Below are 57,671 nucleotides of genomic sequence, written 5' to 3'. Positions count from 1 at the left end.
GTATATACATTTGAAAGATCTTGGCTACATTGTTATTAAACTGATCGCACAAAGGGCGGGCATGCATGCAAAATACCGTCTTGTCAAACTCGTCCGAACGTTCTGTCAATTCCGCTTCGATAAAATTGAAATCCGGAATAGGATCCGAGTAATCATATTCCATTGCATTCGTATTGAGGCATACAAACTTTACTCTTCCTGCGATAAATGAAAAATTAGTATCTCCAAATATCTTCCTGAATGCTTCTTCTCCTGTTCCCAAACAGTCATGATTACCAATCAAGGCGACATACGGCACATTTAGTTTGTTCATGATATCTCTTTGCCATAGAAATTCGTCTGTTAGTCCGAAATCGCTCAGATCCCCTCCATGCACTACAAAGTCGATGTCGTTTCGTTTATTTACGGCATTTACAAAGTCTACTGTCTCGTCATACCATCGTTGCGAGTCACCCATAGCTATAAAGCGGATAGTAGTCTTATTCAGACATTTGGCTTCTATCTTCTCGATATTTTTGTTATTAATATCTCTTTCGCCTTTGATTTTGACATCGTAGGGATGGTAGTCTATCATGTCGCAACCGGTAAGTAACAGGCAAGAGAGAAAGATTCCGATTATTCCTTTTTTCTTATCCATAAACTATTTTTTTGAAGTGAAAACTCGATGCAAAGATAGAGTTTTCTTCTCGATAAGCAAATATTGTTGTCTAATAAATAGACAGCAGTGTCTAAGAATTAGACAGGTAGAATGAAGATGTTGAAATGTAATGGTTTGATTGTCAATAGATAAATCCTCTTGGCACGCTTTCTGCTTTATAATAGATAAATAACTTTATAATTATTGAGTTACTTCTGTTTTTCTAAAATAATAATATACAGACAGAGATATGAGACAACTTTACTACACTTTCCGGACTCTTCTTAATAGGCGGGGCTTAAATTTGGCTAAAATTATTTCGTTGACCTTGGGATTATTTATGGGGATACTGCTTTTTGCACGTGTTACTTTTGAATTGAGTTTTGACAACCATTATTACGAGGCTGATAAATTATGTGCCGTCAATGTTACAGTGCATTATAAGGATGGTGAAAAGAAAGGTCCTTACCCGACAGTGATGGCTCCTGTTCCGACTGCTATTAGTGAAAACTTTCCCGAAGATATTGAGTCGGCTACAGTGGTGCGTGTGCAAAGTCGTAGTAATACTTTGTTCAATGGAAGTACTCGTTTGGAGCCTAAGGTCATTCTTGCCGATTCTCTTTTTTTTCGGACGATGGGTATTGAGGTCCTAAAAGGTAACCCGCATGAGCTGGGTAATCCGGAAACCATGTTCATTTCCGAGAGTTTTGCACGAAAAGCATTTGGCAATGAAGATCCGATAGGGAAAGTACTACTTTATAAGCGTTCCTTTCCCATGACTGTTAAAGGTGTCTATGCGGATATTCCGGAGAATAGTTCTTTACGCCATGATGTGGTAATATCTTTTGCTACCATCATAAAACATGAGTGGGAATGTGTCAGCTGGACTTGTGGCGATAGTTTCGAAGGGTATATTCGCCTGAAAGAGAGCGGAAGTTTGGAGAAAGTGAACTCTCGGATAGATAAGGTGATTGAAAAGTACTTGCCGTTCGATCTTGAAAATGACGGCTTTGGAATGCGCTATTCACTTCAACCGATCCGTGAAGTTTACGCAGAGACTCCCGTTGTACATAAAATGATAATGATTATGTCCTTATTGGGATTTGTTATCCTTTTTATAGCTGCAATGAATTATGTTTTGATTTCTGTTTCGTCACTCGCAAGTCGTGCCAAAGCGATAGGTGTACATAAATGCAGTGGAGCCAGTGGCGAAAACATCTTTTCGATGTTTCTTTGGGAGACAAGCATTATCATTTTGGTATCTTTGATATTGGTCGGTGTCTTGGTTTTAAATTTTGATGAGCAAATAGAGGATATTGCTTCCGCTTCTTTAAGTTCTCTTTTTGCATGGAGAACTCTCTGGGTACCTGTTTGTGTTATTCTGGTTCTGTTTTTATTTGCCGGTATCATTCCCGGATATCTATTTTCATCTATTCCTGTCACTCAGGTGTTCCGACGTTATACTGAAGGGAGGAGAGGTTGGAAACGGTCTCTGCTTTTTGTACAGTTTACCGGGATGACTTTTATTTTTGGTGTATTGTGCGTGGTTCTTATACAGTACAATCGGATTACAACCAAACCTTTAGGGTATAATGCTGACGGAGTGGCTTTCACTTATCACAGCTTTGATGATCCGGAATCTGCTTTGGATAATCTCCGTCGTTTATCAATGGTAAAAGATGTTGCTGTCTGTTGGTCAAACATAACTTCCGGTTATAGCGGTCAGCCTGTTGCTGATGATAACGGAGCGATTGTATTCACAGCCCGTCTGAATGTTTGTTCATATAATTATGCTCCGTTTATGGGGATTCGTATTAAAGAAGGGAAGGATTTGGATGGTCCCAATCAGGTTCTGGTAAATGAAAAGTTTGTAAAGTCTATCCATTGGACTGATGGGGCTGTGGGCATGAGATATGAGGATTTTACAGTTGTGGGAGTGATGGAAGACTTTCCGGTAAGCAGTTATTATGATGAATTAAAACCGGTGGTATTTATGGGGCAACAGGATGTGAATGATTGTTATCACGTCCGGCTCAAGGCACCTTACGAGGAAAATCTTCGTCTGCTTAATAAAACAATAAGAGAAATGTATCCCACTGAAGATATTGTATTTATATCATTACAGAAAACCATTGATAACCAATATTTAAGCGTACTTCGCTTTCGCAATGCCGTGATATTGGCTTTTATTGTTATCTTGCTGATTTCACTGATGGGACTGATAGGATATACTAATGATGAAGTACGTCGTCATAGCAAAGAAATAGCTATTCGTAAGGTGAATGGTGCCGAAGCTTCCCATATATTAAAATTACTTTCCAAGGAGGTCGTTTGGGTAGCTCTGCCAGCCGTATTGTTAGGTGCTACAGGAGCCTATTTTATGGGTATTCATTGGTTGGGACAATTTACCGAACAGATTCATTTGAAGGTGTATTGGTTTGTACTGATTGCTTTGGCTATAATGGCTGTAATTGTGATTAGTGTGATGATAAAATCCTGGCACATAGCCAACGAGAATCCTGTAAAGAGTATAAAGAATGAATAAACAAAAATAAACCGATTAAAATAAAAAGAATTATGATACAGATTAATGATCTTAGTAAAGTTTTTCGTACTTCTGAAGTAGAAACCGTAGCGTTAAACCATGTGAGCCTGGATATAGAGGAAGGTGAGTTTGTTGCCATTATGGGACCTTCCGGTTGCGGCAAGTCTACGTTGCTCAATATTTTGGGATTACTTGATAACCCGACAGAAGGTTCTTATCAGTTGATGGGGCAGGAGGTAGCCGGTCTTCAGGAGAAGGAGCGTACGCGGGTACGTAAGGGTAAACTGGGCTTTGTCTTCCAGAGTTTCAACCTGATTGATGAACTGAATGTTTACGAGAATGTGGAACTTCCTCTCACTTATCTGGGGTATAAGGCTTCCGACCGGAGAAAAATGGTAGAGAATATGCTGCGCCGGATGAATATTAGTCATCGTGCCAAGCATTTCCCACAGCAACTCTCCGGTGGACAACAACAACGTGTGGCTATAGCCCGTGCGGTAGTAACTAATCCGAAATTGATCCTTGCTGACGAACCTACGGGAAATCTCGATTCTAAGAATGGTGCTGAAGTCATGAATCTGCTGACAGAGTTGAATAAAGAAGGTACTACGATTATTATGGTGACCCACTCCCAACATGATGCCTCGTTTGCCCATCGTACAGTACATCTGTTCGATGGCAGTATTGTGGCGAGTGTAACAGCTTAATAAATTAAAAGGATCATACGATGAAACAATTCTATTATACCATTCTGACATTGATTCGCGGACGCGGAAGTAATGTCATTAAAGTAATATCTCTGACGTTGGGGCTATTAGTTTCTATTATTTTATTCTCTCGAGTTGCTTTTGAGCTTAGTTATGATAACTTTTTTCAGGATGTGGATGATCTTTATATCGTAAAAACGGAGTGGGTTGAGAATGGAGTGATTAAAGGGAATGCCGGAGTATATACATTGATTCCGGTAGCCTCTACCATTGCTGAGGAATTTCCGGAAGAGGTAGAAAGTGCAGCTTTTTCGAGTTTGTCTTTCGGAACTACTTTAAAGATAGGCAACCGAAAGTTGAATCGGTCTTTCATTTTATCTGACTCTCTTTATTTTCGTACCATGGGGATAGAAGTTATTAATGGCAATCCGAATGATTTGACCAACCCAGATGTGGTTTTTTTGTCACAGTCTGTTGCACGAGAAGTATTTGGTGAAGAGGATCCTATAGGAAAAACCTTACATCTGATGGTTTGGGGCACTCAAGTTGAAGCTTTGGTGAGAGGAGTTTATGCCGATCTTCCGGATAATGTATCGCTGGAACGTCACGAAATGGTTCTTTCTTTTGCCAGCCATAATAAATATGGTTGGGGACGTTCGGGTTGGACGAGTGGTGGTAATTATAATGCTTTTATCCGCTTAAAAGACGGAGAAAGAAGCGCTGATGCTATCAATGCCGGTATTGATAAGGTGATTGCAAAGCACATTCCTCCTGAAATGAATCTGCATTTACATATGTTTGTAGTACCTTTACGTACTATTCATTTGGAGCAATCTAATGTGCGGAAGACAATTTTAATAATGTCTTTATTAGGATTTGCCATTCTTTTTGCCGCCACTATGAACTATGTACTTATTTCTATTTCTTCACTTTCTCACCGGGCAAAAGGGATCGGCGTTCACAAGTGTAATGGTGCGTCTGATAAGGCTATACTTTCGATGTTTATATATGAAACAGCTTTGATTATAGGGATCTCTCTGCTTTTCATGGTAGTACTTTTATTCCAGTTCCAGGAAAAAATTGAAGAATTGGCGGGAGTGTCGTTATCATCTCTTTTCACTTGGCACAATCTATGGGCTCCATTGTCGGTAGTTGCCTTTTTGTTTATTATTGGAGGTGTATTGCCGGGAAAAGTTTTCTCTTCAATTCCGGTAACGCAGGTTTTCCATCATTACACTAAAGGAAATATGGGTTGGAAGCGGACACTTCTATTTATAGAATTTGCAGGAGTAGCTTTTATTTTTGGATTGATGTGTGTGACTTTTTTTCAGTTCCATTATATTACAAATAGAGATATGGGGTATCGACCGGAACGTGTAGCATCTTGTTGGCATAAGTTTGCTGAGCCCGATAATGCACGTAATAATTTGAAATCTTTGCCTTATGTAGAAGGAGTAGCCACTGCTGAGGGAGGTATGATGTGGCTTGGAAACCGACAGGTGACTGATGAGAACGGGAATGCTCTTTTCACTCCCCGTTGTGGTATATTTGACAAAGATTTTGTCCCACTTATGGGGCTTCGGCTTAAGGCCGGGCAAAACCTCACAGGCGAAAGGCAATTTCTGGTCAATCAACCCTATGTAGAAAAGATGGGTTGGACAGGTAGTGGCGTTGGTGAAATAATCCCTAATCGAGGGACGGTGGTAGGGATACTCGCACCTTTCTGTTCTGGTACACTTCCACCTGACTATGAACCTATAGAGATTGAATGGGGGATTAATTTAGTAAATATGCATGTACGTCTTAAAGAACCTTTTGCAGATAATCTGCGTATGTTGAATAATGAAATGAAAAAGATATATCCACAAGAAGAAATTGAGTTCACCTCTTTGGAGCGGGATTTGGAAAGGGGCTATCGTCCTACAATGATATTCCGTGATACTACTATATTGGCTTTTATAACGATTCTGTTTATCACTTTGATGGGATTGATCGGGTATACGAATGATGAAGTTCGCAGACGTGGTAAAGAGATAGCTATTCGTAAGATAAATGGCGCCGAAGTAAGTTCTGTTTTGCTTTTGTTATCTAAAGATATCTTCTGGGTAGCTATTCCTTCAATTACTATCGGTACATATGGAGCTTACTTGGTGAGTCAAATATGGATAAGCCAATTTCGGGATACGGTATCTATAAGTATAGGCTGGTATGTAGCAATAGCTATTTGCCTACTGGCTTTTATCATTATATGCATTATTTGGAAATCCTGGCACATCGCCAATGAAAATCCGGTGAATAGTATTAAGAGTGAATAACAAATAAAATAAATTATGATACAGATTAATGACATTAGTAAAGTCTTTCGTACTTCTGAAGTAGAAACCGTAGCGTTAAACCATGTGAGCCTGGATATAGAGGAGGGCGAGTTTGTTGCCATTATGGGACCTTCCGGTTGCGGCAAGTCTACGTTGCTCAATATTTTGGGATTACTTGATAACCCGACAGAAGGTTCTTATCAGTTGATGGGGCAGGAGGTAGCTACTCTTCAGGAGAAGGAGCGTACGCGGGTACGTAAGGGTAAACTGGGCTTTGTCTTCCAGAGTTTCAATTTGATAGATGAACTGAATGTTTACGAGAATGTGGAACTTCCTCTCACTTATTTGGGTATAAAATCTTCTGAACGGCGTCAGATGGTAGAGAATATGCTGCGCCGGATGAATATTAGTCATCGTGCCAAGCATTTCCCACAGCAACTCTCCGGTGGACAACAACAACGCGTGGCTATAGCCCGTGCAGTTGTGACTAACCCGAAATTGATTCTTGCTGACGAACCGACCGGTAACCTTGATTCCAAGAATGGTGCGGAGGTAATGAATTTGTTGACCGAATTGAATAAAGAGGGAACAACAATTATTATGGTGACCCACTCCCAACATGATGCTTCGTTTGCCCATCGCACGGTGCATCTGTTTGACGGTAGCGTGGTGGCAAGTGTAAAGGCTTAATAAAGATCAATATGCTAAGACACATATATTATACCATTCAGACCTTAATCCGTGGACGCAGTTCAAATGTCATTAAGATTATTTCGTTAACTTTGGGACTGTTTGTCGGACTTCTACTGTTTGCCCGGGTCGCGTTTGAACTGAGTTATGACCATTTTTATCCGGAGTCAAGGAACCTGTTTCTGATACAGGCTTCTTACTCTTATGAAGGAAAGCAGGAGAAGCCAAGTCCTTATATTTATGGTGCAATGCCTGCTGCTATCCGGGAGAACTTTCCTGATGAGGTGGAAGAGGCTACTGTGCTGCGTAATGTTGGTCAGCAAATATTTTTTAAAGGAAACGAACGTTTTGATCAACAGCAGACTATTTATGCAGACGATCACTTCCTCCCAACTATGGGGGTAGAAGTGTTGAAAGGGAACAAAGCTGATTTAGTGGCTCCCGACGCTATTTTCATTAATGAATCATTGGCACGACGTGTCTTTGGTGATGCAGACCCTATCGGGCAAACCATGTTATGGGAAAAGAACTATCCGGTCACTGTACGGGGAGTATTTGCCGATCAGCCGGAGAATACAGACCTAAAATATGATGTAATCGTATCGTTTGCCACTTTGTATAAGCGGATGGGAGAGGATCGTGCCGGTTGGGGATATGATATCAGTTACATGGGGGTGGTTCGTTTCCATAATGATACGGAAGCTCCTGAGAGGGTTGCCGGACGGTTACCGGAAATGCAGAAAAAGTATCTTCCGCAGGGGAAGGATGGTTTTTCTGAGGAGTATTCTTTTCAACCTATATCTGAGTACCACAGTAGTCAGCCGGATGTAAGAAAAATGGTGCTTATCATGTCGGTTCTTGCTTTTGCCATTTTATTGATAGCTGCTTTGAACTATGTATTGATTTCCGTATCGTCATTGGCACGTCGTGCAAAAGCAGTGGGAGTCCATAAATGCAGTGGGGCCAGTGATGGTAACATATTCGGTATGTTTTTATGGGAAACCATGTTTATTATATTGTCTGCACTCGTATTGGTCGGGCTATTGATTCTGAATCTTAGGGAACTGATTCAGGATACGCTGAACGCCTCGGTCGGTGCACTTTTCACTTGGGAGACCTTATGGGTGCCTTTGCTTGTGATAGCAGTTGTTTTCTTCGTGGCAGGAGTGATACCCGGATATATGTTTTCGTCTATTCCGGTGAGTCAGGTTTTTCGTCGTTATACCGAACGGAAGACAACCTGGAAGCGCCCGTTACTTTTTGTTCAGTTTGCCGGAGTACCTTTTGTCTTTGGTTTATTGGCAGTTGTATTGCTTCAATACTATAGTGTGATGAATCGTGAGTTGAATTATAATCCTGAACGGATAGTTGTTGCGAGGTGTTACTTCAGCGATGACGAAGTTGATAATGCCCGTTCTGATATACGTCGTTTGCCGATGGTAGAAGATGTTGCTTTTGCCTGGTTTCCTATTTCCGATTACTATAGTGGTTTCAGTGTCTACAACAGTACAGGAAAGTTGCTTTTCGATGCACATACTTCAATGTGCGATTACCACTTTTTGTCAATGATGGGAGTTCAGCTTATTGATGGTAAAAATTTTGATTCTCCCAAACAGGCTATTGTAAATGAAGAATTTGTGCGGAAGATGCATTGGGAAGACAGTGCGGTAGGTAAACAGGTCAATATCGGGACTTCTCTTCCTGTTGTGGGAGTCGCAAAGGATTTTCCGATACGAAGTGCATATACTCCTCAGGATATAGTGATGTATATCAGCAGTCCCTTTGCTTCCGGAGCTCCCCATGTACGTTTGAAGGAACCATTCGATCAAAATTTGAAAGCTCTCAATCAAAAGATGGGAGAACTGTTTACTACGAAGGATATTGTGTTTATCCCTTTGCAGGAAATAATCGATCAGCAATACGAAGCGATTCGTCGTTTCCGCGATTCGGTAATCATTGCTTCTATTTCCATCCTGCTGATTACCTTGATGGGACTTTTCGGCTATACTAACGATGAAGTCAGTCGTCGTAGTAAAGAGATTGCGATCCGTAAAGTAAATGGGGCTGAGGCCGGAGATGTTTTGCAACTTCTTTCAAGAGATATTTTCTGGACAGCCTTGCCTGCTGTACTATTGGGTGCAGCAGTAGCCTGGTTTGTCGGTGGCAAATGGCTTGAGCAGTTTAGCGATGCCATTGTCCCCAGTGTCTGGCTATACCTCAGCATAGCATTGGTTGTGTTGCTGTTGATTGTTGTCAGCGTAATGCTGCGGGCATGGAAAGTAGCCAACGAAAATCCGGTGAACAGCATTAAATCTGAGTAATGTTTCAAGACTATACGACAGAGGCTCGGTTTCACTGAAACTGAGCCTCTGTTGTATCTATACCAAGCCTCTGTTTCATAGGGTTAGAGGCTCTGTCCGGATGCTTTCTCTTTTACCTTTTTAATATATACCATCAAAATCACTACCGCTGTTATGAAAGCCAATCCGTCAGAGACAGGCATGCTGATCCATACTCCCTTTACACCATATAAAGGGGGAAGCAAAAGTAATCCCGGAAGCAGGTATACTAACTGGCGTGAGAGTGACAGGAAGATACTGATCTTAGCCATCCCTATACTCTGGAAGAAGTTTGATATAACGATTTGTGCACCTACGAACGGGAACATCAGCGTGCAAATGCGTAGTCCGGACGATGCCATGTCAATCAGTTCATCGCTGTCGGTAAAGATAGCCGAAACTGTATGCGGAAAAAGTTCACAGATAACGAAGCCGCTACTCGTAATCAATACACCGACGATGATACCCAGACGGAGCGTATGTTTCACGCGGTCAATCTTCTGTGCACCATAATTGTATCCGACGATGGGTTGCATTCCCATTGTTAATCCCATAACTACCATCACATACAGCATCAGTAGTCGGTTAATGATACCGTAGGCACCGATGGCCATATCACCACCGTATTTTTGCAAACTATTATTAATGAGGATGACGATGATACATGCCGTGACATTCATGGCGAAGGGAGACATTCCTATAGAGAAAATGCTGCCGATGATGCGTTTCTTCATCTTCCAGAAGCCCGGCATAAAGTGAACGAAACTCTCTTTGTTACGGAAGTGGCTTACTACCCATATCATTCCGATAAACTGTGACAGGACTGTGGCCATGGCAGCTCCCCGAATTCCCCAACCGAAATGGAAAATGAAGACAGGGGCGATGATAACATTGGCAATAACCGTCACCAATGATGTCAGCATTGCCTTTCTCGGATATCCGGTGGCACGCATCACGTTGTTAAGTCCGATCATGGTATAGGTGATGGGAGTTCCCAGAAGAATTACCTGCATAAAATCGCGGGCATAGGGAAGTGTACCGGTACTGGCACCGAAGAAAAACAATATCGGGTCCAGAAACAGATAAGCCAGTCCGCCGAACAGCACTGCATTCGTCAGGCAAAGCATTAATGTATTTCCCAAAACATCGGTTGCTCCCTTGATGTCTTTTTGCCCCAGGCGTATGGAGGAGATGGTGGCGCCACCTGCAGAGATCAGCACGCAGAAGGCCACGACCAGATTCATTAGCGGAAAAGTGATAGCCAGTCCGGAGATAGCCATGGGACCGACACCGTGCCCGATGAAAATACTGTCGATGATATTATAAAGTGACGTAATAGTCATTCCGATGATGGCCGGGATGGAGTATTGTAACAGAAGTTTGCCAATAGGTTCTGTGCCCAGTATACGAGGATCGGTTTGTTGTGCCATATAGTGAAGCGTTACATATTTTTAAGTGCAGCAAAGGTACAAATAATTTGCCTGATTCGATGATTATTCTGAACTTTGCCCACAGAGTTTAACAAACAGGTAAAAGAATGTTTATGGATACAACAAAGAAGATTACCGCATTATTCGATTGTGATGGTGTAATTGTCGATACAGAAGGACAATATACTGTTTTCTGGAATGAAATGGGACAAAAGTACGTAAACTATGAAAACTTCGGTTCCAAGGTTAAAGGTCAGACGCTGGTACAGATTTATGATAAATACTTTGCGGGAGAACCGGAGAAACAAAGGGACATAACCGAGGCATTGAATCGTTTTGAAATAGAAATGAGTTATGACTATGTTCCCGGAATAGTTGAGTTTATAGCAGATCTGCGTCAGCATGGTGTAAAAATAGCCTTGGTCACCAGTTCCAATACAGCTAAAATGGAGAATGTTTATCGTGCACATCCCGAGTTTAAATCCCTTTTTGATGAAATATTGACTGCTGAGCGTTTTAAACGTTCTAAGCCCGATCCGGAATGTTTCTTATTGGGAATGACGATTTTCGGTTCCGATTCAAAAGATTCCTATGTGTTCGAAGATTCATTTCATGGTTTACAGGCCGGCAGAGCATCCGGTGCCACTGTTGTCGGATTGGCAACTACAAATCCACGCGAAGCTATTGCTGATAAGGCAGACTATGTGATAGACGATTTCAAAGGAATGACTTACGAAAAGCTGCTGACTATAACTTCACGTTATATCTGATAAGAAAGATTGAATAGTATCTCAGGGAAGAATCCCTTAGCTTTGCATGGTATTTAAAAAGAGAGAAAATCATGTATAAGCATACGATTCGCCCTGTTTTATTTCTGATGGAACCCGAAAAGGTACACACCTTGTTGGTTTCCTTCCTCAAATGTTACCGGCATTTGCCATGGTGCAAATGCTGGATACGTCATCTCTATACTTGTTCCGACAAACAGTTGATATGGAACCATCTTACTTTCCGAAACCGTATCGGCCTGTCGGCTGGTTTCGATAAAGGTGCCGAGGTTTTTGATGAATTGGCCGATTATGGTTTCGGATTTATTGAAGTCGGTACTGTCACTCCCGATGCCCAGGATGGAAATCCCCGTCCCCGTATTTTTCGCTTACCTCAGTGTGAATCTTTAATTTCCCGTACAGGTTTCAATAATCCCGGATTGGATGTTATTAAACGCCGTCTTGAACAGAAACACGGTTCATATGTTTTAGGTGTAAATATCAATAAGAATCCCTCTTCGGAAGGCGAACAAGCTGTGGCAGACTTTTTGCATTTATACAAAGAGTTATATCCTTATGCCGGCTATTTCACGCTTAATTGGGGATCGGTGGATATTGCTCTGATGAAACGGGTACTCAAAACGCTGGCTGCTTTTCGTCTGGAACAGAATATACATGTTCCGGTACTTCTCAAACTTCCTGCCGATATAACAGAAGAAGGAATGGATGATGTGATCGACTGTACTCGTCTGTACCGGGTAGATGGAGTGATAGCTACCGGACCTACCATGGAGCGTACTTGTTTAAAAGGTTATTCGCCTGCACAATTGCAGAAGATCGGAGCCGGTGGAGTCAGTGGACGCGGGATAGGGGAGAAGTCATTAAAAGCCGTCGGCTATTTGCGTGCCCATGCCGGAAAAAGCCTTTTGATAGTAGGGGCAGGCGGAATTATTACTCCCCCCGATGCCCGTCGAATGTTGGATGCGGGGGCCAATCTGATACAAATCTATTCTTCGTTTATTTACGAAGGGCCGGGCATAGTGAAAAAGATGATTCAGGAAATTAAATAATAAGGAATAAAGTTATGGAACAGAGTTTTATTGAATATTCATTAGGAAAAGATACTTCTTCGGCTACTCTTTGGGTTTATCCGGCTCGTAAGCCAGGAGGTAAAGCCATTATTATGTGTCCCGGTGGCGGATTCAATCAAGTAGCTTCAGATCATGAAGGTCGCGATTTTGCCGTATGGTTTAATAATCTGGGTATCACATATGCCGTACTGAATTATCGCATGCCTCATGGTGATGTTGAAGTGATTCGTGAAGATATTCGTGAAGCGATTCGCCTGATCCGCCGCCAGTCGGCAGAGTGGGGAATCCATCAACTGGGTGTTATGGGAGCTTCTATCGGAGGCTATATTGCTGCTACTGCCGCAACTCTTTATACCGGGACCGACCGGCCCGACTTTCAGGTATTGCTTTATCCTGTTATCAGCATGAACGACCGACTGACCCATTTGCCTTCACGCGGACGTATGTTGGGAGAAACTATTCCGGAAAGTCTGAAAGAGACATTATCTCTTGAACTTCATGTCACAGCCGATACTCCTCGTACATTCATTGTTTTGGCTGAGGATGATCAGGCGGTATCTCCTCTCAACAGTATTGTCTATTATACAGCATTATTGAAACATGGGGTTTCTGCCGGACTGCATATTTATCCGGAAGGCGGACATAGCTTCGGATTTCGTGATAGCTTCATATATAAGAAGTTATGGACTGATGAACTGCAAAAATGGTTGCTGACCTTTTAATGCGGACGCGCTAATTTATTCGCTTTTACTTGTATGGTATGAATTAAAAGTTATACCTTTGCGCCCGATTTTTAATTTAAAAAGATTGGATATGGCTGGTTATATATCAGATGACACAAGAAAAGTGACGACTCATCGCCTGATCGAAATGAAGCAAAGAGGCGAAAAAATATCTATGCTTACTTCGTATGACTATACTATGGCGCAGATTGTAGACGGTGCCGGTATCGATGTTATCCTTGTAGGCGATTCTGCATCAAATGTGATGGCAGGCAATGTAACTACACTTCCTATTACTCTCGATCAAATGATTTATCATGGTAAATCGGTTGTGCGCGGTGTGAAGCGTGCAATGGTAGTAGTCGACATGCCTTTTGGTTCTTATCAGGGAAATGAGATGGAAGGGCTTGCTTCGGCTATCCGTATTATGAAAGAGAGCCACGCTGATGCTTTGAAACTGGAAGGCGGCGAAGAGATTCTCGACACTGTGAAGCGTATCCTGAGTGCCGGTATTCCGGTGATGGGACATCTCGGACTGATGCCGCAATCTATCAATAAATACGGTACATATACCGTTCGTGCCAAAGATGATGCAGAAGCAGAGAAGCTGATTCGTGATGCACATCTGCTTGAAGAAGCCGGATGTTTCGGGCTTGTGCTTGAGAAAATTCCCGCAGCATTGGCCGCCCGCGTTGCAAGCGAACTGACTATTCCGGTTATCGGCATTGGTGCCGGTGGCGATGTAGACGGACAGGTATTGGTTATTCAGGACATGTTGGGTATGAACAATGGTTTCCGTCCCCGTTTCCTTCGTCGTTATGCCGACCTCTATACGGTGATGACTGATGCAATCAGCCACTATGTTTCGGACGTAAAGAACTGCGACTTCCCGAACGAGAAAGAACAATATTAATTGTCGTATGGCAACTAAATTATGGACATTGCATTTTATGCGGATATGCCTTGCTAATTTATTGTTGTTCATATCCCTGTACCTGTTGTACCCTGTGCTTCCGGTAGTGATGGCTTCACGTTTGGGCGTGCCAGTCAGTCAGACGGGGGGAATATATATACTTTTTACGCTTGCCATGTTTTTTATCGGCCCGTTTCATGCGTATCTGGTCGATGTTTACAAGCGAAAATATATATGTATGCTTTCGTTTGGGATAATGGTAGCGGCGACTGCCGGTTACACACTTGTGCAAAGTGCCACACATCTGTTGTTGCTTTGCTTGGTACAGGGAATCTCCTTTGGAATGGCTGCTACGGCAGGCATTACATTGGCCATTGATGTCACCAATTCCACTTTTCGCAGTGCCGGCAATGTAGTCTTTTCTTGGGCAGCACGTCTGGGGATGATTATAGGGACAGCGTTGGGAGTGTTTTTATTCCGGACACATGGCTTTGAAACTCTGTTATATGTTTCTGTCGCATCGGGAGCCTTGGGAATGCTGTTTGTGTCGAGGGTATATGTGCCTTTCCGTGCACCAATAGGGATGAAGGTTTGTTCGATGGACCGTTTTCTGCTTCCCCGTGGATTTATTCCGGCATTTAACCTGATGTTGATCGCTTTTGTGCCCGGATTGTTGCTTCCTGTGCTTGCCGGTGCGCCAAGTGATGTGCCGGTAGGAGGTGAACTGATACCTTTCTTTGCTTTGGCCGGAGTCGGTTTTCTCTTGTCAGTAATGGTGGTGAGACTGTTTTTCCGTTATGATAACAAGATATGGCTGCAGATAGTCACCGGGTTGATAACAATGATCGGAGCGATGGCTTTGTTGTTTTCTCCTGAAACCGGTTGGAATGTCCCGGCAGCAATATTGATGGGATTAGGACTTGGATTGGTTACTCCGGAATTCTTGATGATGTTTGTCAAGCTGTCTCAACATTGCCAGCGTGGCACGGCCAATACGACTCATTTACTTGCATGGGAACTTGGAGTCGGCTTAGGTATTGCATCTGCCTGTCACTTACATCTCACAGCTAATGAACATGTGGTTTGTCGGGTAGGATTGTTGGCGGCAATCGTGGCTCTGGCTTTCTTTGTCCTGATTACATATCCTTATTTTAAAAGGAAGAAGGTGAGATAAACGATATATGTATATCTGAAAAACAGACTCCGTAGTTTGGTGATGAATTGTCGCAAAACTACGGAGTTCGTTTTTATTGTCTATCCCATGTTGCACAATAAAACCGCAAGCACATAAGGCATGAAGATAATGACTCCTATGATGGCGGCAACTATGGCACATATCAGCACTGCACCTGCCGCAATATCTTTCACATCACCTGCAATCGGATTGTGTTCCGGGGATACGAGGTTGACTAATCTTTCTATAGCTGTATTGAATCCCTCCGCTGCCAATACCATTCCGAAACAAAGTATGATGGCTATCCATTCGTTCCGGGTGATACCGAAGTAAAATCCGGCGATTGTTACTGTGATGATTGCCACACAGTGTATCCAGGCATTATGCTCTTTGCTTACAAAACTCCGAATGCCTTTCCAGGCATATCCGAAGCTTTGTATCCTTTTTTTTATACTGAATTTTTCCATTCTCAGTTTCTGCTAACCTGTTTTACACCTTTCACTGTGCGTAGCTTTTTAATCAGTGCCTCCAGTCGTCCGGTGTCACTCACCATAATGGTCAGTGTGCCCGAGAAGAGTCCGTCGTTCGAATCAATTCCAATGGAACGCAGTGAGATGCCATTCTCTTTTGATATGATAGAGGTGATATTGGTCACAATACCGATGTCATCATGACCCACTACACGGAGTGTGATCGGATATTGAGTACCTTCCGATTTTCCGGCCCAGCGTGCTTTGACAATACGGTATCCGAAACGTTCGCGCATCTGTCCCGCATTGGGGCAGTCGTTGCGGTGAATCTTGATACCTCCGGATACAGTGACAAATCCGAATACGTCGTCTCCATATATGGGGTTGCAACATTTGGCCAACTTGAAGTCCAGTCCTTTCAGGTTTTGGTCAATGACGAGTACATCCTCTTTAGTGACAGTGGTTTCGTCTATCTGGTTTTGCAGGTTGTATTCTTCGGCACTGCGGTAGATCACTTCATCACGTTCACCGTCCCGTTTCTGTTGTTCGATGTATTTATCCAGAATGTCGTTCACGTCAAGCACTTCGTCGGCAATATTCTGATAAAACTCTGTCACATTCTTGAATCCCAAGCGTTTGATCAGACGCATCATTACTGCTTCGTCATATTCCATCTTCCGGTTTTTGAATTTCCGTTCCAATGTTTCTTTGGCGAAATCGTGCTGGCGTGCCACCATTTCCTTCAGGGCCTGGCGGATCTTCGTACGGGCTTTTGAGGTAGTGACAATGTTCAGCCAGTCCTGTTTCGGAGTCTGTGTGTTCGATGTCATAATCTCTACCTGGTCTCCGCTATTCAACTTTTGTCTCAGCTGTACATTTTTACCGTTTACCTTTGCACCGATGCACTTACACCCCAATTTGCTGTGAATGTGGAAAGCGAAATCGAGTACCGTAGCTCCTTTTGCCAGTTTGAAGAGGTCTCCTTTCGGCGTAAACACAAATACCTCGTCTTCATACAGATCCAGTTTAAACTGATCCATCATTTCCAGGTCGTTTTCTGTATTCTCCAATGCTTCGCGTATTGAAGTCAGCCATTCGTCCAGCCCGCTTTCACCTTTCACACCTTTGTATCTCCAATGTGCGGCCAGTCCGCGCTCGGCTATCTCGTCCATACGTTCCGTACGGATTTGCACTTCGACCCATTTTCCTTCCGGCCCCATTACAGTGATGTGCAATGATTCGTAACCATTGCTTTTGGGAACCGACAGCCAGTCACGCAGACGTTTCGGATTAGGTTGATACATATCCGTCACAATGGAGTAAGCCTGCCAGCATTCCTGCTTTTCTTTTTCGAACTGGGATTCCAGAATGATACGTATGGCAAACAAGTCATACACGTTTTCGAACTGGCATTTCTGTTTCTTCATTTTCTGATAGATGGAATGAATGGATTTGGTGCGTCCTTTCATGTGAAAATGCAGTCCCGCTTCCTCCAGTTTCCGTTGTATCGGAGCGATGAAGTTGGCAATATAACGGTCACGTGACTTTTTCGTCTCGTTCAGTTTCTCTTTGATGTGGTAATAAATGTCATGTTCGGTGTACTTCAATGACAAATCTTCCAGCTCCGATTTCAGTTTATACAATCCCAGTTTGTGAGCCAACGGAGCGTACAGATAGGCGGCTTCATTAGCCACTCGTCTGCGGGCCTCGTCATTCTCGGCATCCTTTATTTGCCGCATCACGTTTACACGGTCGGCAATCATGATCAGGATCACACGCATGTCTTCGGCAAAAGACAACAACAGGTTACGGAAATTTTCCGATTCGATAGTCGGACTCTTATCGTAAAGGTCATTAATCTTAATGAGTCCCCGGATAATTCCGGCTACATCTTCGCCATACTCCTGTTGAATATATTCTATTGTATACGAGTGACAACGCACCGGTGTGTGTAACATGATACCCAGAATAGATGCCCGTTTCATACCGATTTCTTCGGCCACGATTACAGCAGTCTGCATATCTTTGATGACAGGATTCAGACCAAAACTGTCCCTTTGCATCACATTGTTCTGTGTGGAGTCGATAAGGTGCTTTTTCAGCTTTCTGCAGTCTCCTTTTTGTAAGGTTTCTCCGGTGAGGCGCAGTAGTTTTTTGTATAGTGAGAACAATAATTCTCTCTCTTCTTTCGTAAAGAATTCATCTCTTTCCATAAGCAGCTCAAATTTATCGTCGGTAAAGATAGTTTTTTTCCGGGTTTTGTAGGGTGTCCTCTTCCTTTTTTTGTATTTTTGGGCATGAATTAATAAAATTAGATAGTATGATAACACCTGAAGACAAAGAATTGCTTGCCCAAAAAGGCATTTCGGAAGTACAAATCGCTGAACAGTTGACTTGTTTCCAAAAAGGCTTTCCTTATTTGAAATTAGATGCTGCCGCATCTGTAGAAAAAGGTATTCTGGCTCCCGATGCCGAAGAACAGAAAGCTTATCTCGCAGCCTGGGATGCTTATACCAATTCTGACAAAACGATTGTAAAGTTTGTACCCGCTTCGGGTGCTGCCAGCCGTATGTTCAAAAATCTTTTTGAATTTCTGGATGCTGACTATGCTGAGCCGACTACAAAGTTCGAACAAACGTTCTTTGCCTCAATTGAGAAATTTGCTTTCTATGATGATCTGAATACTGCTTGTATGAGGATAGAAGGTAAAGACATTCCCGGTTTGATTGCAGATGGCGACTACAAGGCAGTTGTTTCAGGATTGCTGAACGTAGCGGGATTAAACTATGGTGCACTTCCGAAAGGTTTGCTCAAGTTCCATAAGTACGAAGAAGGCTCACGTACTCCGCTTGAAGAACATTTGGCGGAGGGTGCTATGTACGCTGCCGGTAAAAGCGGAAAGGTGAATGTCCACTTTACTGTTTCAACCGAACATCGTGAACTCTTTAAATCATTGGTAGCCGAGAAAGCCGATGCCTTTGCCAAATGTTATGGAGTAGATTATAATATTAGTTTTTCCGAGCAGAAACCAAGTACCGATACGATTGCCGCTGATATGGAAAACCAGCCTTTCCGCGATAATGGCAAGCTTTTGTTCCGCCCCGGTGGTCATGGAGCACTGATTGAGAACCTGAACGATTTGGATGCGGATGTGATTTTTATTAAGAATATAGACAATGTCGTTCCGGACAGATTAAAAGGTGATACGGTGCTTTATAAGAAATTGATTGCCGGTGTACTTGTATCCCTCCAGAAGCAGGCTTTTGAATATCTGGAACTTTTGGATAGCGGTCGTTACACACACGAACAGGTAATGGATATTCTGCAATTTGTGCAGAAGAAACTTTTCTGCAAGAATCCAGAAACGAAGGATCTGGAAGATGCTGAACTGGTCATCTACCTGAAGAATAAATTGAACCGCCCGATGCGTGTTTGTGGTATGGTGAAGAATGTGGGTGAACCGGGTGGCGGTCCGTTCCTTGCTTATAACAGTGACGGAACGATTTCATTGCAAATCCTTGAAAGTTCACAGATCGATATGAATAATCCGGAAGCTAAAGAAATGTTTGAGAAAGGTACCCACTTCAATCCGGTAGATTTGGTTTGTGCGGTACGTGATTACAAAGGACATAAGTTTGATCTGGTAAGATACGTGGATAAAGCCACAGGCTTCATATCTTATAAGTCGAAGAGTGGTAAAGACTTGAAAGCTCTTGAGCTTCCCGGCTTGTGGAATGGTGCCATGAGTGATTGGAGTACGGTATTTGTGGAAGTACCACTTTCTACATTTAATCCGGTGAAGACGGTAAATGATCTGTTACGTGAACAACACCAATAGTCGAGGGGGAAATAAAAAGGGATGTCAATTGACATCCCTTTTCTCTTATTCTATTGCTTATCAGATCAGTTTCTTGGTAAGGCTTCTTTTACTACCATCGGACGACCGGCATATTCTGCTCCGTTCAATTCTTTAATGGCATTGCTGGCTTCTGAAGATTCCGGCATTTCAACAAAAGCAAAACCTTTAGATCTTCTTGTTTCGCGATCTGTTATCAGTTTTACTGATTCTACTGTTCCATACTCTTCCATAACTTGTCTCAAATCTGACTCCTTAACATTATAGCTAAGATTTCCAACGTACATATTCATAAATATACAAAAATAAAAAATTAATAAAATAACAATAAAGCTTTAGGAAGTGTAAATCAGAAATGAAAGTTCTCAATGCGAACATTGAGGAAATACATGTGAGAGTTAGACCAATAAAAACCTCTTATTGTTTGGTTTTGCAAAGTAAGGCATTAATTCCGGATAATATGCTATATTCGGTTCTTTTCATCCTTTTAAATATTCTTTTTTGTGTAATTAGACCAATAATTAACACTTTATTTCGGCCACCCATTTTTGTATTTGTCTCTATATTAGAAATTATTTTATGCCGTTTATGAAGTTAACATCCTGTTGTATACGATGTTAATAACGTAATTATACGAAGTTAATATCGTAAAGTCGAGAAGTTAACTTCCTGCAAATACGATATTAACTTCGTATAATCCCTTTCTATGTGTGTTTTAAGTAGTTGAAAATCAGAGGTGTTTTGTGAAGTGGAAATACTCCATTCATCTTTTAGGAGGAGAATTTTCTTTTGAATATGTTTTGCAGACCTTTTACTGGTTAATCATTTTTTATACTGTTCCCTTTTTCTCCCCTTTATTGCAATCATTTGGTAGCTCGTTCGGGATTTATTGGAAGAAAAGTAGTATTTTTGCGTCATTATATCTTAAAATATTCAATCATGAAGAAAATACTTTTACTCGGATCGGGCGAACTGGGAAAGGAATTTGTAATTTCTGCTCAACGTAAAGGTCAGTACACCATTGCTTGTGATTCGTATGCCGGAGCACCTGCTATGCAAGTAGCCGATGAATACGAAGTTTTCGATATGCTGAACGGTGAAGAACTGGAGCGTACTGTAAAGAAACACCGGCCGGATATTATCGTCCCCGAAATTGAAGCCATCCGCACGGAACGTTTATACGATTTCGAGAAGGAAGGCATTCAGGTAGTGCCGAGTGCCCGTGCAGTGAATTATACCATGAACCGCAAAGCCATCCGTGATTTGGCCGCTAAGGAATTGGGGCTGAAAACTGCGAAATACTATTATGCTAAATCGTTGGAGGAATTGAAGGAAGCTGCTGCGAAGATAGGTTTTCCCTGTGTTGTGAAGCCTTTAATGTCATCATCGGGCAAAGGGCAGTCGCTGGTAAAAAGTGCTGCTGAGTTGGAACATGCCTGGGAGTATGGTTGTAGCGGCAGCCGCGGAGATATTCGTGAACTAATTATTGAAGAGTTTATCAAATTCGATAGTGAAATAACTTTGCTCACGGTAACTCAGAAGAATGGTCCGACACTATTTTGTCCGCCTATCGGACATGTACAGAAGGGAGGAGACTATCGTGAAAGTTTTCAGCCCGCACACATTGACCCGGCACATCTGAAGGAAGCGGAAGAGATGGCTGAAAAAGTAACCCGCGCATTGACCGGTGCCGGATTATGGGGAGTTGAATTCTTCCTGAGTCATGAAAATGGGGTTTACTTCTCAGAACTGTCTCCGCGTCCGCACGATACAGGAATGGTAACATTGGCGGGAACACAAAACCTGAATGAATTTGAACTTCACTTACGTGCCGTATTAGGATTACCCATTCCGGGTATAAAGCAGGAGAGAATAGGAGCGAGTGCTGTTATTCTTTCACCGATTGCCAGCCAGGAACGTCCGCAGTATAGAGGCATGGAGGAAGTTACCATAGAAGAGGATACCTATCTGCGTATATTTGGTAAGCCATATACACGTGTGAATCGCCGTATGGGGGTAGTACTCTGTTATGCTCCGAACGGTTCTGATCTGGATGCTTTGCGTGATAAGGCAAAACGAATAGCTGATAAAGTAGAAGTATATTAAATACGGAGATTTCTTTCTAAAAATCCAATAACAGGTCCTTGTCGCTTAAGAGGTGGCAGAGACCTGTCTTTTTATTAGTCTATGCCTCTGTCTTTTTCTCCTCTTTTGCAATTGTTAATACTCTGCCCGGTTAAGTCTGCAGAGACCGAAAAATGACTCTCAAACACAACTCTCTTTTATCAATATAAAACTCGTTGCATGTTGTACTATCTAACATTTGACTAATTGACTGAAAACACTATAGGTACTTGAAAACTCGATAGGTCGCCTTGTTAGATTGAGAACAGTGCCTATTTGCCTGAACATGCTTTGTATAACAGTAAAAAGGGCACTAATAATGTTCATTTTCGCGTCGCTGTAAGTTTAATGAATGTTATCTAAAGAGAAAATATAGAAAAATGGTACAACGGGAAAAAAAAGTTTCTACATTTGCGAAGTTGTTTGTTTAACTATCTGTGTGAACAAAACCGAATATCGAACGTTATGTTAATAGTGAAACTGGTAAAAACGCGACTTACCATGCTATAACGCTTTAGAGTATTAGAAGAATAATATATAAAAAGATTGCTTATGTCACAGATTATAGGACATATCTCTCAGGTAATTGGCCCTGTGGTCGATGTGTATTTTGAAGGTACAGAATCGGACTTGATATTGCCAAGTATCCACGACGCATTGGAGATAAAAAGGCACAACGGCAAAAAGCTGATTGTAGAAGTACAACAACACATTGGTGAAAATACTGTTCGTACCGTGGCCATGGACAGTACCGACGGCTTACAACGCGGGATGAAGGTATTTCCTACAGGAGGTCCTATCACGATGCCGGTAGGTGAACAAATCAAAGGACGTTTGATGAACGTAGTCGGCGATTCTATTGACGGAATGAAAGAACTCAATCGTGAGGGTGCCTATTCCATTCACCGTGATCCCCCAAAATTTGAAGATTTAACCACCGTACAGGAAGTGTTGTTCACCGGAATAAAGGTGATCGACCTGCTTGAACCTTATTCAAAAGGAGGTAAAATTGGTCTATTTGGTGGTGCCGGAGTAGGTAAGACGGTACTTATTATGGAACTCATCAATAACATTGCAAAGAAGCATAATGGTTTTTCCGTATTTGCCGGGGTAGGAGAACGTACCCGTGAAGGTAATGACTTGCTTCGTGAAATGATTGAATCGGGTGTAATCCGTTATGGAGAGGCTTTTAAAGAAAGTATGGAAAAAGGACACTGGGACCTTTCGAAAGTAGATTATAACGAAGTAGAGAAATCGCAGGCTACATTGGTGTTCGGACAAATGAATGAACCTCCCGGTGCACGTGCTTCGGTTGCGCTGTCGGGACTGACTGTTGCCGAATCTTTCCGGGATATGGGGGCCAAGTCGGGTGCCAGGGATATCTTGTTTTTCATTGATAATATTTTCCGTTTTACTCAGGCAGGATCCGAGGTCTCAGCTTTGTTGGGACGTATGCCTTCTGCTGTAGGTTATCAACCTACATTAGCTACGGAAATGGGTGCTATGCAAGAGCGTATCACTTCAACCAAGACGGGCTCCATCACTTCGGTGCAGGCTGTATATGTGCCGGCTGACGACTTGACCGACCCTGCACCGGCAACCACCTTTACTCACTTGGATGCAACAACTGTATTGAGCCGAAAAATCACTGAACTCGGAATTTATCCGGCTGTAGACCCGTTGGAATCTACTTCTCGTATCCTTGACCCACATATTGTGGGGCAAGAGCATTATGATGTGGCTCAGCGTGTGAAGCAGATTCTGCAACGAAACAAGGAATTGCAGGATATCATTTCCATCTTGGGTATGGAGGAGCTGTCCGATGCCGATCGTTTGGTTGTGAACCGTGCGCGCAGGGTACAACGTTTCCTGTCTCAGCCGTTTACTGTAGCCGAACAGTTTACCGGTGTGCCGGGAGCAATGGTCTCTATTGAAGACACCATCAAAGGGTTTAAGATGATTTTGGACGGTGAAGTGGATTATCTGCCCGAACCGGCATTCTTAAATGTAGGTACGATAGAAGAGGCTATTGAAAAGGGTAAGAAGTTGCTTGAGCAAGCCAATAAATAAAATAAGGAATCATGAAAGAACTGCATTTGAATATTGTATCGCCGGAAAAGGAGGTATTTGATGGTGAAGTGAAGAGTGTTACTCTTCCGGGAACCAGTGGAGTATTTTCCATTTTGGCGCAGCATGCGCCGATTGTCTCTTCTCTGCAAGAAGGAACAGTCAGTTACACGACAACGGATGGCGAAGAGCATACGTTGGATATTCACAGCGGTTTTGTGGAGCTAAGTAACGGAGAAGCCTCCGTTTGTGTATCCTGACTTTGATCCACACAAGAACCTGTTTTTACTATGAATATGAGCATTACAAAACGCAATTTCCTGAGTTATCTTACCATTTTGACTCTTGTCGGAGGTGGGTTGGGAGCTTTGGTTTTGCATTATCTTGAGCCCGGACACTATTTCGGAGGTTATCCGTTGATACCGGTATACTTTTATATATTCGGTGTATTTTACATTTATATGTTTGATGCCTGCAGGCGTCATGCACCGGACAAGATGGTGATGCTTTTTTTGGTAGCAAAGGTTCTGAAGATGATTATATCAGTCTTTCTGTTGATAATCTACTGTGTGGCTGTGCCCGATTCTGCTGTGGAATTTCTGCTGACATTTCTGGCATTCTATCTGGGCTACCTTATATATGAAAGCTGGTTTTTCTTCGTTTTCGAATGGAATCAGAAACTAAAAAAGAAATTAAAAAAATATGAAACAGTTGCGTAACATAGTTACCGGAATGTTGATCCTGATAGGAGGTATGTTGCCTGTTATGGTCTCTGCACAAGAGCCTGTGGAGGGCGATACCGCCACTGCTTTACAGCAAGAGATTATTGTGGGGAAAGACACAATTAATCAGGAGGCAAATCAGGTAGATGTAAAAGGCATTGTATTCGGTCATATCGGCGACTCCTACGAATGGCACATCACAAATATAGGAAAAACCTCTATCTGTATTCCATTGCCGATTATCGTATATAGCGAAACTTCAGGTTGGCATGCTTTTTTGTCATCGCGCCTTGAAGAGAATGACGGTAAATACGAAGGATTCTATATCGCTCCTGCCGGAAGCAGGTACGAAGGCAAAATTGTAGAACGTAATGTGGCGGGAGAAGAGGTTCGACCATGGGATATTTCTATTACTAAGGTTACTTTATCTCTATTTATCAATAGTGCTATCTTATTAATAATTATCCTTAGTGTGGCGCATTGGTATCGTAAGCGTGAACAGGGAGCTTATGCCCCTGGCGGATTTGTCGGTTTTATGGAGATGTTTATTATGATGATCCATGATGATGTGATTAAGAGTTGTGTAGGGCCTAACTATAAAAAGTTCGCTCCTTATTTGTTGACAGCCTTTTTCTTTATTTTCATCAATAACATCATGGGACTGATACCGATTTTCCCGGGAGGAGCGAATGTGACCGGAAATATCGCTATAACGCTGGTGTTGGCTTTATTTACATTTGTCATCGTTAATATATTCGGGACGAAACACTACTGGAAAGATGTTTTCTGGCCCGATGTTCCCTGGTGGCTGAAAGTGCCTATACCCATGATGCCGTTTATCGAATTTTTCGGTGTATTTACGAAACCGTTCGCATTGATGATCCGTTTGTTTGCCAATATGTTGTCCGGACACATGGCTATGTTGGTTCTTACCTGTTTGATATTTATATCGGCAAGTATGGGGCCTGCCATTAACGGTTCGCTTACGGTGGCTTCGGTGCTGTTCAACATCTTTATGAATTTGCTCGAAGTGTTGGTTGCCTTTATTCAGGCCTATGTGTTTACAATGTTATCGGCTGTATTTATCGGACTGGCTCAGGAAGGCGGTAAAAAAGAAGAAGTAAAAGAATAATATAAACCATTTTAAAACTGAAAATTATGTTACTATCAGTATTATTGCAAGCTGCTGCTGCAGGAGTAGGATTGAGTAAATTGGGAGCTGCCCTCGGAGCTGGTTTAGCTGTTATCGGAGCAGGTATCGGTATTGGTAAGATTGGTGGCTCGGCCATGGAAGGTATTGCACGTCAACCGGAGGCATCGGGAGATATTCGTATGAATATGATTATTGCTGCTGCTTTGGTAGAAGGTGTGGCATTGTTGGCATTGGTTGTTTGTCTGTTAGTACTTTTCTTATAATAAACAAAGAAGATTATGTCATTGTTACTACCCGATAGTGGCCTGATATTCTGGATGCTCCTTTCTTTTGGAATTGTATTTGCGGTATTGGCTAAATACGGCTTCCCCGTCATCATTAAGATGGTGGAAGGCCGTAAAACCTATATCGACGAATCATTGGAGGTAGCCAGAGAAGCAAACGCCCAGTTGTCACGACTGAAAGAGGAGGGCGAAGCTATTGTGGCTGCCGCTAATAAGGAACAGGGACGTATCATGAAAGAGGCTATGCAGGAACGTGAGAAAATTATTTACGAGGCCCGCAAACAAGCTGAAATAGCTGCCCAGAAAGAACTGGACGAAGTGAAACGACAGATTCAGATTGAAAAGGAAGAAGCCATACGCGATATTCGTCGTCAGGTAGCTCTTCTATCTGTGGATATAGCTGAGAAAGTTATTCGTAAGAATCTGGCTGATAAACAAGAGCAGATGGGAATGATAGACCGTATGCTTGATGAAGTATTAACGAAGAACTAAGAGAAAATGGAAGTCGGAATAATTTCAATGCGGTATGCGAAAGCTCTGATGGCTTATGCGGAAGAGAGAGGAGCGGAAGACAGGCTATATCATGAACTTGTCACGCTGGCACACAGTTTCCGTACAGTGAAGGGATTTTGTGCCGTACTTGATAATCCCATTGTTTCTGTTGACGAAAAGTTCAGTCTGATCTGTACGGCAGCCGATGGAGACAATAAACCGAGTGAAGAGTTTATTCGTTTTGTCCGTCTGGTACTCAAGGAGAGAAGGGAGACTTATCTGCAATTCATGAGTCTGATGTATCTGGATCTTTACCGGAAGAAGAAGCATATTGGTGTAGGTAAACTGATCACTGCTGTCCCGGTAGATAAGGCTACTGAAGAGCGTATCCGACAAACTGCTGCACATATTTTGCATGCGTATATGGAGTTGGAAACAGTGATCGACCCTTCTATAGAAGGTGGCTTTGTTTTCGATATTAACGATTACCGACTTGATGCCAGTATCGCTACACAGTTGAAGAAAGTGAAACAACAGTTCATTGATAAGAATCGAAGAATTGTATAATTAGTGAAAAATTATGTCTGAAAATATAAGAGTAAGCGAAGTATCTGAGATTCTGCGCCAACAGCTTGAAGGAATCGAGACCAAGGTGCAGCTTGATGAAATCGGTACGGTGCTGCAGGTGAGTGATGGTGTGGTACGTATTTACGGTCTGCGCAATGCCGAGGCCAACGAACTGCTTGAGTTTGATAATGGTATCAAGGCCATTGTTATGAACCTGGAAGAAGATAATGTAGGTGCCGTCTTGCTCGGACCTACGGATAAGATCAAGGAAGGTTTCACAGTGAAACGTACCAAACGAATCGCTTCTATCCGTGTGGGAGAAAGTATGTTGGGACGCGTTATCGATCCGTTGGGAGAACCGTTGGACGGAAAAGGATTGATCGGCGGTGAACTCTATGAAATGCCTTTGGAGCGTAAAGCTCCGGGGGTAATCTATCGTCAGCCGGTAAATCAGCCGTTGCAAACAGGTCTGAAAGCAGTTGATGCAATGATTCCTATCGGTCGTGGACAGCGTGAGTTGATTATCGGTGACCGGCAGACGGGAAAAACATCGATAGCTATTGATACGATAATAAACCAGCGTAGTAATTACGAAGCGGGCGATCCGGTATATTGCATTTATGTAGCTATCGGACAGAAAGGATCTACAGTGGCTTCTATTGTGAATACTTTACGCCAATATGGTGCGATGGATTACACTATTGTAGTAGCTGCCACAGCCGGAGATCCTGCTGCACTTCAATATTTCGCTCCGTTTGCAGGGGCTGCTATCGGTGAGTATTTCCGTGATACCGGTCGTCATGCGTTGGTGGTTTATGATGACTTGTCCAAACAGGCGGTATCTTATCGTGAAGTATCTTTGATTCTCCGTCGTCCTTCCGGTCGTGAAGCTTATCCGGGTGATATCTTCTATTTGCATTCCCGTTTGCTGGAACGTGCAGCCAAGATTATCAATCAGGAAGAGGTGGCTCGTGAAATGAACGACTTGCCCGAGAGTCTGAAAGGAAAAGTGAAAGGCGGAGGTTCACTGACAGCATTGCCTATTATCGAAACACAGGCCGGAGACGTTTCTGCCTATATTCCGACTAATGTGATTTCCATCACAGACGGTCAGATTTTCCTTGATACAGATTTATTCAATCAGGGTAACCGTCCGGCTATCAATGTCGGTATCTCAGTTTCCCGTGTGGGAGGTAATGCTCAGATTAAGGCTATGAAAAAAGTGGCCGGTACGTTAAAAATAGACCAGGCGCAATATCGTGAACTGGAAGCATTCTCCAAATTTAGCGGAGACATGGATCCGGTTACCGCACTGACCATTGACAAAGGACAAAAGAATGCCCGTTTATTGGTTCAACCTCAATATTCTCCGATGCCGGTAGAGAAGCAGATTGCGATTCTCTATTGTGGTATCAACGGATTGCTGAGAAATGTTCCACTGGATAAGGTAGAAGACTTTGAGGCGGCATTTCTCAATACACTCGCTCTCGATCATCAGTCGGATGTACTGGACGTATTGAAGACAGGGGTTATCAATGATGAAGTAACGAAAGCGATTGAGGAAACAGCAACGATGGTTGCGAAACAGTTTACTTAATTATAAACCATAAAGACTATGGCTTCACTAAAAGAAGTAAAAACCAGAATAAATTCGGTACAGAGTACCCGAAAAATCACTTCAGCAATGAAGATGGTGGCTTCTGCCAAGTTACACAAGGCACAGGGAGCCATTGAAAACATGCTGCCTTATCAGAGGAAACTGAATAAGATATTGACCAACTTTCTAAGTGCTGACCTTCCGGTAGAGTCTCCATTCTGTGCGGAACGCCCTGTCAAGCGTATTGCTATTGTAGCTTTCTCTTCCAACAGCTCTTTATGTGGTGCTTTCAATGCGAACGTACTAAAGATGTTTTTGCAGACGGTTGGAGAATATCGTGAGCTGGGGCAGGATAATATCCTGATTTATCCGGTTGGCAAGAAAATAGAGGAAGCTGTGAAAAAATTAGGATTTTTTCCTCAAGGGAGCTATCAGAGACTGGCAGATAAGCCTTCGTACGATGAAGCTGCTGCGTTGGCCAGATTGTTGATGGAACTTTTTCTGGAAAAGAACATTGACCGGGTGGAGTTGATTTATCATCATTTCAGATCGATGGGAATACAGGAGCTGTTGCGTGAAAGATACTTGCCGATTGATCTGTCTGCCGTTCATAATGAAGACGGGAAAACCGGAATGGTAAATGACTATATCATAGAACCTTCCGCAGCCCAGTTGATAGCAGATCTGATTCCGCAGGTTTTGAGTCAAAAGATCTTTACGGCTGCTCTCGATTCTAATGCATCCGAACATGCCGCACGTACTTTAGCTATGCAAATAGCAACGGATAATGCCAATGAATTGATTCAGGAACTGACAAAGCAGTATAATAAGACCCGCCAGCAAGCCATTACAAACGAGTTGCTTGATATTGTGGGCGGTAGTATGGCTTAAACTTTCCACAGGGGGCACAAAGGTTGCGGAGTTGTTATCAATGAAGAAACTGACAACTAATCATCGTCCGTAGCCTTTGTGTCTTCTGTGGCAAAATAACTTATTATTATATTGGTTTCTTCTTTCTTTTGCTATAACTTTGTAGCAAAGTATTATTTCATGGAAGAAAATCACGAATTAGAATTAGCTTGGCAAGTCATTGAAAATACCGGTACCCATCTGTTTCTGACAGGAAAGGCCGGAACCGGAAAAACAACCTTCCTTCGTCGGTTAAAGGAATTAACTCCCAAACGCATGGTAGTGGTCGCTCCTACGGGGATTGCTGCCATTAATGCCGGAGGTGTCACCATACACTCTTTTTTCCAATTAAACTTTGCGCCATATATTCCGGAGAGTACATTCAATTCTGCCCAACAAAGCTTCCATAAATTCGGGAAAGAAAAAATCAATATCATCCGCAGCATGGATCTGTTGGTGATTGATGAAATCAGTATGGTACGTGCCGATCAACTTGATGCGGTGGATGCAGTGTTGCGTCGTTATCGGGATCGTTCGAAACCTTTTGGAGGTGTTCAACTTCTGATGATAGGCGATTTACAGCAGTTGGCTCCGGTAGTAAAGGAAGAAGACTGGAACTTGTTGACCTCTTATTATGACACGGCATTTTTCTTTGGCAGTCATTCACTGAAAGAGACTGAATATATCACTATAGAGTTGAAGAAAGTCTATCGGCAGAGCGATACGGCTTTTGTCGGATTATTAAATAAAATCAGAGAGAAAGAGGCCGACGAATCTGTGCTGGAAGAATTGAATAAACGTTATCTTCCGGAGTTTCGTCCGAGAGAAGAAGAAGGGTACATCCGGCTGACGACACATAATTATCAGGCCCAGCAATATAATGACAGACAGCTGCTTTCTCTTTCCGGCAGGGCTTTCAGCTTTCAGGCGAGGGTAGAAGGTACTTTCCCGGAATCGGCTTATCCGGCGGATGAAATGCTCACTGTCAAGGAAGGGGCTCAGATTATGTTTATTAAAAACGACTCTTCCGGGGAACATCGATATTATAATGGAATGATCGGTTTGGTTACGGCTGTTGGTAAAGATGGCATCCGGGTGAAAGGAAATGGAGAATCGCAGGACTTTTTACTTGAAACGGAAGAATGGACAAATAGTAAATACAGTCTGAATCCGCAGACGAAAGAGATAACGGAAGAGGTTGAAGGTACTTTCCGGCAGTATCCTATTCGTTTGGCATGGGCTATAACGATCCATAAAAGTCAGGGTTTGACTTTTGAACGTGCCATCATTGATGCAAACGCTTCTTTTGCTCATGGGCAGGTTTATGTTGCGCTGAGTCGTTGTAAATCTCTTCAGGGACTGGTACTCAGTTCTCCTTTAAGGAGAGAGTCTATTATCAGTGACGACACGATTGACGAATTCACCCGTAATGCCGGAGAACTGACCCCTGATAAGCATAAGCTGGCTCTGTTGCGTCAACATTATTTCTACGAGTTGCTATGTGAACAATTCGATTTTCATCCTCTTGAGCAACATTTCGCACGTGTTCTGCGTCTGCTCGATGAACACTTATACCGACTCTATCCAAAGTTGCTGGAACGGTATAAAGAAACGATCGATCTGTATAAAGCTCAGATAATGAAGGTTGCCGATACTTTCAAGTTGCAATATTCGACTCTGTTGATGGAGGTGGAGGACTATGACGCAAATCCGAAACTGAATGAACGAATTGTGGCCGGTGCCCATTATTTCCGTAAACACCTGGAGGATTTGTTAAACCCACTGATGGTTTCTACAAAGGTAGAAACGGATAATAAAGAACTGAAAAAGAAATTTTCCGAAGCGTTAGATACATTGAAGACGACACTACATGTGAAGCTGGGAACACTCTATTATACCGAAAAAGAAGGTTTTACCGTATCAGCTTTTCTAAAACATAAGGCTGTCCTAACCTTATCCGTTTCCGGAGGAGAAAGTACATCCTCGTCCGGAAGATCGGAACGTAAACCCCGAACTGCTGAAAAAATAGAAGTTCCTACCGATATCCTACATCCGGAACTGTATAAACAGTTGATTGCATGGAGAAATTCAGAAGCTTCGAAAGCTAATCTTCCTGTTTACACTGTTATACAACAGAAAGCAATACTGGGCATTGTGAATTTATTGCCCTGTGATACGGCTTCGTTAGTGCGTATTCCATATTTTGGGAAGCGTGGTGCCGAAAAATACGGCGATGCTTTGCTTGAAATGGTGAGCCGATATGTAAAGGAACAGGGAATAGAACGTCCACCAATGCCTGCAATAACATTGACCCTCAAAAAAGAAACTAAGGAATCGAAAGAGCCAAAGCCTCTAAAAGAAACTAAACCCGTGAAGGAGCCAAAACTTGACACCAAAGAGATAACCTATCGTCTTTTCAGGCAGGGGAAAAATATCGAAGAGATAGCCAAGGAACGTGAGTTGGTTTCAGGGACTATAGCCGGACATCTGGAGCATTATGTACGCTTGGGAGCAGTTAAGATAGAGCAGCTCGTTCCGAAAGAAAAGATTATGAAAATTACCCGTTATGTGCAAGCTAATGGAAGTGACAAAGGACTTACGGCAATTAAAGCTGCTTTGGGTGATGAGGTTTCATATGCAGATATAAGGCTGGTACTTGCTGCCGGAAAAAAAGAATCATAAGATTTGTACGTCAGTCAGCTTACGTTTTACCGTGGTTGACTGACGTACCCAATGCTTAGTCAGGTAAATTATAATAGTGCCTCTTCTATTAACGCTTTTAGTTGCGTTTTATTCATGGTTCCTAATTTCATGGTCGGTTCTCCTCCAACAGGACAAAGCAGCAGATTAGGGATTGTACGAATGGCAAAAGCCGCTTCCAATTCCGGTTCCTGATCTACATCCACTTTATAAATATCTATTTTACCATTATATTCTACAGCCAGTTGATCCAGTATGGGTGACAGTGCTTTGCAATATACACACCAGGGAGCATGAAAATCTACCAGGCAGGGTTTGTTGCCTTTAAACTTCCATTCTTTCGGATATCCTTGATAATCTGCAACTTTTTCTACAAAACTTTCTTTGGTTAAATCGATGACTTTCATATTTCTATTTTTTAAAGGGTTACTACTTGTTTGTTTCTTTGATGTTGCAAAGATAGGAAGATCGGAGTTATTGGCAGATAGCTATTTCTCCTATTGTATTAGCAATTCTTCCTTGTCCTGCTTTTTCCGCTTTCTAATAACTTTCTAATCTCATCTGAGTATCTTATAATTGCTTTCAAACGGTCTGCGTGAAGTGTGAATTGTACTTTTGTCATCAAAATAACAAGGACTATGACCAGAAAGTTTTTTATTCTCTTTTTTCTTGGATTTTTCGGAATTGCCGGAGCACAGCAACCTTCCGGGAGCTTGACGCTGAAAGAGGCCGAGCAACGTTTCCTGAAATGTAATTTATCCCTATTGGCCGAACGCTACAATATAGATATGGCACAAGCCAGGTTGCTTCAAGCTCAATTATTTGATAACCCGGTGATCTCATTTGAACAAAATGTTTACAACCGGCTTAATGGCACTTATTTTGATTTTGGTAAGAGCGGTGAATCTGTTGTAGAGATAGAACAGGTGATCCGTCTTGCCGGACAACGGAATAAGCAAATACGGTTGGAGAAAATAAACCGGGAGATTGCCGGCTATCAGTTTGAGGAAGTAATGCGGACTTTACGTCAGGAGCTTGGGGAAGCTTTTATCGAAGTTTACTATCTGTCAAAGTCATTATCGGTTTATGATAAAGAGGTCAGTTCGCTTGAACATTTGTTGGCAGGCATTAAGGAACAGCATGTGAAGGGGAATGTTTCTTTAATGGAGATGACCCGTCTCGAATCAATGCTGTTCTCGTTGAAAAAGGATATGAGCGAATGTGAGAGCCATTATCTATCACGGCGGGGAGAGTTGAATTTATTATTGAACTTGCCCATTGATTTTCGCACTGAGCCAATAGTAGATGAGGGTTCGCTTGAACGTTTGACCATAAATGGATTGTCTTATGCCGGTTTACAAGAGATGCTATCCGTGAGGTCTGACCAAAAGATGGCACATAGTAATATCATTGCTTCGCAAGCTGATCTGAAATTACAGAAATCGTTGGCCTTTCCCGAATTTTCAGTGAAAGGTAACTATGATCGTCAAGGTAATTTTATTAATAATTATTTCGCTATCGGGTTTAGTATGTCTGTTCCTATCTTTAACCGTAACCAAGGGAATATCAAGATGGCACGCTTCAATCTCCTGAAGGCAAGCCGGGAGCAGGAATATATTCGCAGTAAAGCTGAGACAGAACTGTATGCTGCCTATACTGCCTTAGATAAAGCGTTCAGGCTTTATCGGTCAGTAGATAAGGGATTGGAACATAACTTTGAGAAACTGATAGCCGGAGCCAATGAAAGCTTTATCAAACGTAATATCAGTCTTTTAGAGTTTATCGATTTTTACGATAGCTATAAAGAGACCTGCATTCAGCTTTATGATATAAAGAAAAACGTATTTCTCGGCATTGAGAATCTGAATGCAGTAGTCGGGCAACATGTCTTTAATAATTAAATCCATATAATTTATGAATTGGACAAAATACTTTCCATGTATATTGATTCTGGGGTTGGGAGGTTGTTCATCAAAGATGAAGCAATCTGAGGTGCATACAAACTTATGTCTGACAGATAGTTTACTGAAAATAGTCTCTGTCGATACGGTACGTCTGCATGATGTGACGGATGAACTGGTTCTAAACGGGCGTGTGACTTTCAATCAGGAGCAGGTAGCACACATTTATCCTATGTTTGGCGGTACTGTGACGGAGCTTCATGCCGAAGTAGGGGATTACGTACGAAAAGGAGATATACTTGCGGTGATCCGTAGCGGTGAAGTGGCTGACTACGAGAAACAAATGAAGGAAGCAAACCAGCAGGTTATCATTGCCCGTAGAAATATGGATGCCACTCAGGATATGTTCGATTCAGGATTGGCGTCTGATAAAGACGTATTGCAGGTGCGACAGGAATTGGCTAATGCAGAGGCGGAAGAGAACCGCATCAAAGAAATCTTTTCCATCAACCATTTCAGCGGTCGATCATTTTACGAAATCAAATCTCCGGTTTCCGGTTTTATTGTAGACAAAAAGGTGAGTAAAGACATGCAACTCCGCTCCGATCAGAGTGAGGAGATATTCACTGTTTCCGGCCTGGAAAATGTATGGGTGATGGCAGATGTTTATGAAAGTGATATTAGCAGAGTGGTTGAAGGAGCACCCGTACATATCACTACCTTGGCTTATCCCGATAAGGTCTTTTCCGGAAGTATCGATAAAGTCTATCACATGCTGGATACCGAAAGTAAGACGATGAATGTGCGCATTAAATTGTGTAATGAAGATTATTTGCTGAAGCCGGGTATGTTTACCAATGTCGGTGTGGAGTGTAAGTCGTCCGGGAAACAAATGCCCCGGATCGATGCACATGCCCTGATATTCGAAGGAGGGAAAAACTATGTTGTGGCAGTGGCTACGGACCACCGTTTATCGATTAAGGAGATTGATGTTTACAAACAGTTGAGTAAGGAATGTTATGTCCGTTCCGGACTTTCAGAAGGTGACAGAGTGTTGAATCAAAATGTATTATTGGTCTACAATGCTTTGAATGCAGACTAAAAGCGAAAAAAACTATGCATAAGTTTATAGACAATATTGTGGCTTTTTCGTTGAAGAATAAGTTTTTCGTCTTTTTTTGTACGGTGATTGCCATCATCGCCGGTGTGGTTTCATTCAGACACACTCCGATCGATGCATTTCCCGATGTGACGAATACGAAAGTGACCATCATTACCCAGTGGCCGGGACGCAGTGCCGAAGAGGTAGAGAAGTTTATTACGATTCCGGTGGAGATAGCCATGAATTCGGTACAGAAGAAGACAGATATCCGTTCGACAACCTTGTTTGGGTTGTCAGTCATCAATGTGCTGTTTGAGGATCATGTGGATGATTTTGTTGCTCGTCAACAGGTATATAATTTATTGAATGATGCCGATCTGCCGGAAGGAGTAACTCCTGAGGTGCAGCCTCTCTACGGACCTACAGGAGAGATTTACCGCTATACCCTGCGAAGTGACAAACGGAGTGTACGCGAACTGAAAACGATTCAGGATTGGGTGATCGATCGCAATCTGCGTGCCGTATCGGGTGTGGCGGATATTGTCAGTTTCGGTGGTGAAGTAAAAACCTGTGAAGTAAGTGTCAACCCAAACCAGTTAATCAATTATGGCATCACCTCGCTGGAACTTTATGATGCCATTTCGAAGAGTAATATTAATGTGGGCGGAGATGTAATAACCAAAAGCTCCCAGGCTTATGTCGTAAGAGGTATAGGGCTGATTAACGATTTGGAGGAGTTGCGGAACATTGTAGTGAAAAACATCAATGGTACTCCCATTCTGGTGAGGAATCTGGCTGATGTCCGTGAATCTTGTTTACCTCGTCTGGGACAGGTAGGGCGAATGGACGAGGATGATGTAGTGGAAGGTATTGTAGTGATGCGCAAGGGAGAGAACCCGGGTGAAGTGATATCCGGGCTGAAGATGAAAATAGATGAATTGAACGAAAGCATCTTACCGACGGATGTTAAGATTGTACCTTTTTATGATCGGGAGGATCTGGTGGATCTTGCTGTACATACTGTAACGCACAATCTGGTGGAAGGCATACTATTGGTAACTTTCATTGTATTCATCTTTATGGCGGACTGGCGGACAACGGTAGTGGTAGCTGTCATTATCCCTTTATCCCTGTTGTTTGCTTTTATCTGCTTGCATGTAATGGGGATGTCCGCCAATCTGCTTTCTATGGGAGCCATTGACTTTGGGATCATAATAGACGGGGCCGTAGTGATGGTAGAAGGTATATTCGTTGCTCTCGATCGGAAAGCGAGAGAAGTGGGGATGCCCGTTTTCAACCGGATGTCGAAGATGGGGCTGATCCGGAATACTGCCAAAGAAAAGGCCAAAGCGGTCTTTTTCTCCAAGCTGATTATTATTACGGCGTTAATCCCCATATTCTCGTTTCAAAAGGTGGAAGGGAAAATGTTTTCTCCTTTGGCTTATACATTGGGGTTTGCTTTACTGGGGGCCTTGATTTTTACTTTGACCCTGGTTCCGGTCATGTCATCCATCCTGTTAAGGAAAAATGTGAGTGAGAAAAGTAATTTTCTGGTGAGTTTTATTAGAGAGAAAAGTTCGGCTTTATTTGCCATTTTTCATGCTCATCGTAAGCTGTCCATCGGATTAGCTTCTTTGGTCGGAGGAGCCGGGCTGTTTCTTTACTCTTTTCTGGGGATGGAGTTTCTGCCGCAGTTGAATGAAGGAGCCATCTATATTCGTGCCACCCTTCCGCAAAGCATTTCTCTGGATGAGTCTGTTTCACTTGCCAACAGAATGCGTAGAGAGCTGTTGGTTTTTCCCGAAGTAAAGCAGGTGCTCTCGCAAACCGGGCGCCCGAATGATGGGACTGATGCTACCGGTTTTTACAATGTGGAATTTCATGTTGATATTTATCCGGAGAAAGAGTGGGAGAGCGGACTCAGTAAAGAACAGTTGATTGAAAAAATGCAATCTGCCCTTGCTCTCTATCCCGGTACCGATTTCAATTTCTCACAACCGATTACTGACAACGTGGAGGAAGCCGCTTCGGGTGTAAAAGGTTCTATTGCCGTTAAGGTTTTCGGGAAGGATTTATATGAGGCAGAGAAACTGGCTGTACAGATAAACAAAGTGTTGGGAACCGTAGCAGGTATTGAAGATCTGGGAGTGATTCGGAATATAGGTCAGCCGGAACTTCGCATCGAGTTGAACGAAAAACAGCTTGCCCGTTATGGTGTATCGAAAGAAAATGTACAATCTATTATTGAGATGGCCATCGGAGGTAAATCTGCTTCATTGCTCTATGAAGACGAGCGTAAGTTCAATATCATGGTTCGTTATAATGAAGAGTTCCGCCAGAACGAAGAGCAGATAGGTAAGATTCTGGTACCAGCGATGGATGGTGCGATGATCCCGATCAAGGAATTGGCAGATATCCGGACCATTACAGGACCATTGCTTATATTCCGTGACAGCCATACCCGTTTTTGTGCTGTTAAGTTCTCTGTACGTGGTCGTGCCATGGGGTCTGCCGTTGCCGAAGCACAAAAGAAAGTGGAAGCTTCGGTACATCTTCCGGACGGATATACACTGAAATGGACCGGAGATTTTGAGAATCAGCAACGTGCCAGCAAACGCCTTGCACAGGTTGTTCCTGTCAGTATTGCCATTATATTCGTTATCCTCTTCATCCTGTTTTCCAATGCCCGGGATGCAGGACTGGTATTGTTGAATGTCCCATTTGCGGCGGCCGGCGGTATCATTGCCCTGTTGATCACTCACTTCAACTTCTCAATTTCTGCCGGGATCGGTTTTATAGCCTTGTTCGGCATCTGCATTCAGAACGGAGTGATTATGATTTCGGGTATTAAGTCGAATGTGCATTCGCACATGTCTTTGGCCGAAGCAGTGAAGAGTACGGTTCATTCGCGGGTCCGGCCGGTTGTGATGACGGCTGCTATGGCTGCTATCGGACTGATGCCGGCAGCCATGAGCCATGGTATTGGCTCCGAGTCGCAGCGTCCGCTCGCCATTGTTATTATCGGTGGCGTATTGTGTGATACTTTCTTTACGCTTTTTATTTTTCCGCTGATTGTAGAGGCCATTTATGGTAAAACTTTGTTTGATAAAGATGGAAAGCTGCGGCAAAGACGAGTGTAAACCGTATATTTGTCACTTTAAAACTCAAAAGTTATGGCAAAGATATTATTGGTAGAAGATGAAGTGAATATAGCTTCGTTCATAGAACGGGGACTGAAGGAGTTCGGACATACAGTGTCAGTTGCCAATGACGGTAATTCCGGATGGGAACTGATCCGGCAGGAAGTATTCGATCTGCTGATCATAGATATTATTATGCCCGGAATGAATGGCTTGGAGCTTTGCCGTCTCTATCGCCGTCAGTATGGTTATCTGGTTCCGGTGATTATGTTGACTGCGCTGGGTACGACGGAGGATATCGTAAAAGGATTGGATGCGGGAGCTGACGACTACTTGGTGAAGCCTTTCAGCTTTCAGGAACTGGAAGCCCGGATCAAGGCCATCCTGCGTAGAGGAAGAGAAGATTCCGCCCGGCAGTTGGTATGTGATGATTTGGTGCTTAACTGTAACAGCCGCCGTGCCAGACGTGGAGAAGCGGAGATAGACCTCACCGTCAAGGAATACCGTTTACTGGAATATTTTATGACCCATCAGGGATTGGTACTTTCGCGCCTGACATTATTGAGAGATGTATGGGATAAGAATTTTGATACGAATACCAATGTCGTGGATGTATACGTAAACTACCTTCGTGGTAAGATTGATAAAGACTTTAGTAAGAAACTGATTCATACTGTAGTTGGTTCCGGATATATCATGTATGCCTGACTAAAAAACACCTGACTATGAAAATCGGACGTAAGATTGCCCTCTTTTATACGTTGATAACAGTGTTGACCACCATGATCGTCATTGGAGTGTTTTATCTCTTCAGTTCGAGGTATATCGACGGATTGTATCAGTCGTATCTTCGGGAAAAAGCTTTTCTGACTGCCCAGAAACATTGGGAACGGGATGAGGTGGACGAACAAAGCTATCTGGCCATTCAACGGAAGTATGATGAACTGTTGCCGGAGGCCAAAGAGATTTTGCTGAATATGGACAGTGACGTCGTGGTACGTGATACGTTGAATAAATATCTTTCTGCCGGGCAACAAAAACTGCTCCTTGATTCAAAGGAGATGTCATCGGTATCTTTTGTCCATAAAGATATGTTGGGAGCTGCTTTGTACTATCCTGACAATGAGGGAAACTTTATCGTAATCGTAATGTCGCATAATGGCTATGGGGTTAAAATACAGGAACATTTGCTGGTATTATCTACCTTCCTGATACTCAGCAGTTCAGTATTGATCTTCTTCATGGGACAACTTTATTCTACGAGAATACTAATCCCCTTACAACATATTTTATTGCAGCTGCAGCGGATACGAGGCAATAGCCTGAACCGCCGACTGAAGACTACCGGCAATAAAGATGAACTGGATCATTTGATAGAAGCATTAAACAGTATGCTCGACCGTATCGACACTGCGTTCAAAGCAGAAAAATCGTTTGTCAGCCATGCTTCCCACGAATTGAATAATCCCATTACCGCCATTCAGGGTGAGTGTGAAATCAGTTTGTTAAAGGAGCGTAGCACGGAGGAATATGTCGAAGCCCTTCAACGAATTGCCGGGGAAAGCAAACGTCTCTCTAACTTGATCAGGCATTTGATGTTTTTGTCGAGGCAGGAAGAGGATATCCGGAAAAACAACGTCGAAAAGATTTATCTGGCAGACTTATTACAGGAGATGAGTTCTGCTGTTCCCCGCCTCCGGTTGCAATATCCGGAGGACGGCGTAAAGAGTGCTGTGGTCGATGCAAATCCCTATTTGTTTAAGATAGCCTTGCAGAACATTATAGACAATGCCTGCAAGTATTCGCAAGAAGAGGTGATTGTGCGGCTTTACAAAGAGGGGGAACGATGGGGAATAGTGGTCGGGGACTCCGGAATCGGAATTCCCAAGGACGAGATAGAACATATCTTCCAGTCGTTCTACCGGGGAAGTAATACGAGAGAATATACAGGCCAGGGGGTTGGACTCAGCCTTTCAGCGAAAATATTTTCTGTTTACGGAGGAAAAATAGAGATTGCTTCCGAGGAAGGGAAGGGGACGGAAGTGAAGGTCATTTTCGGGTGACGCATCATCCGGATTTCTAAGTGGGGTACGTACGTTAGCATATGCTTTGGCACGTATATGACGGCCTGTTAAAATATCACAATAAGAAGATGTTTCTTGCATTTATAACATCAATAAGAGGCAATCTGTGTTTGTAGATGAGTGTTGCATTCTTAATAAAGTGTTTTAAAAAGCAAGAACTATGTCGTTGAGTAATCTGCTAATCATATTTTCATCCTCCTTTATGGCTTTGTTTCCCGTAGTAAACCCTTTGGGAAACGGTTTTGTTGTAAATGGCTTTTTTACAGACCTGGACCCAAAACAGCGAAAGACTGCCATTCAGAAGCTGATTTTCAACTTTATAATGATCGGTGTCGGTACTTTGGTGATAGGGCATCTGTTTTTGTTGATTTTCGGTCTGGCCATTCCTGTGATTCAGCTTGGAGGCGGCATACTGATTTGTAAAACGGCAATGGAATTGCTTGCCGATTCCGGTTCTTCTGATAAGGGAGAGTCTAACCAGAATCTGGATAGCTTTAAATGGAAGAATATAGAACAGAAGATATTTTACCCCATCACATTCCCCATCAGCATCGGTCCCGGCAGTATATCTGTCATATTCACTTTGATGGCCTCTGCCAGTGTCAAAGGGAAACTACTGCAGACCGGAATCAACTATTTTGTTATCGCACTTGTCATCATCTGTATGGCTGCAATACTGTATGTTTTCCTCTCACAGGGACAGAGGATTATTCAGAAACTCGGGCCTGTAGGCAATCAGATTATAAATAAGCTCGTAGCCTTTTTTACATTTTGCATCGGCATACAGATTTCAGTAACAGGTATATCTCAGATCTTTCATCTGAATATCTTGTAATGATGAAAGGTTGATATGTATTTATCAGCAACCGGATCTCTGCTTATAGATACTCTTTCAGCACCTTTGCGATCCGCTTGTATCCTTCTGCATTCGGATGCAGTCCGTCACGGAACAGAGAAGAGTCTATCGATCCGTCTTTTTGCGTCAGTTGCGGAGCAAGGTCAATGTAAGTACAGTCTTTGCCTGCCAGTTGTTTTTGTAATTCCGCATCGATTCCGGCAATGCGGGCTTCCATCCCTTTTCTTGGCAGGATGCCCATGATGCAGAGTTTTGCCTGCGGCTGACGTTCATGAATGGCTTTTGCGATCCGGCAGATACCTTCTATAATTTCTTCATCACTGTTGAATGACAGATTATTGGTACCTATCAGCAGAAATATATTGCGAGCCTGGAAACCGTCCAGTTCTCCGTGATAGATGCGCCATAGTACATTCTCTGTTTTGTCCCAGCCGAATCCGAGGTTGCGTACACTTCTCCCTTTGAATAATTTCTCCCAGGATTCTTTGCCAAACTGGTTATGCGCGATGGGTTCGCCTCCCCAGAAGTGTGTTATCGAGTTGCCGATCATCACTATTTCAGGAGCACTTTGTTTGTTCAGTTTCAAGATTTCTTCGTGACGGCCGTACCAATCATACGGATCTCTTTGTTGCTTGCATGGGATGCACGAAGCAGGTCCTTGATTGTCTTCACGCAAAATTTCACGTATTTTCTTCTGGTAGCTGTCAGCGTATTGTTGCATACCCAGGTCGGTGGAGTGAACACCATCTACCATGGCATCCATCGGGATACCGATCTCTTCCTTGGTCAGATAGTATACAGCCGGAACCTGCTCTTTTTGTAACGTTTCATATGCCTTGCGCAGTTCTGCATTGGCTACACGATAAGATTCTTCCGCACTTTCGGAACTATATTCGTTACTATAACCGTCGTGTTCTACCAGCAAGATAGGGGTCCGGCTCTTTTCACGCAGCTTTTTCACTCCTTTCAGAGTGCGCTCGTATACAACGGCGGATTCTTTCTTTCCCGACAGATTGGGCATGCAATCGATGATATACAATTGCGCATCGATTTCAGACAACAGATCAAAGAGCGCTTCTTCCAGCTTTCCATTGCCGGAGAAACCAAGATTGATGACCGGATGTCCCAATTTCCGGTTTAAAATATTTCCCCATGCCATGCCCGGGCGGGAAGCGCAAGCTCCTTGTGCAATAGAAGTACCGTATATAACCAGTGGTTTTTCTTGTGAGGCCGGTAGAAAACGGAAAGAGGCATCGGCAGGAACTCCTATTTCCATCCACGATACTTTATTGTATAACGGCAAAAATAATTGATATTCGAATCCGTTACCGGATTTGGCTGCATATGAAAGTCCGCTGAAACTGTAGGTTATCGTGTCACCCATGGAGTATCGTCCGGCACACCATCGTTCCCGCCCGTTGTTGTCCGTAGCGTATAAGTCTACACCCGAAACTCCGGTTGCCGGCATGTGTGGCATAGAGAGTCCGCCTTTCACCACATAACGAACCTTTATTTCCGGTGCATTGGAACGGAACGCAACAGACAGTCCTGCACTTTGCTGCGCCAAATCCCATAAAGGCTTGCGCACTTTATCCTGGGCCCGTAGAGGCAGTCGGGCATATGAATCTTTTAATTCGCTCTGCCATGCTTGTCCGCGCACCACATGGATATCTTGGTTTAATGGATTTGCCCATTTGTATTGTGCTTGTAGAGAAACACATCCCAGGAAAAGGGCTAAAAGGGAAAGTTGGAGTTTGGTTGTTTTCATAATCATCATCGTATTAGGGGCATGCAAAGGTAATCATTCCCTCTCAAATATGCAATCGTCCTGACCAATAATAGACGAGTTACACACGGCTCTTTCATCTAGCAACCGTCTTCCTCCCTTGTCCTCTCCACAAAACCTTCCATTCGCACACAGCGATGCGGAAGCAGCGCTTCGTTGTTTCTTTTTTAAGAAAGAATCCGGCCGACTATTACCGGAGAAGTGTAGTAGATTAACCATTGTCATACAACTCTTTATCCCAGCCCGCATACCTGGGCTGATGAGCCCGCATACCCGGGCTGATGAGTCCGCATACCCGGGCCGATGAGCCCGCATGCCCGGGCTGAGATAAAGATCCGACCATTTGCACTAAAGAGAGTAAGGGAAATGAAATGCTTTTAGAGAGATAAACGGATAAGAAATTGGACATATCCATTTGTTTTCCAAATCGTTACTATTGAAATATCCCCTAAAACAGCGGGTGGAAGATGGAAGATGGGGGTGGAAGATAAATGGCATAAAAACCGCATCTTCCACCAATCTATACATCTCACAATCAACGATATGCACTCTAAAAGGTGGAAGATGGAAGATCGAAACGCGTTTTTGTATGAGAGGAAGGCAGGGTAAATGAAAGATTCGTGCGAGTTACACAACTGGTCCATGACGAGTTGTACAACCGGTATATGCCGGGGTACACAACTCGTCTATAGGTAGTTCAAGACCTTCACCGGATAAAGTCCGGTCAGAACCTGATAATCATTACTGAAAAATAGGGGAATCTCTTCTCACGGAGTTCTTCGTTGGAGCAAGAGTAGTATTCCTTCTCTGTTCCTACATTCTCAAAATAGTGATACTGATATTCCGGATGGCTGTTTATGCATTGGTGTACTTCTTCTACACATTGCGAGAGCTTCATAATGACCACTACGGTTTGTTGCTTCAGGTAATCTTCCAGCTCTTTGGTTGTGACAAGTCCGGGTAGTATAATCAGCCGTTCTTCCTGGCTGACGATGTGCATGCCTGCCATTGCTCCGGAAGCTATAAAAGCGGGAATACCTGCAATCTGTTCTACAGGGATACCGTCTTCCCGCAGCTTGTCGTAAATATAATGGATGGAAGAGTAGAGACCTACATCTCCTTCCGCCACAATTACAATGTTTTTCCCTTCCGCACGGAGTGTTTTGCTGCTTTCGTATACAGCTTCGTAGGCTTTTAGAGCTTGTGTCCGATCTTTGTCCATTGGAAGCCGGAAACATTGTATGGTGTCCGAGAATCCGAGAGTATCCAGAATGGAAAGTGCCCGTGACGAAGATTTCCCGTCGCGGGTCATGGTGGCAGGACAAAAGATACAGTCGGCCGTTTGCAGGGCTTTGAATCCTTTCAGCGTTATCAGGTCCGGTTCACCCGGTCCTAAAGATACGAAACGTATGGGGTGTGATGTTGTCATTTGCTATCGGTTTATCATCTTAATGTTCTGCAAAAGTGAGGAAAATATCCCTATGAAACAAGAATTATTAAGTATCTTTGACCGCTATAATCTGAATTAAAAGACGAATACCGATGAAACAATTCCTGATTGGATGCGCACTGCTGGCCTGTATTTCTTTTGCCGGTTGCCGTCCGAAGAACAACCAGAACGTAACAACTGTAACCTGTGAGGCGGCCGATACTTCTTCCATCCGTATCACACCTGTTTATGCCAAAGGATTCAGAGTGACTTATACACCCACTTGCCGTTTGGTCGATATCAGTGATCCGCAGAAGGAAGGCGGCGAGTCTTTTCATTATGCGCTTGTACCCAGAGGTGTGAAACCCGAAAATATTCCTGCTGACTATACGGTTATAGAAACGCCTGTTAAAAGTGTTATCTGTATGACCTCCTTGCAGTTATCAAATTTCATTAAACTGGATGCTTTAAGTCATGTGGTAGGTATTACGAGCACCCGCCATCTTTTCAACAAAGAGATGAACGAACGTCTGAAGCAAGGGAAAACAGCTAAGATAGGTATTGAGGGGAATTTCGATAACGAAGTAATCATGAGTGTAAATCCCGATGTCATTTTCATCTCACCATTCAAACGAGGCGGATACGATGCCATGCGTGAAGTAGGTATTCCGCTGGTTCCGCATCTGGGTTACAAAGAGATGACTCCGTTGGGGCAGGCCGAGTGGATTAAGTTTATCGGACTTTTTATAGGTGAAGAAGAAACGGCCAACCGGAAGTTTGCGGCTATTGAAAAGCATTATAACGAACTGAAAGAGCGGGTTGCCCATGTAGAAAAGCGTCCGGTAGTTTTCAGTGGAGAAATCCGGGGAGGCAACTGGTATGCTGTAGGAGGTAAGAGCTTTCTGGCACAACTTTTCCGTGACGCAGGAGCCGACTATTTCTTGAAAGACGATCCCCGTTCGGGAGGTGTCACGCTCGATTTTGAAACGGTGTATAGCCAGGCAGAGAATGCCGATTATTGGCGCATCGTCAATAGTTTCGACGGAGCCTTTTCTTATGATGCACTGAAAAGCGAAGATCCGAGATATGCCGATTTCCGGGCTTTCCGTGATAAAGGGGTGATCTATTGCAATATGCGGGAGAAGCCGTTTTATGAAAGTATGCCTACCCAGCCGGAAGTTGTACTGGAGGATTTGATTAAAGCTTTTCATCCAGATTTGTTGCCCGATTATACTCCTGTTTATTACGAACGCCTCAATTGATCTGCCTGATGAAACGACCGACAGTACCTCTTATGTTGCTTATAGCGGCATCTATTTTTATCTTTTTCCTGTTGAACCTTCTTTTGGGTTCGGTTTCCATCCCTATCGGTTCGGTATGGAACATACTTTGGGGAGGGACAGATGAGTCCATTATCTGGCAGAATATAATCTGGAAATCACGTGTGCCACAGGCCCTGACAGCTTTAGTGGCCGGTGCCGGGCTTTCCATCAGTGGTTTGCAGATGCAAACCGTATTCCGTAATCCGCTGGCGGGACCTTCCGTACTTGGAATCAGTTCCGGTGCCAGTCTGGGGGTAGCCTTTGTCGTATTACTGTCCGGTGCGTTGGGAGGTGTGGCACTTAGCAAACTGGGATATATGGGTGAAGTGGCACTTTCGTTAGCGGCTGTTATCGGAGCCTTGTCGGTTATGGCACTTATTGTATATGTGTCGCAAAAAGTGAAAGGGAACGTCACACTGTTGATAATCGGTGTGATGATTGGGTATGTGGCAAGTGCTATCATCGGTGTACTCAAATATTTTAGTGTGGAAGAAGATATCCGTGCCTATGTGATCTGGGGACTGGGAAGTTTTGCCCGTGTCTCCGGAGATCAGATGACTTTGTTTGTCTGCATTATGGTCGTACTGATTCCGCTCTCTTTCCTGTTGATTAAAACCATGAACCTGATGCTGCTTGGCGATGGATATGCCCGTAACCTGGGATTGAACATAAAGCGTGCCCGGCTGTTGGTAATCTCTTGTTCGGGAGTGCTTGTCGCCATTGTGACGGCTTATTGTGGTCCGATCATGTTTATCGGTTTGGCGGTTCCCCACCTTTGCCGTGCCATCTTTCACACTTCAGATCACCGCATCCTGATGCCGGCTACTTTGCTGGCGGGGGCGTCACTGGCTTTGGTGTGTAATCTGGTGGCCCGTATGCCGGGGTTCGAGGGGGCACTTCCCGTCAACTCCGTGACAGCATTGGTCGGTGCGCCGGTCGTGGCATCTGTGTTGTTCCGTAAACGTAAAAGTGAATTAAGTGAATAAAGATATGAAGCAGAAGACCATTCATATAGAGAACCTTTCGATAGGCTATCTGGGGAAGACCGATGTCAAAGTGGTGGCCGACCGCATCAATGCCGGCATTAACTGTGGCGAATTGACTTGCTTACTGGGCGCTAATGGAGTGGGGAAGTCTACTTTGTTGCGTACGCTTTCGGCTTTTCAGCCTAAACTGGGAGGCAAGATAGAGATTGTGGGTAAGGAAATCGATGCGTATACCGACAAGGAGTTGTCGACTGTGATTAGTGTGGTACTCACCGAGAAATGTGACATACGCAATATGACGGTACACGAGCTTGTAGGTTTAGGCCGGAGTCCGTATACCGGTTTTTGGGGAACACTTCGTGGAGAAGACAAAGAGGTGGTTGAACGTTCTATTGCTCTGGTAAAGATTGAGAATCTGGCGCACCGCATGGTACATACCCTGAGTGATGGTGAGCGCCAGAAAGCAATGATTGCCAAAGCACTGGCACAAGAAACCCCGGTGATTTTTCTGGATGAACCGACAGCCTTTCTCGACTTTCCCAGTAAAGTGGAGATGATGCAATTGCTCCACCAACTGAGCCGGCAGACCAACAAAACGATTTTCCTTTCTACCCACGACTTAGAGTTGGCTTTACAGATTGCCGATAAAATATGGCTGATGGATAAGATGAATGGAGTGACTATCGGCACTCCCGAGGATCTTTCCCTAAGTGGTAAATTGAGTAGTTTCTTCGCTCGTAAAGGTATTGTATTCGATCTGGAGACCGGTTTGTTCCGGGTAGATAATGAATATACATCACGAATACGTCTGGTAGGGCACGGACAGAAATATGCCATGGTACGTAAAGCCTTGCAGCGTAATGGAATTCTGGCAAATCGTAACATCGAGTCCGATATTTATATCGAAACCGGTGATTTGAAAGAGGGTAATGGATTCATTATGCATCTGCAGGAAGGAGAAGTGGTGACGGTGGGGAGCATTGAAGAATTGTTGGAGAAGTTAGGATGAAGCCCGCTTTTTCACCACAGAGGACACAGAGGATTAATATCTGATTTTGCGAATACGTCAAATAAGAACATTAAAACTCTGTGCCCTCTGTGTCTTCTCTGTGGTGAAAAAATATAAGTGTCGATACTATTCAGACAAGCAGGCTGCCATTCCTTCTTCCAACGTGTGTGGGTTGTATCCGATTTCAGTTTTAGCTTTTTCAATGCTCAATCCGCTAAAGCGGGGACGGGGAGTAGCCTCTTGCATTTCTTCGGTAGTGACGGGCTCAATCAAAGAACGGTCCAGTTTCAGAAAATCGGCTACCCGGTAGGCGATTTCGGCAATTGTGAGACATTCATTCCCGCAAATGTGATAGATTCCGTTGGAGGGGTGAAACATCAGTTTTTCTACTCCTTCCGAAATATCTCCTACAAAAGTCGGTGTACGCCATTGGTCGGATACAACACGAATTGTTTCCCCTTTTCTCAACCGGTTGGCAACTAACTGAAGAATGTTGCCATGCTGCCCCGTGAGAGCCTTTCCATAAACAACAACTACACGCACTATTGCATAATTGCTGCAGCAATCAGCCACCACTTTTTCAGCTTTCAGTTTCGTAACTCCGTAATAATTGACCGGAGAGGCTTCATCTTCTTCTTTGTAGAGTTGATTGCTTTTACCATCAAATACAAAATCAGTTGACAGATGGATGAAACGGCTGCCATACTGTTCACAGGCATGTGAAATGGTTTCAACAGCCGTTACATTCGTGGCTTCAGCTTCTGCATGGTGAGTTTCACAATAATCCGGCACCGAAAGGGCAGAAGTATTGATTACAATGTCCGGTTGGGATTCATTGAATAACCTTTGTACGGCATCTGTGTCCCGAATATCTGTACGTACAAAACGGTAACCCTTTCCGGGGCAGATATCATCTCTTAAAGAACATCCGGTGACATTGTAGATAGGTTTAGCCGACAAATCGTTCAGTATCCGGCGACCCGTAAATCCGTTTGCACCAATAATCAGTATGTTTTTCATTTCTTTCTTTTTTAATATGGATAGTAGCGTCCTTGTTGAACCTCGATGCGGATACCGAAATTACCATCGGAAGATTTCATTTCAAAAGCACCTTTGAAGTTATTCTTTTCCCATGGCATGGCACCATGGTTAGGCACCTTCTGGCCTTTGGCATTATATTCTCCGTATGTATTCAGGCGCATGCCGTTTTTCAGTTTAAACGATCCCATCTGGAGTTGTTGTGGAGACGAGAAGAAACCACCAAATCCGTATGAAAGAGAGGGTGTGAATACATTGGATAACCCTTGTGTCATTATAATGTCGGGATTTAGACTGAATATTCGGCTATAATCTTTGCTCGCATCGGGCAGCTCGAATTTATATTCCGGTAGTTTGGGAGGAGCTGCCATAAACAGTCCCATGTCGATCAGGAAGTCTCCGTATTGTTTGACGGTAGAGGGCAAATGCCGGATGCTGTCGGACGGTAATTCCGACTGTGCAGAAAGTGAGGCCGTACTCAGTAACAGCAGCAAAAAGAATATCAGCTTCTTCATATCCGTTGGGTTTATCTTTAGTGTCGCAAAGATATGAAAATAATCAGCTTGCCGTGAATCCTTTATTTCTTTTTTAGATGAATTACGGGACCGAAAACAGGGGTGGTTTCCCAGTGCCCTTTTATTGGATTAAATTCATGGACAGCTCCCCCGGTAATACCGAATTTATCATTGAACATGTAGTCGAGTGTACCTCCGAAATGGCTCTGCATATAGAGATCGGGAACCATATACCCCATTTTAGAGTTACGTTGGCCATTAAGTGAATATTGTCCGAATACGTTCAAGTAATTCCTGACGGATTTCGGGCACAGTCCTGCTATGACCTGTGACGCTGTCTTGCGGTTGTTCCGTTTGTGCAAAGGCTATCGTAGACATGATTGCCAGTATAAATGTGCTGTATATCTTTGGGGTCATCATGCTGTTTTTTTAGTTTAATATCAATTTGTATCCGATTCCTCTGACATTTACGATGCGTATACGTTCGTCAGCCGATAATTTATGTCGGAGTTTAGTGATGAAAACATGTAAGCTCCGTGAATTGAAAAAGCTATCGTCTCCCCAAAGGTCGAGTAGTACATTCTGTGTGTTGACTACCTGATTCTGATTTTCGCAAAGCCGTTTTAGAATTTCTGTTTCCCGATGGGAGAGCTCTTGTTTCAATCCGGCATGTGTCAGTGTTTGTGCAAGGGTATCGAACAAATAGTTGCCTATCTCAAACCGTGTGGTTATTTTCTTTTCTTCTGCAAAACTGAATGCCTTACCTACCAATGCTTTAATACGGATGATCAGTTCCTGCATTCCGAATGGCTTTTTCAGGTAATCATTGGCACCCAATTCAAAACCTTCTACTACGTCGTTGATGGCCGAACGGGCTGTCAGGAAAAGTACCGGGGTCTGTTTATCGGTCTGGCGGATACGTCTTACCATCTCAAAGCCATCCATACGTGGCATCATCACGTCGGCTACCAGTACATCCGGACGTATGTCGAAAAACATACGCAATCCCTCTTCACCGTTGGCAGCAATGGTGAGGGTGAAATCATTCTCTTCAAGTGTATCCTTGATAATCATGGCGAGGGTTAGTTCGTCTTCCACTAATAATACTTTAATTTTCTCTTTCATAACATAATGGTGAATGTACTACCGTGTCCTGGTTCGCTTTCTACACAAACTGTTCCTCCATGCTTCTCAATCATTGTTTTCACATAGTAGAGTCCCAGACCGTATCCTTTTACGTTATGGAGATTTCCGGTCGGTACACGGTAAAATTTGTCGAATATATGTTTTTGTTTCTCTTGTGCGATACCTATTCCCTCATCGGTGACTGAAATTTCTACTTTTCCGTTAACTTCTGTTTCACGACAGCGGATATGGATAACGGCTTTCTCTGGTGAGTATTTCACGGCATTGTCTATCAGATTACTTAGAATATTGCTGAAATGAGTCCGGTCGGCAAATACCGTAAGATCTTCCGGTTCTGTTTTATAGTCAATGCTGACGGGTTTCTTTGCTTTGAGTCGATGTTGCTCTGCTAATGTTTCGAGCAAAGGGATAAGAGTTATCTCTTCCGGGCGGAGTCGGAAAGTCTTACGCTGTTCCATACTCATCGTTAGTATCTGTTCGACCAGCCCACTGAGTCTTTGCAGTTGCTCCTGGCTGATATTCAGATATCTGTCTCGCTTTTCTTTCTCATCAGCCTGTCCGAAGTTTAGCAATGCGTCGTTGGCGGCATATGCCACAGCTATAGGGGTCTTTAATTCATGCGTGATGTTGTTGGTGAAATCACTTTTCATTTCTTCCAGTGTTTTCTGTTTCAGCAATGTACGGATCAAGTACCAGAAAGAGAATCCTAATATCAGCAAAATAATAAATGAAGTAATAAGTATACCAGCCATCTGCCGGACAATAACTCCAGCTACAGAATCCATCCGGAGGCGGTAGAGCGAGTGTGAATGGATGTCGAAAGTATAGTCGTAAGTATGTGCATCCGGTCCGGGGATGTAGTCCGCTGTACCGGCAACTCCCAAGGTATCGGTAAAAAACTGAGTAGAATCGAGAGTGTGGCTGAAACGCAGATATTCTATCCGATATGGAAGTGTTATTCCCCTTTCTTGCAGGCTTAGTGTCAGCAGGCTGTTGTAGGACTGAAAGTCGGGATCCATGATTATGTCAAGTCCCGAATGTAATCCCCTTTGAAAATAAGTAGCCAGTTCGAGCATGCTACTCTGATCTTTCAATAATAGGTCCAGCCCCCCTTTCGTTTGTAGCATGGCAGCTTTCACTTCCTGCGAAGTAGAGTCCTGGGGGATTACTTTTATTTCCCTCTGATCATTACGGACTACGATCAGGGTGTCCAGTTTTTTTTCGGTTCTAAGAATGGTGTCCTGTTGTACATCCATACCTTTGGGAACCTTCTCTTTATGAATTGTAGTACTGCTGCGAACCAGTGTTCCACCTTCATCATTGTACCCGGCAGAGACAGAGATCTCACCATGATCTTTGTCATCACGGCGCATGCATTCTATGCGTAGCATCATTTCATTATAATCACATGTGCGCATAGCCTCGGTAATGGAATGCTCCATGTCTGTTTTCATGGTATGGTACATGCTGACCAACCAATATGTCTGGTAGGCAAAAATAGCTATCAAAGAGGCTATTACGAGTATGGCAATATGTTTTATGGGGAGTTTCATGCAAACAAAGATAATAGTAAACTTTCTGGATTATCACATCTGATAAGACTAAATAACACAGAAAAGTGAAATTAACAGTCTGTTACACAGATACCTATAGACACTGAAAAAAAGTAGGTAACGAGTTAGTAACGATTTTAATCTAAAAATAAATTTATGCCTGTTGCTTTCGTTATTAAACGTAATAATTGGCTTATTATTAGGTTGTTAACTCTTTATCGTCTTTGTTTCGCTTCATTTTTCTCATTTGTATCAATAACAGTAGATAACCCGAATGAGTACTCGATAGTGTAGCTAATGTTTTGATAGAATGATATTTATGAAATTCGAATAAAAAACAGGTAACGAGTAAGTAACGATTTTATTTTTAGGAATCATTTCATGGTCTTGCTTTGTTTTTCAAAGAGCTCTCTATTTGCAAAGATATAACTTTTTTGTGTAATTAGAGTGTTATCAGTTAAAAAAATGATACATAAAGATATTTGTCTATAAATGAGAATATTACATAATATGTATTTTGAATAGATAACGAATCTTTTGTTTGAATATGCTTCACTGTACTGCTTTGTTTTGCAGATGTTTATAGAAGAATAATAGAGACCTTTTTATATCTCAATATTCTTGTAGAAGGAGTGAAAACGAGACCCCTATGTTGTTGTGGGTTGACCGGATTTGTCCGTATATGTAGAGAGTTTCATAAATGTAAATTTAATTATTAAAGATATGGTGTTGATAATCAATTATTTGCTTAGGTGCAAGGTGCAACCTATATATAGATATAGAGTTGCACCTTGCACCTAGTTCTTATCTTGTCCTAGAAAAACTTTACAGTCACTTGTCCTAGAAAAACTTTACAGATTATTCTTTTAGAAGTATTTACTTTATTCCTTTATCCTCAAAATCCTCCAAGAGGTCTTTACAGAACTTGGAAATTGGCTTTTTACCCAAATCTTCGGGGTTGTTAGTAAATCCAAGTATCATACGATTCCAATCATTTGTCGACATAACAGAACCTTCGCCAATCATTTTCTGAACAAACTCTTGATAAGCCTCTGAACCCATCATACGATGTCTGAAGTATATCTCAGCTGCATAGTCTGTATGTGTCTTATATAGCTCCTCTAGATGAAAAACTCTAGCATTATTCTCCATCTTAGGTTCATAGTAATTCACTTTCAGAGAAATAGCTTTTGCGCATGTGTCCATATTTGTAAAACCATCGCCAGTAATTTCTGTACTGAACTTCATTGCATTAGCATCCTCTAGCATAAATGGACTTATCAATCCCTCGTCTTCTGCATTCTTTGTATGTTTACCGGTAGGGCCATTACAAAAAGGACAACTCGGAATTAGGTTGTATTTTAGAATAGCAAGATAAGGATATTTGTCTTTATCGTAAAAATGATCTAACTGACCCTTTACTTGCTTTCCGTCATCGGCATTTACATTCTTGATGAAAACTCGATTGCAATAGGGGCAAACATCCGTACCGACAGCTTCAATCAGCTTATCCTTCGGAAATTTGGATTCCCCATTTTTCTCATATCCATTCTCAATAAACATGTGATGGATTGCATCATATAAACTGGAAGTTTGATCATCAGAGTCAGGGTAAGAACTTTTGATCCTATTTGATAAGTTTTTTATTTCATTCGGCCGATAGTTGATCCAGTCTTTAAGTTCATTCTTGACTTCTGTGAAAAAGGCAATTGTATTGTCTTCCATAGGTGATAGGGGAACAAGCACAGTTTCATTATCTCCCAAACGCTCCCAATGTCTAGGTTTGGCCGATTTGTTAAATATATTTTTTTGTGAAGCGGACAAACTATTATAAAACTTCCGTGCTTCTAAAACCTTAATGCTTTTACGATTGCCTATATATCCATTAGTGAGATAATGATCCAAATTTTCTAAAAATTTATCTATGAAAGCATTATACTCATCCAATTTAGAGTTGTCATATTCTATCGGTATCATCGTGTCTTCTTTATTTTTTCTTCAACAATCCGTAAACGTTCCTTCAGCATTTCATATTCCACTTTCAAAGGATCATCCTCCGTCAGTGCTTTTAACTGTTCCAGAAGTTTCATTCTGATAAAGTCGTCACCTATCATGTCAATATTGTTTCGCAGGCGTTTAATTGTCTTTTCACTAATGGGGTTAGCATTATATTTTTCCGACAACTCATTAATCTTATGAACCAAATTATCAAGTTTTTCGGTAGCTATGTCGCCAACAAATTGACTCATAAAAAATTGATTATTTAGTAAGTCATAGACATTAGAGCAGAACGTCTGTTTCAACACACCTTCGCACACCTTTCCTTTATCCATACACAAAATATTATCTTTAGGGATATCACTTAAAATGAAAGGTGAATGGGTTGTTATCAGTACATTTATATCAAAACTTTTATTTAACTCTACTCTTACTAACAGATCTCGCAGCTTTTTGACAAACCGCCTCTGATATTCTGGATGAAAACAAATTTCCACTTCATCAAGAATAAAATTCAGCTTGTTGTAACGCACTCTCGTGCCATTCTTCGGAATAGAATTCAAGTTCATTGCATGATAAAGCAAAGTACTTGTTAGATAGATAAACTGACGCTCGCCACTACTCAACTGATTCAAAGGGATTTTTGCATTCGTGTTTTTGTCCTTTAAACATGTCTCTGAATTGAAAATACCAGGTGGCAACCATTCCATACGCTTCTTAATGGACATACCTTTCGGAGTAATACCTAACAGTTTTGCATATTGTTCATAGGTTATTCCCTCTGCTAAATCCACATCCGTCAGATTTTTACCTTTTGTGATGAAGTTTAGTGCTTGTCTCAGTTTCAAACCTATATGAGACGGGTCGCATTTCACCATCTTGGCTAACTTTTGAAGTTGGGCTATCACTGCTTTTCTGTTCTCTATGGGAATAGAATGGAATGTGTAGTTGATATTCCCAAAGTTCTTTTTAAAATAGGTATAACTTGGATATTTCTCAGCGACACTCAGCACTTTGTACACCACGTACATTCTCACATAAAGCTGTAGGTGATTCATTGTAGGGGTCACGCTGCATCTTAACGCAGCTAAAATGATATGAGCAAATGAATCTTTTTCCAAAGCCAAATCCCGAAAATTTTCCAAGTCCGCATTTTCCTTATAAATCAAATGGTCCTTCTCTTCGATATTATAGCGGTTATGTTCCTCTACCTCTTCCTTACTTGGGTACAGTTTTACTCTATCATCTACAATTGATGTGAACTTTGCCTGCAGCCTACGAGGTTTCCAATGAAAATTCATGCCTTCAAAACTGTAACCATCAAGTAATGACTGTTCAGGATTTTCTTCAATCAACAGAGCAGCCAGTCTTGATGTGGTAAGATGTTCCTCATTACTCATATCAACACTTCCGTTCTCACGGTAAGGATTCAAGACGATTGGGCTCAAATAACCATCATTTTTGTGGAACAGACTATTTAGCCATGATTTCGAATAAATAATATTCTTTGGGTCATCCTTATCTATCGTATAAATTGCAGTTTCGTTAGAATAATCTTGTGCAATGAAGGACTGCATAGAATAGTTGGTTGCCACAGTATAGAAAAATGCCTTAGCTACTTCTTTCTGCTGGATGAAGTCTAAATTTGTATAATCTTTATACTCACGAAATATATCGTCAACCTCTGAGCTGCTTTGATTTTCCAACTTATAGATTGTGAATTTACATTTCAATTTTCCAAAATCAAAGCCAAGTATTCCATCCCGAACGCGAACTGCGCCAATCTTATCATTGACGAAATACGTTAAGTCTGCCTGAATCCCGATGATATAACTTAAAGGGGAGGAAGCTTCTCTTTCTACTTTGTTGAAAAGACAATAACTCAAGTTATTCACGACACGGAAAATCATATCCAGCAGGGAAGACTTTCCAGCACCATTTTGACCAACGATTGCTGAAATGCAGATATTTGGTGCAAAGAAGTCTTTGTCCAGTTTGTGCTTAATTGAATAATCTATTCCTACATGAAGGTTTTTCAAATATTTGCATCCTTCATAAAATCGGATGCTATTAAAGGTAAACATACGGCACTATTTTTAATATGAGTTATTTTGTTCATAATAATGTGTTTTTGAACTTTCACCATTAGGGTTCAATTAATATGTGGCTTGGATCACATCTTCTCAAAAATACATTTTCTTGGCATCTTAATCTATATGACCACAAATATAGAAAAAAAGTTTGTGTATATTCTAGGTGTAAGAGCAACTTTATATTGATAAATAAGGATTGAGCTTTGCACCTGCTATTCTGCTATGACAAAATTATAGGGTTGCAACTTACACATACCAGTTTCTCCACCAATTTAAAATTATCACAGAAATAATCATCTTACATATACATCCATATTCTATAAATGATTTATTCTGCTTTGGCTTTCTGTTTTATCAGTGATTTTGGTTAGATAATCAGTGATTTATATACCTTTATGATGGGTGCTATTTTGTAATTTTGTACCATGATAATAGAAACTAAAACTATAAAGGGCAATGAAGAGTAAAAGTATGATTACGGTAGTGATCATGATGTTATGTATCACTATAAATGCACAGGAACAGAGTAATAAAACATTGGTGGCTTATTTTTCGGCAACAGGAACGACGGAAAAAGCAGCGAAGTTGATTGTAGAAGTTACAGGTGGTACGCTCTACGAGATACAACCTGAAAAGGAATATGTCACTGCTGATTTGGATTGGCATGACAAGTCTCACGTAGCAGTGTGGAGATGTCAAATGCTAAATCACGCCCTGCACTAAAATCTAAACCGGAGAATCTTGCAGATTACGATATCATTTATATAGGTTTCCCTATTTGGTGGAATTCCGCTCCGAGAATCATCAATACTTTTATTGAAAGCGGTGATTTTGCAGGTAAAATGATTATTCCGTTTGCTACATCGGGTAGCAGTAGTATTTCTAATGCGGAAAAAGAGTTGCAGGAAACCTATCCTGATATGAAATGGCAGAAGGGTCAACTTCTGAATGGTGCGACGAAAGAAGATATTAAGAAATGGACTAAAAAATAAATTGTTATGAGAAAGAATTTTGGGGCAAAGCCCTTTACTTATCCGCAGCCGGTGTTTATTATCGCTGCTTATGATGAAAATGGAACTCCCAATGCTATGAATGCGGCTTGGGGTGGTATCAGCGAGATGCATGAAATTAGTATTTGTATTAGTGAGGGACATAAAACGACTGCCAATATACTGAAGCGTAAGGCTTTTACCGTGAGTATGGCAGAGGTCGGACAGGTGGTTGCCTGTGATTACGTGGGTATTGTTTCTGGCAATAAGGTTTCGGATAAATTTGCTCGTGCAGGTTTCCATGCTACTCGTTCGGAGTTTGTAGATGCACCGTTGATCGACGAATTATCCGTTGTGCTGGAATGTAAATTGAAGGATTATAATCCTGAAACCTGTATTTTACGTGGTGAAATAATAAATGTGAGTGTAGACGAACGTGTTCTTGACGAAAAT

Annotated in this window: 46 protein-coding genes and 2 pseudogenes (2 of these 48 cut by a window edge); 33 read left to right on the top strand and 15 right to left on the bottom strand. The window is 42.6% G+C overall.

What is annotated here, in order from left to right; all coding sequences use genetic code 11:
- Positions 1–637, bottom strand: partial view of a metallophosphoesterase gene (locus JZY04_RS04820; RefSeq protein WP_005805687.1) — the 5' portion only. It extends 173 nt beyond the left edge of the window; only the first 637 of its 810 coding nucleotides appear in the window; the start codon lies at positions 635–637; its stop codon lies beyond the left edge, outside the window.
- Positions 638–887: 250 nt separating this feature from the next.
- Between JZY04_RS04820 and JZY04_RS04815 the strand changes: the two genes are divergently transcribed.
- From JZY04_RS04815 to JZY04_RS04795, 5 genes are read left to right on the top strand one after another with little or no spacing between them, the layout of a single operon-like run.
- A complete protein-coding gene (locus JZY04_RS04815; protein WP_220577418.1) occupies positions 888–3,182 on the top strand; it encodes an FtsX-like permease family protein in 2,295 nt (764 codons plus the stop codon).
- 32 nt (positions 3,183–3,214) lie between these two features.
- Complete coding sequence (locus JZY04_RS04810; RefSeq protein ID WP_032529935.1) at positions 3,215–3,889, top strand: ABC transporter ATP-binding protein; 675 nt, start codon at positions 3,215–3,217, stop codon at positions 3,887–3,889.
- A gap of 20 nt (positions 3,890–3,909) precedes the next feature.
- Positions 3,910–6,204, top strand: a complete 2,295-nt coding sequence (locus tag JZY04_RS04805) for an ABC transporter permease (protein ID WP_122143337.1) — start codon at positions 3,910–3,912, stop codon at positions 6,202–6,204.
- Between the two features lie 15 nt (positions 6,205–6,219).
- Positions 6,220–6,894, top strand: coding sequence for an ABC transporter ATP-binding protein (locus JZY04_RS04800; protein ID WP_220576330.1), 675 nt, complete (start codon positions 6,220–6,222; stop codon positions 6,892–6,894).
- A gap of 11 nt (positions 6,895–6,905) precedes the next feature.
- Entirely contained in the window at positions 6,906–9,215 is a 2,310-nt protein-coding gene (locus JZY04_RS04795) for an FtsX-like permease family protein (protein ID WP_122143332.1), read from the top strand.
- A gap of 83 nt (positions 9,216–9,298) precedes the next feature.
- On the opposite strand, the gene JZY04_RS04790 is transcribed toward JZY04_RS04795, so the two are convergent.
- Positions 9,299–10,663, bottom strand: a complete 1,365-nt coding sequence (locus JZY04_RS04790) for an MATE family efflux transporter (protein WP_044300593.1) — start codon at positions 10,661–10,663, stop codon at positions 9,299–9,301.
- Between the two features lie 113 nt (positions 10,664–10,776).
- On the opposite strand from JZY04_RS04790, the gene JZY04_RS04785 reads away from it, so the two are divergent.
- The 5 genes from JZY04_RS04785 to JZY04_RS04765 all read left to right on the top strand — a co-directional run bounded on the left by JZY04_RS04785 (position 10,777) and on the right by JZY04_RS04765 (position 15,330).
- The gene (locus tag JZY04_RS04785; protein ID WP_370635090.1) at positions 10,777–11,433 is read left to right on the top strand and encodes an HAD family hydrolase; all 657 of its coding nucleotides are present in this window, start codon (positions 10,777–10,779) and stop codon (positions 11,431–11,433) included.
- Positions 11,434–11,504: 71 nt separating this feature from the next.
- Positions 11,505–12,500, top strand: a complete 996-nt coding sequence (locus JZY04_RS04780; protein WP_122143330.1) for a quinone-dependent dihydroorotate dehydrogenase — start codon at positions 11,505–11,507, stop codon at positions 12,498–12,500.
- Positions 12,501–12,514: 14 nt separating this feature from the next.
- Complete coding sequence (locus JZY04_RS04775) at positions 12,515–13,243, top strand: alpha/beta hydrolase (RefSeq protein ID WP_032542313.1); 729 nt, start codon at positions 12,515–12,517, stop codon at positions 13,241–13,243.
- 91 nt (positions 13,244–13,334) lie between these two features.
- On the top strand, positions 13,335–14,156 hold the full coding sequence (gene panB, locus JZY04_RS04770; RefSeq protein ID WP_005777498.1) for a 3-methyl-2-oxobutanoate hydroxymethyltransferase: 822 nt from the start codon (positions 13,335–13,337) through the stop codon (positions 14,154–14,156).
- 7 nt (positions 14,157–14,163) lie between these two features.
- Positions 14,164–15,330, top strand: a complete 1,167-nt coding sequence (locus JZY04_RS04765; protein ID WP_005777500.1) for an MFS transporter — start codon at positions 14,164–14,166, stop codon at positions 15,328–15,330.
- 80 nt (positions 15,331–15,410) lie between these two features.
- Here JZY04_RS04765 and JZY04_RS04760 read toward each other — a convergent pair whose 3' ends face one another.
- Positions 15,411–15,797 carry a diacylglycerol kinase family protein gene (locus JZY04_RS04760; RefSeq protein WP_022011731.1) on the bottom strand — a complete coding sequence of 129 codons (387 nt, stop codon included), beginning with the start codon at positions 15,795–15,797 and terminating at the stop codon, positions 15,411–15,413.
- Positions 15,798–15,799: 2 nt separating this feature from the next.
- Positions 15,800–18,013 (bottom strand): bifunctional (p)ppGpp synthetase/guanosine-3',5'-bis(diphosphate) 3'-pyrophosphohydrolase, encoded by a 2,214-nt coding sequence (locus tag JZY04_RS04755; protein WP_122143329.1) that lies wholly within the window; start codon positions 18,011–18,013, stop codon positions 15,800–15,802.
- Positions 18,014–18,120: 107 nt separating this feature from the next.
- Here JZY04_RS04755 and JZY04_RS04750 point away from each other — a divergent pair, with 107 nt between their 5' ends.
- On the top strand, positions 18,121–19,638 hold the full coding sequence (locus tag JZY04_RS04750) for a DUF4301 family protein (RefSeq protein ID WP_220577417.1): 1,518 nt from the start codon (positions 18,121–18,123) through the stop codon (positions 19,636–19,638).
- Between the two features lie 65 nt (positions 19,639–19,703).
- On the opposite strand, the gene JZY04_RS04745 is transcribed toward JZY04_RS04750, so the two are convergent.
- Positions 19,704–19,949 carry an RNA-binding protein gene (locus tag JZY04_RS04745; protein ID WP_005777507.1) on the bottom strand — a complete coding sequence of 82 codons (246 nt, stop codon included), beginning with the start codon at positions 19,947–19,949 and terminating at the stop codon, positions 19,704–19,706.
- 646 nt (positions 19,950–20,595) lie between these two features.
- Between JZY04_RS04745 and purT the strand changes: the two genes are divergently transcribed.
- The 11 genes from purT to JZY04_RS04690 all read left to right on the top strand — a co-directional run bounded on the left by purT (position 20,596) and on the right by JZY04_RS04690 (position 32,253).
- On the top strand, positions 20,596–21,762 hold the full coding sequence (gene purT, locus JZY04_RS04740; RefSeq protein ID WP_122143336.1) for a formate-dependent phosphoribosylglycinamide formyltransferase: 1,167 nt from the start codon (positions 20,596–20,598) through the stop codon (positions 21,760–21,762).
- 570 nt (positions 21,763–22,332) lie between these two features.
- Positions 22,333–23,850, top strand: coding sequence for a F0F1 ATP synthase subunit beta (gene atpD / locus JZY04_RS04735; RefSeq protein ID WP_005777517.1), 1,518 nt, complete (start codon positions 22,333–22,335; stop codon positions 23,848–23,850).
- 11 nt (positions 23,851–23,861) lie between these two features.
- Positions 23,862–24,107, top strand: a complete 246-nt coding sequence (gene atpC, locus JZY04_RS04730) for an ATP synthase F1 subunit epsilon (RefSeq protein ID WP_005805723.1) — start codon at positions 23,862–23,864, stop codon at positions 24,105–24,107.
- A 30-nt stretch (positions 24,108–24,137) separates the two neighbouring features.
- On the top strand, positions 24,138–24,566 hold the full coding sequence (locus tag JZY04_RS04725; RefSeq protein ID WP_122143327.1) for a hypothetical protein: 429 nt from the start codon (positions 24,138–24,140) through the stop codon (positions 24,564–24,566).
- The gene (atpB, locus tag JZY04_RS04720) at positions 24,550–25,701 is read left to right on the top strand and encodes a F0F1 ATP synthase subunit A (RefSeq protein ID WP_220575414.1); all 1,152 of its coding nucleotides are present in this window, start codon (positions 24,550–24,552) and stop codon (positions 25,699–25,701) included. Before JZY04_RS04725 ends, atpB begins: the two co-directional genes overlap by 17 nt.
- A 26-nt stretch (positions 25,702–25,727) precedes the next feature.
- Positions 25,728–25,985 carry an ATP synthase F0 subunit C gene (gene atpE / locus JZY04_RS04715; protein WP_005777530.1) on the top strand — a complete coding sequence of 86 codons (258 nt, stop codon included), beginning with the start codon at positions 25,728–25,730 and terminating at the stop codon, positions 25,983–25,985.
- A 15-nt stretch (positions 25,986–26,000) separates the two neighbouring features.
- Positions 26,001–26,498 carry a F0F1 ATP synthase subunit B gene (gene atpF / locus JZY04_RS04710; protein ID WP_005777532.1) on the top strand — a complete coding sequence of 166 codons (498 nt, stop codon included), beginning with the start codon at positions 26,001–26,003 and terminating at the stop codon, positions 26,496–26,498.
- A 6-nt stretch (positions 26,499–26,504) separates the two neighbouring features.
- On the top strand, positions 26,505–27,065 hold the full coding sequence (locus JZY04_RS04705; protein ID WP_005777534.1) for a F0F1 ATP synthase subunit delta: 561 nt from the start codon (positions 26,505–26,507) through the stop codon (positions 27,063–27,065).
- A 13-nt stretch (positions 27,066–27,078) separates the two neighbouring features.
- Positions 27,079–28,662 (top strand): F0F1 ATP synthase subunit alpha, encoded by a 1,584-nt coding sequence (atpA, locus tag JZY04_RS04700; RefSeq protein WP_122143326.1) that lies wholly within the window; start codon positions 27,079–27,081, stop codon positions 28,660–28,662.
- A gap of 18 nt (positions 28,663–28,680) precedes the next feature.
- Complete coding sequence (locus JZY04_RS04695; RefSeq protein WP_005805730.1) at positions 28,681–29,553, top strand: F0F1 ATP synthase subunit gamma; 873 nt, start codon at positions 28,681–28,683, stop codon at positions 29,551–29,553.
- 159 nt (positions 29,554–29,712) lie between these two features.
- A complete protein-coding gene (locus JZY04_RS04690; protein ID WP_122143325.1) occupies positions 29,713–32,253 on the top strand; it encodes a helix-turn-helix domain-containing protein in 2,541 nt (846 codons plus the stop codon).
- A 68-nt stretch (positions 32,254–32,321) separates the two neighbouring features.
- On the opposite strand, the gene JZY04_RS04685 is transcribed toward JZY04_RS04690, so the two are convergent.
- On the bottom strand, positions 32,322–32,678 hold the full coding sequence (locus JZY04_RS04685) for a co-chaperone YbbN (RefSeq protein WP_005777545.1): 357 nt from the start codon (positions 32,676–32,678) through the stop codon (positions 32,322–32,324).
- 231 nt (positions 32,679–32,909) lie between these two features.
- Here JZY04_RS04685 and JZY04_RS04680 point away from each other — a divergent pair, with 231 nt between their 5' ends.
- The 6 genes from JZY04_RS04680 to JZY04_RS04655 all read left to right on the top strand — a co-directional run bounded on the left by JZY04_RS04680 (position 32,910) and on the right by JZY04_RS04655 (position 41,333).
- Positions 32,910–34,172: a TolC family protein gene (locus JZY04_RS04680; protein WP_122143324.1), complete on the top strand. Its 1,263-nt coding sequence runs from the start codon at positions 32,910–32,912 to the stop codon at positions 34,170–34,172.
- A gap of 13 nt (positions 34,173–34,185) precedes the next feature.
- A complete protein-coding gene (locus JZY04_RS04675) occupies positions 34,186–35,274 on the top strand; it encodes an efflux RND transporter periplasmic adaptor subunit (RefSeq protein ID WP_044300638.1) in 1,089 nt (362 codons plus the stop codon).
- Between the two features lie 14 nt (positions 35,275–35,288).
- Positions 35,289–38,414, top strand: a complete 3,126-nt coding sequence (locus JZY04_RS04670; protein ID WP_122143323.1) for an efflux RND transporter permease subunit — start codon at positions 35,289–35,291, stop codon at positions 38,412–38,414.
- 33 nt (positions 38,415–38,447) lie between these two features.
- Positions 38,448–39,122 (top strand): response regulator transcription factor, encoded by a 675-nt coding sequence (locus JZY04_RS04665; protein WP_005777552.1) that lies wholly within the window; start codon positions 38,448–38,450, stop codon positions 39,120–39,122.
- A gap of 17 nt (positions 39,123–39,139) precedes the next feature.
- Positions 39,140–40,477, top strand: a complete 1,338-nt coding sequence (locus JZY04_RS04660) for a HAMP domain-containing sensor histidine kinase (protein ID WP_122143322.1) — start codon at positions 39,140–39,142, stop codon at positions 40,475–40,477.
- Between the two features lie 181 nt (positions 40,478–40,658).
- Positions 40,659–41,333, top strand: a complete 675-nt coding sequence (locus tag JZY04_RS04655) for a MarC family protein (RefSeq protein ID WP_005805743.1) — start codon at positions 40,659–40,661, stop codon at positions 41,331–41,333.
- 43 nt (positions 41,334–41,376) lie between these two features.
- Here JZY04_RS04655 and JZY04_RS04650 read toward each other — a convergent pair whose 3' ends face one another.
- Both JZY04_RS04650 and JZY04_RS04645 read right to left on the bottom strand, forming a co-directional pair.
- The gene (locus tag JZY04_RS04650) at positions 41,377–43,122 is read right to left on the bottom strand and encodes an SGNH/GDSL hydrolase family protein (RefSeq protein WP_181996495.1); all 1,746 of its coding nucleotides are present in this window, start codon (positions 43,120–43,122) and stop codon (positions 41,377–41,379) included.
- Positions 43,123–43,864: 742 nt separating this feature from the next.
- The gene (locus tag JZY04_RS04645; RefSeq protein WP_122143321.1) at positions 43,865–44,569 is read right to left on the bottom strand and encodes a precorrin-2 C(20)-methyltransferase; all 705 of its coding nucleotides are present in this window, start codon (positions 44,567–44,569) and stop codon (positions 43,865–43,867) included.
- Positions 44,570–44,682: 113 nt separating this feature from the next.
- On the opposite strand from JZY04_RS04645, the gene JZY04_RS04640 reads away from it, so the two are divergent.
- Genes JZY04_RS04640 through JZY04_RS04630 form a run of 3 tightly spaced genes read left to right on the top strand, consistent with a single transcriptional unit; the run spans position 44,683 to position 47,886 of the window.
- Entirely contained in the window at positions 44,683–45,831 is a 1,149-nt protein-coding gene (locus tag JZY04_RS04640) for an ABC transporter substrate-binding protein (RefSeq protein ID WP_044300643.1), read from the top strand.
- Positions 45,832–45,839: 8 nt separating this feature from the next.
- Positions 45,840–46,877 (top strand): iron ABC transporter permease, encoded by a 1,038-nt coding sequence (locus tag JZY04_RS04635; RefSeq protein ID WP_022012794.1) that lies wholly within the window; start codon positions 45,840–45,842, stop codon positions 46,875–46,877.
- Between the two features lie 4 nt (positions 46,878–46,881).
- Positions 46,882–47,886, top strand: a complete 1,005-nt coding sequence (locus JZY04_RS04630) for an ABC transporter ATP-binding protein (RefSeq protein WP_005777567.1) — start codon at positions 46,882–46,884, stop codon at positions 47,884–47,886.
- 126 nt (positions 47,887–48,012) lie between these two features.
- Here JZY04_RS04630 and JZY04_RS04625 read toward each other — a convergent pair whose 3' ends face one another.
- The 7 genes and pseudogenes from JZY04_RS04625 to JZY04_RS04595 form a co-directional block, all read right to left on the bottom strand.
- Positions 48,013–48,906, bottom strand: a complete 894-nt coding sequence (locus tag JZY04_RS04625; RefSeq protein ID WP_032536057.1) for an SDR family oxidoreductase — start codon at positions 48,904–48,906, stop codon at positions 48,013–48,015.
- Positions 48,907–48,917: 11 nt separating this feature from the next.
- The gene (locus tag JZY04_RS04620; RefSeq protein ID WP_005805756.1) at positions 48,918–49,439 is read right to left on the bottom strand and encodes a hypothetical protein; all 522 of its coding nucleotides are present in this window, start codon (positions 49,437–49,439) and stop codon (positions 48,918–48,920) included.
- 62 nt (positions 49,440–49,501) lie between these two features.
- A pseudogene (locus tag JZY04_RS04615) lies at positions 49,502–49,729 on the bottom strand (hypothetical protein); the annotation flags it as partial.
- 139 nt (positions 49,730–49,868) lie between these two features.
- Positions 49,869–50,564 (bottom strand): response regulator transcription factor, encoded by a 696-nt coding sequence (locus JZY04_RS04610; protein WP_005805762.1) that lies wholly within the window; start codon positions 50,562–50,564, stop codon positions 49,869–49,871.
- On the bottom strand, positions 50,561–52,138 hold the full coding sequence (locus JZY04_RS04605; RefSeq protein ID WP_181996493.1) for a cell wall metabolism sensor histidine kinase WalK: 1,578 nt from the start codon (positions 52,136–52,138) through the stop codon (positions 50,561–50,563). Before JZY04_RS04605 ends, JZY04_RS04610 begins: the two co-directional genes overlap by 4 nt.
- 876 nt (positions 52,139–53,014) lie before the next feature.
- Complete coding sequence (locus tag JZY04_RS04600) at positions 53,015–54,115, bottom strand: hypothetical protein (protein WP_122143320.1); 1,101 nt, start codon at positions 54,113–54,115, stop codon at positions 53,015–53,017.
- Positions 54,112–56,220 carry an AAA family ATPase gene (locus JZY04_RS04595; protein ID WP_122143319.1) on the bottom strand — a complete coding sequence of 703 codons (2,109 nt, stop codon included), beginning with the start codon at positions 56,218–56,220 and terminating at the stop codon, positions 54,112–54,114. Before JZY04_RS04595 ends, JZY04_RS04600 begins: the two co-directional genes overlap by 4 nt.
- A gap of 465 nt (positions 56,221–56,685) precedes the next feature.
- Here JZY04_RS04595 and JZY04_RS04590 point away from each other — a divergent pair.
- Positions 56,686–57,221, top strand: a pseudogene (locus tag JZY04_RS04590) (flavodoxin).
- Between the two features lie 6 nt (positions 57,222–57,227).
- On the top strand, positions 57,228–57,671 hold the 5' portion of the coding sequence (locus JZY04_RS04585; RefSeq protein ID WP_005820162.1) for a flavin reductase family protein. Its footprint extends 117 nt past the window's final position; only the first 444 of its 561 coding nucleotides appear in the window; its start codon is at positions 57,228–57,230; the stop codon falls past the right edge of the window.

It is taken from the genome of Bacteroides sp. 11BF, from assembly GCF_019633765.1.
Classification (GTDB): domain Bacteria; phylum Bacteroidota; class Bacteroidia; order Bacteroidales; family Bacteroidaceae; genus Bacteroides; species Bacteroides hominis.
This window is presented reverse-complemented; position numbering and strand designations above follow the sequence as displayed.

What these genes read in the sequence shown, in the direction of transcription:
- purT (WP_122143336.1), top strand. Translation starts at nt 20,596, where the DNA reads ATGAAGAAAATACTTTTACTCGGATCGGGCGAACTGGGAAAGGAATTT.
- atpC (WP_005805723.1), top strand. Translation starts at nt 23,862, where the DNA reads ATGAAAGAACTGCATTTGAATATTGTATCGCCGGAAAAGGAGGTATTT.
- JZY04_RS04765 (WP_005777500.1), top strand. Translation starts at nt 14,164, where the DNA reads ATGGCAACTAAATTATGGACATTGCATTTTATGCGGATATGCCTTGCT.
- JZY04_RS04795 (WP_122143332.1), top strand. Translation starts at nt 6,906, where the DNA reads ATGCTAAGACACATATATTATACCATTCAGACCTTAATCCGTGGACGC.
- JZY04_RS04640 (WP_044300643.1), top strand. Translation starts at nt 44,683, where the DNA reads ATGAAACAATTCCTGATTGGATGCGCACTGCTGGCCTGTATTTCTTTT.
- atpF (WP_005777532.1), top strand. Translation starts at nt 26,001, where the DNA reads ATGTCATTGTTACTACCCGATAGTGGCCTGATATTCTGGATGCTCCTT.
- JZY04_RS04760 (WP_022011731.1), bottom strand. Translation starts at nt 15,797, where the DNA reads ATGGAAAAATTCAGTATAAAAAAAAGGATACAAAGCTTCGGATATGCC.
- JZY04_RS04725 (WP_122143327.1), top strand. Translation starts at nt 24,138, where the DNA reads ATGAATATGAGCATTACAAAACGCAATTTCCTGAGTTATCTTACCATT.
- atpE (WP_005777530.1), top strand. Translation starts at nt 25,728, where the DNA reads ATGTTACTATCAGTATTATTGCAAGCTGCTGCTGCAGGAGTAGGATTG.
- JZY04_RS04595 (WP_122143319.1), bottom strand. Translation starts at nt 56,220, where the DNA reads ATGTTTACCTTTAATAGCATCCGATTTTATGAAGGATGCAAATATTTG.
- JZY04_RS04690 (WP_122143325.1), top strand. Translation starts at nt 29,713, where the DNA reads ATGGAAGAAAATCACGAATTAGAATTAGCTTGGCAAGTCATTGAAAAT.
- JZY04_RS04605 (WP_181996493.1), bottom strand. Translation starts at nt 52,138, where the DNA reads ATGAAACTCCCCATAAAACATATTGCCATACTCGTAATAGCCTCTTTG.
- JZY04_RS04630 (WP_005777567.1), top strand. Translation starts at nt 46,882, where the DNA reads ATGAAGCAGAAGACCATTCATATAGAGAACCTTTCGATAGGCTATCTG.
- JZY04_RS04750 (WP_220577417.1), top strand. Translation starts at nt 18,121, where the DNA reads ATGATAACACCTGAAGACAAAGAATTGCTTGCCCAAAAAGGCATTTCG.
- JZY04_RS04780 (WP_122143330.1), top strand. Translation starts at nt 11,505, where the DNA reads ATGTATAAGCATACGATTCGCCCTGTTTTATTTCTGATGGAACCCGAA.
- JZY04_RS04775 (WP_032542313.1), top strand. Translation starts at nt 12,515, where the DNA reads ATGGAACAGAGTTTTATTGAATATTCATTAGGAAAAGATACTTCTTCG.
- atpD (WP_005777517.1), top strand. Translation starts at nt 22,333, where the DNA reads ATGTCACAGATTATAGGACATATCTCTCAGGTAATTGGCCCTGTGGTC.
- JZY04_RS04655 (WP_005805743.1), top strand. Translation starts at nt 40,659, where the DNA reads ATGTCGTTGAGTAATCTGCTAATCATATTTTCATCCTCCTTTATGGCT.
- JZY04_RS04805 (WP_122143337.1), top strand. Translation starts at nt 3,910, where the DNA reads ATGAAACAATTCTATTATACCATTCTGACATTGATTCGCGGACGCGGA.
- JZY04_RS04790 (WP_044300593.1), bottom strand. Translation starts at nt 10,663, where the DNA reads ATGGCACAACAAACCGATCCTCGTATACTGGGCACAGAACCTATTGGC.
- JZY04_RS04620 (WP_005805756.1), bottom strand. Translation starts at nt 49,439, where the DNA reads ATGAAGAAGCTGATATTCTTTTTGCTGCTGTTACTGAGTACGGCCTCA.
- JZY04_RS04745 (WP_005777507.1), bottom strand. Translation starts at nt 19,949, where the DNA reads ATGAATATGTACGTTGGAAATCTTAGCTATAATGTTAAGGAGTCAGAT.
- JZY04_RS04670 (WP_122143323.1), top strand. Translation starts at nt 35,289, where the DNA reads ATGCATAAGTTTATAGACAATATTGTGGCTTTTTCGTTGAAGAATAAG.
- JZY04_RS04650 (WP_181996495.1), bottom strand. Translation starts at nt 43,122, where the DNA reads ATGAAAACAACCAAACTCCAACTTTCCCTTTTAGCCCTTTTCCTGGGA.
- panB (WP_005777498.1), top strand. Translation starts at nt 13,335, where the DNA reads ATGGCTGGTTATATATCAGATGACACAAGAAAAGTGACGACTCATCGC.
- JZY04_RS04785 (WP_370635090.1), top strand. Translation starts at nt 10,777, where the DNA reads ATGGATACAACAAAGAAGATTACCGCATTATTCGATTGTGATGGTGTA.
- JZY04_RS04635 (WP_022012794.1), top strand. Translation starts at nt 45,840, where the DNA reads ATGAAACGACCGACAGTACCTCTTATGTTGCTTATAGCGGCATCTATT.
- JZY04_RS04600 (WP_122143320.1), bottom strand. Translation starts at nt 54,115, where the DNA reads ATGATACCGATAGAATATGACAACTCTAAATTGGATGAGTATAATGCT.
- JZY04_RS04610 (WP_005805762.1), bottom strand. Translation starts at nt 50,564, where the DNA reads ATGAAAGAGAAAATTAAAGTATTATTAGTGGAAGACGAACTAACCCTC.
- JZY04_RS04810 (WP_032529935.1), top strand. Translation starts at nt 3,215, where the DNA reads ATGATACAGATTAATGATCTTAGTAAAGTTTTTCGTACTTCTGAAGTA.
- JZY04_RS04815 (WP_220577418.1), top strand. Translation starts at nt 888, where the DNA reads ATGAGACAACTTTACTACACTTTCCGGACTCTTCTTAATAGGCGGGGC.
- JZY04_RS04695 (WP_005805730.1), top strand. Translation starts at nt 28,681, where the DNA reads ATGGCTTCACTAAAAGAAGTAAAAACCAGAATAAATTCGGTACAGAGT.
- JZY04_RS04705 (WP_005777534.1), top strand. Translation starts at nt 26,505, where the DNA reads ATGGAAGTCGGAATAATTTCAATGCGGTATGCGAAAGCTCTGATGGCT.
- JZY04_RS04625 (WP_032536057.1), bottom strand. Translation starts at nt 48,906, where the DNA reads ATGAAAAACATACTGATTATTGGTGCAAACGGATTTACGGGTCGCCGG.
- JZY04_RS04645 (WP_122143321.1), bottom strand. Translation starts at nt 44,569, where the DNA reads ATGACAACATCACACCCCATACGTTTCGTATCTTTAGGACCGGGTGAA.
- JZY04_RS04685 (WP_005777545.1), bottom strand. Translation starts at nt 32,678, where the DNA reads ATGAAAGTCATCGATTTAACCAAAGAAAGTTTTGTAGAAAAAGTTGCA.
- atpA (WP_122143326.1), top strand. Translation starts at nt 27,079, where the DNA reads ATGTCTGAAAATATAAGAGTAAGCGAAGTATCTGAGATTCTGCGCCAA.
- JZY04_RS04675 (WP_044300638.1), top strand. Translation starts at nt 34,186, where the DNA reads ATGAATTGGACAAAATACTTTCCATGTATATTGATTCTGGGGTTGGGA.
- atpB (WP_220575414.1), top strand. Translation starts at nt 24,550, where the DNA reads ATGAAACAGTTGCGTAACATAGTTACCGGAATGTTGATCCTGATAGGA.
- JZY04_RS04800 (WP_220576330.1), top strand. Translation starts at nt 6,220, where the DNA reads ATGATACAGATTAATGACATTAGTAAAGTCTTTCGTACTTCTGAAGTA.
- JZY04_RS04665 (WP_005777552.1), top strand. Translation starts at nt 38,448, where the DNA reads ATGGCAAAGATATTATTGGTAGAAGATGAAGTGAATATAGCTTCGTTC.
- JZY04_RS04660 (WP_122143322.1), top strand. Translation starts at nt 39,140, where the DNA reads ATGAAAATCGGACGTAAGATTGCCCTCTTTTATACGTTGATAACAGTG.
- JZY04_RS04755 (WP_122143329.1), bottom strand. Translation starts at nt 18,013, where the DNA reads ATGGAAAGAGATGAATTCTTTACGAAAGAAGAGAGAGAATTATTGTTC.
- JZY04_RS04680 (WP_122143324.1), top strand. Translation starts at nt 32,910, where the DNA reads ATGACCAGAAAGTTTTTTATTCTCTTTTTTCTTGGATTTTTCGGAATT.